Source organism: Archangium sp. Cb G35, from assembly GCF_001896145.1.
Classification (GTDB): Bacteria; Myxococcota; Myxococcia; order Myxococcales; family Myxococcaceae; genus Archangium; species Archangium violaceum.
In genome coordinates, this window is sequence record NZ_MPOI01000004.1 from 692059 (window position 1) to 740547 (window position 48489).

Below are 48489 nucleotides of genomic sequence, written 5' to 3' on the forward strand. Positions count from 1 at the left end.
CGCAACACCAGCGTGTTGACGAAGAAGCCGATCAGCTCCTCCAGCCCGGCGTGATGACGGCCGGAGATGGGAGCGCCCACGCTGACGTCGTCCTGACCCGAGTAGCGGGACAGCAGGAGCTGGAAGGCGGCCAGCAGGCCCATGAAGGGCGTGACGCCCTCGCGGCGGCAGAGGGCCCGGAACGCACCGGACAACGTGGCCGGGAGGTGGACCCGGACGGTGGCGCCGCGGAAGCGCTGGACGCCCGGACGTGGAAAGTCGGTGGGCAGGGACAGCACCGGCGGCGAGCCCGCGAGCTGCTCGCGCCAGTAGCCGAGCTGGGCCTCGAGCGCGGCACCCTGGAGCCATCCCCGCTGCCAGACGGCATGATCCAGGGGCTGAAGGGCCAGCGCGGGGGGCGGCGAGGGCCGCCCGGCGAGCTCCGCCTCGTACAACGCCGCCAGCTCCCGCGTGGCCACGCCGAGGGACCAGCCATCCGAGACGATGTGATGCAGCGTCAGGACGAGCAGGTGCGAAGTCTCTCCCGTGCGCAGCAGCAGCGCGCGGATGAGGGGCCCCCGGGAGAGCTCGAACGGCCGCCGGACCTCTTCTGAGGCCACGAGCAGGGCCTGGGCCTCGGCCTCCGGCCCGGGCAGCTCGCGGAGATCCACGCTCGGCAGTGGGAGCGACACCGTGGGATGGAGCACCTGCACGGGCTCACCCGCCTCGAGCGGGAAGGTGGTCCGCAGCGCCTCGTGGCGGAGGATGAGCGCGGACAGGGCCCGCTCCAGCGCGGACGTGTCCAGAGGCCCTTCCAGCCGGGCTCCCCATGAGACGTTGTAGAGGGCCGTCCCCGGCTGGAGCTGTTCCAGCAGCCAGAGCCGCTCCTGCATCAACGAGAGCGGCAGGCGCCCCTCGCGCGACACGGGAACGATCGGCGGCGGGCGCGCGGAGTCCGGGAGCTGGCGGGCCGCGGAGATGCGCTCGGCCAGACGCGCCACGGTGGGCGCCTCGAACAGCTCTCGCAGCGACAGCGCCACCCCGAAGGCGGCGAGGATGCGCGACACCACGCGGGTGGCCATCAACGAGTGCCCGCCCAGCTCGAAGAAGCTGTCATGAGCGCCCACGCGGGGAACGCCGAGCAGCTCGCCGAAGAGGCCCGCGAGCAACTCCTCCACCGGACCGCGCGGAGCCACATGGGAAGCGTCCACCTCGCCCGGCACCTCGGAGGGTGCGGGGAGCGCGCGGCGGTCCACCTTGCCATTGGGCGTCAGCGGCAGACGCTCCAGGGGAACGAAGGCGGACGGCACCATGTACTCGGGCAGCCGCTCCGCCAGGAAGCGATGCAGTGCGCGTCCCTCGATGGATTGACCCGCGACGGGCACGACATAGGCCACGAGCCGCCGCGAGCCTCCAGCGGCATCCTCACGTGCCAGCACGGCGGCCTCGCGCACGGAGGGATGACGCAGCAACACCGCCTGAATCTCGCCCGGCTCCACGCGGAAGCCGCGCACCTTCACCTGCGCGTCCACGCGCCCGAGGAACACGACCGAGCCGTCCGCGAGCAGCCGGACGCGATCGCCGGTCCGGTACAGCCGGGCTCCGGGCTCGGCGCTGAACGGGTGCGGCCTGAAACGATCCGCGGTCAGCTCCGGCCGCCCCAGGTAGCCCCAGGCCAGGCCGTCCCCGCCGATCCACAGCTCCCCTGCTCCACCCGGCGGCGCTGGCGCCAGTGCCTCGTCGAGCACGTACAGCTCCGTGTTGGCCAGCGGCCGGCCGATGGGGAGCGTCGTGCTTCCCTCGGGCACTTCGCGGACGAGGTGCCAGGAAGCGAAGGTGGTGCTCTCGGTGGGACCGTAGACGTGGAGCAGCCGTTGTGGCGGACCCTCACGGAGGACCGCGCGGACCGGCCGCGGCTCCACCGCCTCGCCACCGAAGTGGAGTTGCCGCAGCCCTCGGAAGGCATCCGGCACCTCGGTGGCGATCTGGTTGAACCAGGCCGTGGTGACGAAGAGGACGCTGATGCGCTGCTCGTGCAGCCACGTGGCGAACGACCTCGGCGCGAGCGCCACCTCGCGATCCACGCCCACCAGCCGGGCCCCGTGCAGCAGCGCGCCCCAGATCTCGAAGGTGGCCGCGTCGAACGAGGCGTTGGACGCCTGCGCCACGCGGTCCTCGGGCACGAGCTGGATGAAATCCGTCTCCACCACCAGCCGGACCACGGCACGATGCGGGACGCAGACACCCTTGGGCACGCCCGTGGAGCCCGAGGTGTAGATGACGTAGGCGAGGTCATCCGCCGAGGCGCTCGGCGCTGGAGCCGTGTCGGGCAACCCCTCGAGCTCCCCTGCCCCATCCAGCGCGAGCACTCGCGCGGCCCCCGGTGACAACCTGTCTCGCAGCCGCTGCTGGGTGAGCAGCACCGGCACGCGGGCATCCTGGATCATCCAGGCCAGACGCTCGCTCGGGTACGCCGGATCCAGCGGCACATAGGCGGCACCGGCCTTCAAGATGCCCAGCACGCCCACGATCAGGTCCGCCGAGCGCTCCACGCACAGGCCCACGGCCGAGCCTCGCGACACGCCCAGTGACAGGAGGCGGTGCGCCAGCCGGTTCGCCCGCCGCTCCAGCTCGGCATAGGTGAGCGAGACCTCACCGAAGGACACCGCCACGGAATCGGGCGTACGGGCCACCTGGGCCTCGAACAGCGAGTGGATCGTGGCCTCGCGCGGGAACGAGGTCCGCGTGGCGTTCCACTCCACCAACACTCGACGGCGCTCGGCGGTGGACAGCAGGGGCACGTCTCCGAGCCGCCGCTCGGGAGCGGAAACCATCTCCTCCAGCAGGGACCGCCAGTGCGCCAGAAGCCGGGCGGCGGTATCCGCGGAGACGCGCTCGGAGCGGTACAGCAGCTTGAGGTGCAGCTCGCGGCCCGGCGTGGCCACGGCGGTCAACGGATAGTGCGTGCGCTCGAAGGGGCGGAAGTCCCCGAGCGACAGGCCGGCCACGCCCCGCTCGAGCGCGGCTGCATCGATCGGATAGTTCTCGAAGACGAGCAGGCTCTCGAAGAGCGGCGTGCCCCGGGGCACCTCGCTCCAGCCCTGGAGGCGCGCCAGCGAAACGTGATCACGCTGGGACAGCTCCATCAGCCGCGCCTGAAGCTCACGCAGCCAGGGAACCAGTTCCTCGCCGGTCCGGATCCGGACGCGCACGGGGAGCGAGTGGATGAACAACCCCACCGATTCCTCGATGCCCGGCAGCTCCGGCGGACGGCCCGAGAGCGTGGTGCCGAAAACGACATCCCCACCCGCCCCGTACCGCGACAGCAACAGCGCCCACGCGCCGTGCACCAGCGTGCTCGGCGTGAGCCCGTGACGCCGCGCGAAGTCCTGGAACGCCGCGGTGGTGCGCGCGTCGAGCACGGCCTCCCGCTCTCCCGCCCCGCTCGCCACACCGGAGTCACCCGCTCCCGGCAACGGGGTCGGCGCGTCCACGCCCGCCAGCAGCTCTCGCCAGAACGCCTCATCCCGATCGGGCCGCCGCCGTCTCAGCCACCCGATGTACGTGCGGAAGTCCAGCGCACGCGGGGGCCGCCACGCCTCACCCCTGACGATCGCCGCGTAGGCCTCGAGCACCTCCGAGAGCACCCGAGCCAGACTCCATCCGTCCAGCAACAGGTGGTGGAAGCTCCAGACGAACCGATGGGCCTGCTCCCCCAGCCGGATCAACGTGAAGCGCATCAGGGGTGCCCGCGTCAGCTCGAAGCCACGAGCCCGGTCCTCGCGGAGGAAGGACTCCAGCCCGCGCGACTGCTCCTCCGCCGGAACTCCGCGCCAATCGAGCTCGCTCCACGGCGGCTCCACGCGGGTCCGCACCACCTGCATGGGCTCATCCAGACCCGCCCACTGGAAGTCCATCCGCAACGCGGAGTGGCGCTCCACCACCAACGCCCAGGACTCGCGAAGCGCGGCGGCATCGAGCGCCCCGGTGAGAGTCCAGCTCCGCTGCTCGAAGTACGCCTCCGTTCCGGGCTCCAGCAGCACCTGGAACAAGAGCCCATGCTGAAGCGGAGACAGCGGGTAGCGCTCCTCGGGGGTACCGGTCCGCGCGAGCGCCCGGAGCGACTCCGCGCAATCGGCGGCCAGTGCCTCGATCGTCTCGCGGGCGTGCAGCGCGTCGCTGTAGATCCAGGACAACTCCAGGCGCCCACCCGCGGCACGAGCCACCACCTCCAGCACATGGCTCCGGAGTCCACTGGCCCCATGCGAGGGCCCCACGGATTCAGGCGCGAGGCCGAACCGGGACGCCCCGAGCGCCCCCACGTCCAGTTGCCCGAGGTAGTTGAAGCAGACCTCCGCGGAGGGCCGTGCGCGGAGCTGCTCGGAGGCCTCATCCTGGCGCAGGTAGCGCAACAGGCCGTAACCGAGTCCCCTGTCCTCTCGCCGCTCCCTCGCGGCGCGGACCGCCTCGAGCACCGTCTCGGGGTTCGCATCCTGGAGTGCCAGGCGAACCGGATGGAGCGCGGTGAACCAGCCCACCGTGCGCGAGAGATCCACGTCCTCGAAGAGCTCCTCGCGCCCGTGTCCCTCCACGTCGACGAGCAGCCGATTCTGGCCGCTCCAGCGAGCCAGGGCCCGGGCCACTCCCGCGAGCAACAGATCATCCACGCCCGCGCGCAGGGCGGACGGCAGCTCGTGCAGGAGCGCCCGCGTCACCTCGGGCTCCAGCGTCACCGTGACGGTGCGCTCGGAACCGGGCGTGTTGCTTCCTTGCCGCTCCCGGGGCAGCGCGGACACGTCACCCCCAACCTCCTCCAACCAGAAGGGCAGCTCCGCCGCGACGGCCTCCGACCGCGCATACTCTTCCAGCCGCCGCGCCCACGCCTGGAAGGACGTCGTCTTCGCCGGCAGCGTGATCGGCTCGCCCTGGCCGAGCTGGTGCAGCGCGGTCGTCAGGTCCTCCAGCAGCACGCGCCAGGAGACGCCATCGACGGCGAGGTGGTGGATGACCAGCAGCAGCCGGCCGGTCCGAGCCGGGCCCCGGTCGAACAGCACCGCGCGCACGAGTAGCCCCTCGTCCAGTGACAGGCTCGCCTGCACCTCGGCCGAGACACGTTCGAGCTCCGTGGCCTGCTCGGACTCTGGCAGCGCCGACAGATCCACCCGGCGCAGCATCACCTCGCGTCCCGGGGCCGCGCAGTCCTGCTCCCAACCCATCCCCACGCGCTTCACGCTCGAGCGGAGCGCGTCATGGTGCTCCACCAGGGCGCGCAGTGCCTGCTCCAGCAGGGCGGCGTCCACGGGCTCGCGCATCTCCAGCAACAGCGCCTGATTGAAGTGGTGCGCTTCCGGCAGCTCCCGCTCGAGAAACCACCGCTGGATGGGCGTGAGCGGCACCGGCCCGGACACTGGCCCCTGATCGCCGAGGGCCCTGCCCTCTCCGGCCACGCGGGCCAGCTCGGCCAGGGTCTGGTGCTGGAAGAGCTGCCGGACGGTGAGGTGCAGCCCCGCCTGCCGTGCGCGAGCGATCACCTGAAGGCCGAGGATGGAATCCCCGCCCAGCTCGAAGAAACGATCGGAGGCGCCCACACGCTCCACTCCGAGCACCCCAGCCCAGATCTCCGCGAGCCGGCGCTCCATCTTCGTGCGGGGCTCGACGGAGGCCTCGCCACCGCCAACCCGTGTGCGAACCGGCGCGGGGAGTGCCCGGCGATCCAGCTTGCCACTTGGCGAGAGCGGCAGTGCCTCCAGGGACACGAAGGCCGAGGGCACCATGTGCTCGGGCAGTGAGTTCCCCAGGAACGAGCGCAGTGAATGGGGCGCGAGCTCCTCGCCAGCGGGGATGACGTAGGCCACGAGGCGGCGATCTCCCGGCACGTCCTCGCGCACCACCACCGCGGCCGAGCGCACGTGCGGGTGGCGCAGCAGCGCGGACTCGATCTCTCCGAGCTCGATGCGGAAGCCGCGCAGCTTCACCTGGTCATCCAACCGGCCGAGGTACTCGATGGCACCATCCGCCAGGAACCGGGCGCGATCCCCGGTCCGGTACAGCCTGCCGCCCGGAGTCTCCGCGAACGGATCCGGGATGAAGCGCTCGGCGGTCAGCTCGGGCCGCCGCCAGTAGCCACGGGCCAGCGGCACGCCGCCGATGTACAGCTCACCCGGCACGCCGGGAGGCACCGGGCGCAGGTTCCGGTCCAGCACGTACATCCGCGTGTTGGCGATAGGGCGCCCGATCGGAACCAGTGGCCGCCGGTCCTCCGGCACACACGCCCAGAACGTCACGTCCACGGCGGCCTCGGTGGGCCCGTAGAGGTTGTGCAGCTCCGAGCGCAGCCTCGAGTGGAAGAGATCCCGCAGCTCCGGAGGCAGGGCCTCGCCGCTGCAGATCACGCGCTTCGGGCTGAAGCGGGCATCCAGCTCCGGCGCCTCCAGGAAGTGCCGCAGCATGGAGGGCACGAAGTGCAGCGTGGTGATGCGCTCGCTGGCGATGACGCCGGTGAGATACGCAGGATCCCGGTGTCCACCGGGCCGGGCCATCACCAGGCGGGCGCCCGTCATCAACGGCCAGAAGAACTCCCAGACGGAGACGTCGAAGCTGAACGGCGTCTTCTGGAGGACGCGATCCTCCGAGCCCAGCCCGTACGCCTCCTGCATCCAGAGCAGCCGGTTGCAGATGGCGGCGTGGGTATTCATCGCGCCCTTGGGACGCCCGGTGGAGCCCGAGGTGTAGATGACGTAGGCCAGATTCCCGCCGGCCAACGAGACCTCCGGGCGCGCGGTGGACTCGCGGGCCACGGCCTCCCACTCCGAGTCCAGACACACCACGGCCGCATCGCCATGAGGCAGACCCGGGGCGAGCCGTGCCTGGGTGAGGAGCACGGGGGCGGACGCATCGGCGAGCATGTACTCGAGCCGCTCGCGCGGGTATTCGGGATCCAGCGGCACGTAGGCGCCGCCCGCCTTCAGGATGCCGAGCAGCCCCACGACCATCTCGATCGACCGCTCGGCGCACAGCGCCACCAGCCGGTCCGGGCCCACGCCCCGAGCGCGCAGATGATGGGCGAGCTGGTTCGCACGGCTGTCCAGCTCCCGGTACGTGAGGTGCGCGCCCTCGAAGGACACGGCCACGGCGTCCGGCGTGCGCTCCACCTGGGCCTCGATGAGCCTGTGCAGGCACGCGTCCGGCTCGCGAGGCAGCCGGGTGTCGTTCCACGCCACCAGCACGCGATGGCGCTCCTCGGGTGCCAGCAGCGCCAGCTCCTGGACGCGGCAGGCGGGCTCGCGGACGGCGCTCTCCAGGAGGACGCGCAGGTGCGCAAGCATGCGCTCGGCGGTGGAGGGCTCGAAGAGATCGGTGCTGAACTCGAGGGTCGCCGAGAGCCCGGCCGCCGTCTCCATGAGGCTGAGGCGCAGATCGAACTTGGACGTGCGGCTCTCCTGCTCCAGCACGCGCAGCTCGAGGCCCGGCAGGGAGATCTCCGGCAGCGGATCCTCCTGGAGCACGAGCATCACCTGGAAGAGCGGGCTACGGCCGAGGTCGCGCTCGGGCTGGAGCACCTCCACGAGCTTCTCGAAGGGGGCGTCCTGGTGGGCGAAGGCACTCAGCACGGTCTCACGGGCGCGGCCGAGCAGCTCGCGGAAGGACGGGTTGCCCGCGGTCGAGACGCGGAGCACGAGCGTGTTGACGAAGCAGCCGATGAGCCCTTCCAGCTCGGTGCGGTCGCGGCCTGCCACGGGCGTACCCACGCACAGGTCATCCTGGCCGCTGTAGCGGGACAGCAGGGCGGAGAAGCCCGCGAGCAGGACCATGAAGGGGGTCGCGCCCTCGCGGTGGGCCAGGTCCTTCACGGCCTGGGACAGCTCGGGGCTCAGGAGGGTGTGCCGGCTCGCGCCGCGGGAGCTGCGCACCGGAGGCCGGGGATGATCCGTGGGCAGCTCCAGCGACTGGGGCGCTCCCGCCAGGCGGGTCCGCCAGTACGCGAGCTGCGCCTCCAGGGCCTCGTCTCGCAACCATCCACGCTGCCAGGCGGCGTAATCCACGTACTGGAGCGAGAGCTCCGGCAGCGGCGAGGCATGACCCGCGGAGAAGGCCGGATAGAGCGCGGCCACCTCGCGGACCAGCACGCCCAGGGACCACCCATCCGAGACGATGTGGTGGAGCACGACGAGCAGCACATGCTCGCGCTCGTCCAGGCGCATCAGCGAGACCCGCAGCGGCGGACCCGAAACGAGCGCGAAGGGCCGTAGCGCCTCCTCGCCCGCGATCCGCGAGACCGCCTCGGCCCGAGCGGAACCGGAGAGCCCCGTCAGGTCGACCCGGGCCAGCGGGAGCCGGGCCTCTGGGGAGATGACCTGGACCGGCTTGCCGTCCTCGGCGCGGAAGGTGGTCCGGAGGCCCATGTGGCGCCGGACGACCTCCAGGAGGCAGCGCTCCAGCACCGCCACGTCGAGCACTCCCTCGACACGAACCGTCACGGCCTCGTTGTAGGCGGCGTTCTGGGGATCCAGCTGCTCCAGGAACCAGAGCCGCTGCTGGGCGAAGGACAGGGGCAGCGCGCCCTCGTGCGAGCCCGCCACCAGGGGAGGCGTCCGCGGAGCCGTCTTCGGAAGCGCGTCGATGCGCTCGGCGAGCGAGGACACGGTACCGGCCTCGAACAGCTCACGCAGGGCCAGCTCCACGCCGAAGGCATCGCGGAGGCGGGAGATGGCGCGGGCGGCGAGCAGCGAGTGCCCACCGAGCGCGAAGAAGTCATCCCCTGCCCCCACCCGCTCGACGCCCAGCACGGCGGACCAGATCTCCGCCACACGCTGCTCGGTGCGGGTTCGCGGGGCGATGTAGTCCCGAGCGGCCTCGCGCAGTCCATCTGGAGCGGGCAGCGCCTTGCGATCCACCTTGCCATTGGGCGTGAGGGGGAAGGCCTCGAGCGTCACGATGGAGGAAGGCACCAGGTGCTCGGGCAGGAGCCGGCGAGCGAAGGTGCGCAGCGCGTCCGTGGAGGGAGCCCCCTCCGGCCGGTGGATGACATAGGCCACCAGCCGCGCACCGCCGGCCGGGTCCTCGCGGGCCACCACGACCGCCTGCCGCACGCCGGGGTGCTTCTCCAGGGCGGCCTCGATCTCACCGGGCTCCACGCGGAAGCCGCGGATCTTCACCTGATGATCCACGCGGCCGAGGAACTCCACCGTCCCATCCGCCCGCCAGCGTGCGAGGTCTCCGGTCCGGTACATCCGCGCGCCGTCCTGGGCGCTGAACGGATCCGGAAGGAAACGCTCGGCGGTCAGCTCGGGCCGGGCGTGGTAGCCACGGGCAACACCCGCGCCGCCGATGAACAACTCACCGGGCACGCCGATGGGAGCGGGCCGCAACCGCGCGTCCAGCACATAGAGCGAGGTGTTCGCGATGGGCGTCCCGATGGGCACCGGACCCGAGGACCCATCCACGCGGTGCGTGGAGGACCAGATGGTGGTCTCGGTGGGGCCGTACATGTTCAACAGCTCGCCACTGACCGCACCGCGCAGCCGGGCCGCGAGGTCCGCCGCGAGCGCCTCACCGCCCACCATCAACCGCGACAGGCCCGCGAGCGCATCCGATGCGTCGGGCTCCAACAGCAGCGCCTGGGCCAGCGAGGGCGTGCATTGCAGGTGGGTGATGCCATGGCGCCGGATCTGCGCGGGCACCGTCAGGCCGTGCTGTCCCTGGAGGCGGAAGTCGCGCTCGGAGCGCTGCCGCAGGGAATCCAACGCGGGCAGGCTGGCCAGCACGGTGTCCGAGTCCACGCCGAAGTCGATGAGGCAGGCCACCTCGTCCACACCGAGCGCCTCGATCCGCGCCACCTGCTCGCGGCAGGTCCGGGGCGTTCCGAAGAGTCCCGCCTCCTCGAAGTAGCGGTCGAAGGCACGCTGGGCGAGCGCCTCCAGGTCCTCGGGCTGAACGGACGCGGGCTCCAACCCGAAGGTCCGCCCCAGTCCGCGCATCAGGTCCGCGGAGCTGCTCAGGTAACGGCGGAAGGGCCCTTCCACCGTCGCGCGCACCCGGTCCAACTCCTGCCCCACGAAGGTGTGGAGCATGAGCGTGACGTGTCCTTCGCCGGCGTGGCCGGCCTCGCGCCAGGCCTCACGGTAGAGGGCCACGCGCTCCCGCAGCTCGTCCCATCGCTGGCCGAGCAGGTGCGTCAGAACACCCGCGCCCATCCGGCCAGCCTCGCGGAACGTCTCGGGGTTGCCGGCGGCGGTGAGCCAGATGGGCAGTTCGGGCTGCACGGGGCTCGGGCGGATGCGGACCTCCACAGGCTCACCCGTGCCGCTGGGGAGGGAGACAGCCTCTCCGCGCCAGAGCCGCCGCACGGTGTCCAGATCGCGCACGGCCAGCGCACGGCGCTCGGCATAACGCTCGGGCGCGAGGACGAAGTCGTCCGCGTTCCAACCCGGAGCCACCGACAGCCCCACGCGCCCCTTGGACAGGTTGTCGACGACGGCCCAGTTCTCGGCGACGCGCACGGGGTGGTGCAGCGGGAGGACGATGCTGCCGGCGCGGATGCCCACGCGCTCGGTGACAGCGGCGATCGCCGCGCCCGTGAGGGAGGGGTTGGGATAGAGCCCACCAAAGGAGTGGAAGTGCCGCTCGGGGGTCCAGACGGCCTCGAAGCCATGGCGGTCCGCGAAGCGCGCGCCCTCCAGGAGGAGCCGGTAGGGCTGGCCGTCCTGTTGAGCGCCATCGTCCGCGGCGAAATAGAAGAGGCTGAAGCCCAGGGGCTTGCGGCGTGGAGTGCGGCGGGGAGCAGCGGCCAGCGCGCCCTGTTCACCCTGCACGGCGACCTTGAAGCCGCGAGCCAGGGTCCAGAGCAGCTCCAGCACGGAGATGTCGAAGGACACACTGGTGACGGCGAGCCACGAGCCCGGCGTCGAGCCGGCGCGCGCATCCATGCCGGTGAAGAAGTTGGCGAGGTTGCGGTGGGGGATCAGCACGCCCTTGGGGCGGCCGGTGGAGCCAGAGGTGTAGAGGATGTATGCGAGGTTGTCCGGGCCTACGCCGGTCGCCGGGGGTTCCTCGGCCAGTTCGGACGCTCCGGGCGGATCCAGCGGAATCACGGTCCGGGTGCCGGACGGGAGCGAGCCCACCAGGTGCCGGTGCGCGAGCACCACGGGAGCTCCGGAGTCCTCCAGCATGAAGGCGAGCCGGGACTCGGGGTACGAGGGATCCAGCGGGAGATAGGCGCCCCCGGCTTTGAGAATGCCCAGGAGTCCCGTCACCAGTTCCAGCGAACGCTCCGCGCACAGACCGACCACCACCTCGGGACCCACGCCCGCGGCACGAAGCCGCCGGGCCACCGCGTTGGCCCGCAGCTCCAGCTCCCGGTACGTGAGCGACTCGTCGCCACAGACGACGGCCAGCGCATCCGGAGTCAGCGCCGCCTGTGCCGCGAAGAGCGCATGGACGCATTCCTCCGGGTACTCGGTGCGCGTGGCGTTCCAGTCCACCAGCACCTGGCGCCGCTCGTGCTCCGGCAGCACCGGAAGCGCGGAAAGCCGCTGGTCCGGGTCGGCGACGACGGCCTCCAGAACCACGAGCAGCCGCTCCACCATCCGGGTCGCGGTGGAGGCATCGAAGAGGTCCGTGGCGTATTCGAGCCAGCCCTCCAGCCCCTTCGCACCGTGCGCGAGGGACAGGGTCAGATCGTAGGCCGTGGCACCCGGATCGAGCTCCACGCGGCGAGCCTCCAGACCAGGCAGCGAAAGCTCCGCGCCGGGCTCGGGCAGGAGGACGAACAGCACCTGGAACAGGGGCGAGCGGCTCCGGTCACGCGAGGACGGAAGGGTCTCGGTGATGCGCTCGAAGGGGACATCGCGATGGGCGAAGGCCTCGAGCGACGTGGTCCTGGTGCGGGCCAGCAGCTCGCGGAAGGAGGGATCGCCAGACAGGGACGTGCGGAGGACGAGGAGATCGAGGAAGCAGCCGATCAGCCCCTCCAGGCTGGCGCGGTCACGGCCGTTGACGGGAGTCCCGACGCAGAGGTCCTCCTGGCCCGAGTGACGCAGCAGCACGGTCTGGAAGGCCGCGAGCAGCGTCATGAAGAGCGTGGCGCCCTCGCCGCGGCCCAGCGTCTCCAGGCGGGCGGTGAGCGGCTCGGAGAGGTGCAGCGGAACGCGGGCGCCCCGGTACGACGGCGAGGGAGGACGGGGCCTGTCGGTGGGCAACTCCAGGGCGGCGGGAGCACCGGCCAGGCGTTGCCGCCACCAGGAGAGCGATTCCACGAGGGCCGCATCGGTCTCGCGCTCCCGGCGCCAGAGCGCGTAATCGGGGTACTGGACCGGGAGCGGCGGCGAGGAGGCAGAGGCCCCCCGGGCAAAGGACGTGTAGAGCGCGCTCAACTCCCGGGCTACGAGGGCGAAAGAGGCACCGTCCGAGACGATGTGGTGCATCACCACGACGAGCAGGTGCTCGCGAGCGTCCAGACGGAACAACGTGACCCGGATCAGCGGGCCGCGCACGAGGTCGAAGGGAGCACTCGCCTCCTCCCGGGCCAGCCGGAGCGCTTCCTCTTCACGTCCAGGCACGGCCTGGAGCTCCACGAGCCGGAACACGGACGGGGGCACGGACGAAATGACCTGCCGGGGCGAGCCATCGGCCTCGAGGAACGTCGCCCGGAGGATCTCATGCCGCTCGAGGATCGCCGTGAAGCTCCGCTCGAGCGCCGCCACATCCAGCTCTCCCACGAGCCGGAGGGCGGAAGGAAGGTTGTATGCGGGCTTGCCGTGCTCGAGCTGCTCGAAGAGCCACAACCGCTGCTGGGCGGACGAGAGCGGTGCCCCTGTCCCTTCGGCACGGCGGGGAATGGACGGCAGCCCCGCGTCACGCGCGTTGAAGATCGTCCGAGCCAGCGCGGCCACGGTGGGCCCATGGAGCAGCTCGTCCATGCGGAGGACGGCGCCCAGATGCTCGATCTCATGGGCCAGCTCGACGGCGGCGAGTGAGTCCAGACCAAAGCTCGTGATGGGCACATCCTTCGCGAGCTCCTCCGGACGCACGCGCAGCCGCGCCGAGAGCCGGGCCACGAGCCAGGTCTCCAGTTCCTCGACGGAGACCGGATCGACGGGGGCCTCCAGCACCGGAGTCCCCTGCCCCCGCGCCACACCCTCCGTATCCCGCCAGAACAGGAGCGCGCGGGGCCAACCGGCGAGCAGCTCGGCCTTGCAGGCGCGGCGCTGGATCTTCCCGCTGGACGTCTTCGGCAGGGCACCGGGCTCGAGCAGCACCAACGCATGGAGCTGCACCTCGTGCGCCTCGGACAGGCTGCGGCGGACCGCGCCCACCACCTCATCGGGCGTCCAGGGCTTGCGCGAATCCACCTCGTACACCACCGCGAGCCGCTCCTCGCCCTCCACCTCGATGGAGAACGCCGCGCCGCACCCGGGCCGGAGCGCGGGGTGGCTCCGCTCCATCGTCAGCTCGAGATCCTGCGGGTGCAGATTGCGGCCGCGGAGGATGATCAGATCCTTGCGCCGGCCCACGACGAAGAGCTCGCCGCCGTGGAGCACACCCAGGTCCCCCGTGCGCAGGAACCGCTCCGGACCCCCCTCCACCACGGTGGCCTGGAAGGCGGCTTCACTCTCCTCGGGCCGCTCCCAGTAGCCGTGGGCCACGCTCGGGCCGGAGATCCAGATCTCCCCCACCCTGCCCTCGGGGCACGCCCGCCGCGTCTCCGGATCCACGATCAGGAGTGACTGCTCGGGCATGACCTTGCCGCAGCCCACCAGCGGACGAGCGCCGGGCCCATCCACGGCCACCACGGCCTCGTTGCGCTCCAGCGCCGCGGCCTCCCAGGTGCGGACGAGGACGCCCTCGCCCTTCTTGGCGCCAGAGGCGATCAGCGTGCCCTCGGCGAGGCCGTAGCAGGGATAGAACGCCTCGGAGCGGAAGCCAGCGGGGGCGAACGCCTCGGCGAAGCGGGTCATCACCTCGGGGCGGATGGGCTCGGCGCCGCAGAAGGCGAGCTCCCAGCGGCTCAGGTCCAACCCTTCGCGCTCGGGAGGAGACACCTTGCGGACGCAGAGATCGAACGCGAAGCACGGCCCGCCGCTGATGGTGCCGCCGAAGCGGGAGAGCGCCTCCAACCAGAGCCGGGGGCGCCGGAGGAAGGCGAGCGGGGACATGAGGGCCGTGTGGAAGCCGGCGTAGAGCGGCTGGAGGATGCCGCCGATGAGGCCCATGTCGTGGTACGGCGGCAGCCAGATGACGCCCACGCTGTCGGCGCGGACCTCGAAGGCGCGCGAGATGAGGGACAGGTTGTGCAGCAGGTTGCCGTGGCTGAGCCGCACGCCCTTGGGATCGCCCGTGGAGCCGGACGTGTACTGGAGGAAGGCCAGCGAGTCGCGCGTCGCCTCGGGCCGTTGCCAGCCGGCCTCCACGCCCTCGTCGATGGCGTCGGTGGCCACCCAGCGCAACGCGGCCAGCTCCGGGGCCTGCTCGAAGAGGCTCTCGCCCATCTCCCGGATGAAGGAGATGGTGAGCACGACGCTGGCGCGCGCATCGCGGATGATGGCGCGAAGCCGGGGGAGCGTGCGCTCGAGCCGCGTGGGCTCCGGCGGATATGCGGGCACGGCGACGAGCCCCGCGTAGACGCAGCCGAAGAAGCCCGCGACGTACTCCAGGCCCGGCGGATAGAGCAGGACGGCGCGCTCTCCGGCCCGTGCCAGGGACTGGAGCATCGCGCCGATGCGCCGGGCCCGCAGGTCCAGCGCCGCGTAGCTCACCACCTGTTCCTCCCCTTCCTCGAGGAACGTGTAGAGGGGTTGCTCACGCTGGGCGCTGGCGCGCGTCTCGAGCAACTCCAGGAGCGTGGTGGCGGAGGACGGTTGACCGGGAAGGCTCATGGGCTCCTGGGGGGGCGAGGCGGGCGCACAAAAGCCGCGGCAGTATAGATTGCCGCTTGCTGAACAGTTCAGGCGAAAGGAAGGACGCTCGAATGCCTGCTCAGCGCCGGGCTCATCGATGGAGCGAGAGCCTCTCGGATTCGCGGAGAGCGGGACGTGGCGGCGGCTAACCCGCCCGGGCCGTGGGCGCCGCGGGCTGCTCCATCTGCGCGTTGACGAGCCTCGCGTAATAACCGCCGCGCGCCACCAGCTCCTCGTGGCTGCCCGTCTCCAGCACGCGTCCCGCGTCCATGACGACGATGACGTCCGCCCGGCGGATGGTGCTCAAACGATGGGCGATGACGACGCGCGTGCACTTCAGGCTCGCCAGGGCCTGCTGGACCTGGGCCTCGGTGATGGCATCCAGCGCGCTCGTGGCCTCATCCAGCAGCAGGACCGAGGGCCGGTGCACCAGGGCTCGCGCCAGGGCCAGCCGTTGCCGCTGGCCTCCGGACAGGGCCGAGCCGCGATCCACCAGCAGCGTGTCGTACTGCATGGGCATGGCCATGATGTCGTCATGGATGCAGGCCAGCTTCGCGGACTCGATCACCCGCTCCAGCGGCAGCTCGGGGTTGGCCAGGGAGATGTTGTCCCGCAGCGACGAGCCGAAGAAGGCCGGATCCTGCAGGACGATACCCATTTGTGACCGGAGCGAGCGCAGGTCCAGGTTCACCAGCTCCAGACCGTCATAGGTGACGCGGCCCGAGGTGGGCAGGTAGAGCCCGAGCAGCAGGTTGGCCAGCGTCGACTTGCCGGCGCCCGAGCGTCCCACGATGGCGACCATCTGCCCCGGTTCGATCTTCAGCGACACGTCCTGGACCACCAGGGGCGAGGAGGGGCCGTAGCGGAACGACACCTTCTCCAGCTCGATGGCGCCCTCGAGCTTCACCAGCGTGCCCGCCTTGTCGCGAGGCTGCTCGGGTGGCGCGTCCAGCACCTCGTTGATGCGCTCCAGGTAGCTGCCCAGGACCTGGAACTCGCCAGCGGCGCCAATCAGGTTGGCCAGCGGCACCAGCATGGCTCCCGCCAGCGCGTTGAGGCTCAGCATCTCGCCCAGGGACAGCTGCCCCTCGAGTACCTGATAGGCCCCTACCAGCAACAGCACCAGCGGCGAGGCCAACCGCAGCATGCTCGTGAGCGACTCCACCCAGAGACCCAGCCGTCCCCGCTCCAGGGTGACGTTCATCACGTCCACGTAGAGGTGCGAATAGGACTCCACCGCCCGCCGCTCGGCGCCGAAGGACTTCAGCGTCTGCATGCCGGTGAGCATGGCGATCTGGTAGCTCTGGTTCTTCGCATCCAGCTCCAGGTTCTGGGACAGCAGGCCGCGCCGCCGCTCCCGGGTCACCAGGAAGACGAGCACCTGCATGATGCTCAGCCCCATCACCACCAGCCCGAGCAACGGACTGACGAGGAAGAGCAGCACGAAGTAGAGCAGCACCATCGTCCCATCGAGCATCGTGGAGATGGCGGTGGAGGAGAGGACCTCCCGCACCTTGGACTGCATGCCCACGCGCATCATCAGGTCGCCGGCGGGGCGGAGCTGGAAGAAGGAGAACGCCAGGTCCACCAGGTGGTCCAGGAAGCCGAGCGTCATGCCCGAGTCGATGCGGGTGCGCATCTCCAGGAGCAGGTGGCCACGCAGCAGCGAGGCGATGAGGTGAAAGAGGACGAGCCCGGCCAGCGACAGTGCCAGCACCCCCAGCAGGTGGTAGTCGCCCCGAGGCACCACGCGGTCCACGACCATGCCCATGAGCATGGGGACGGCGAGCGCGAAGAGCTGGAGGGTGGCCGACAGCACGACGATCCGCTTGATCGTGTCGGACTGGCGCAGCAGCGGCACCAGGTAGCGGAAGGCCCCGGCGCGAGGGGTGGCCACCCGCTGGAAGTCCTCGCCCGGCTCGAAGAGGAGCACCACGCCGGTGAAGTGCCGGCTGAAGCCCTCCATGGACACGAGCCGCCGGCCCTGGGCGGGATCGACGATCTGCACCCGGCCGCGGACGATCCGATCGAAGACGACGTAGTGGTTGAAGTCCCAGTGGAGGATGCTGCCCGTCGGCAGGTGCTCGAGCCGATCCAGATCGATGGAGACGGCCCGTCCCCGGAGCCCCAGGCGGCGCCCCGCCTCCAGAATCGTGCGCGCGGAGATGCCATCGCGCCCGATGCCGGTCACCTCGCGCACCTGGTCCAGGCTCATGTCCCGGCCGTAGTAGCCCAGCACCATGGCCAGGCACGCGGCGCCACAGTCCGCCACCGACAACTGCCGCACGTCGGGCAGGGTCTTCAGCCGCTCCTGCAGCCGCTTGAGCGCGGGAAAGCGCTCCAACAACCCGGGCTTGTGCTCGGAGGGCGTCTGCTCAGTCTTCATGGGGGAAGAGGGCCTTGAGTCCCGGAAGGAGCGTCAGGAGGATGGGCTCGGAACGGACCGCGACCTCCGCCCGCGCCGGCATGCCATCGAAGAAATCCAGCACCCGCCCATCGTGGGTGAAGGTCCGCGAGGGGATTCTCGCCCGCACCAGGACGATGGGGCCGTCCACCTTCACCGCGTCACCCAGGTCCGGACCCAGGTAGCGCTTGAGCTCGGTGGGGCCGATGATCTGATCGCCGACCGACTCGATGAGCACTTCACGATAGTCGTAGTGGAAGCCATCCAGTTCCACGCGCACGGGCATCCCGGGCTTGAGGAAGGGCCGGTAGTAGCCGGGCAGGAAGGCCAGCAGGAACACCGGCGCATCGTCCTCCACCAATGACGCGACGGGAGTGCCCGCGGTGAGGAACTGCCCCGGCTGGATGCGCAAATCCCCCACCACTCCGGACACGGGGGCGCGCAGGGAGCGAGCCTCCACGCGGGCCTGGGCCAGCTCCTGCTCGGCTCTCAGTGTCGTCAGGGCCAGACGGGCTGACTGATCCGTCAGGTCCCTCATGTAGCGCACCAGGTTCAGCTCCAGCTCGTGCTGAACGCGCGTGAACGTATTGCGCTCCTCCTCGGACTGCAGCGTCACCAGGAGCTGTCCGGCCTCCACGCGCTGGCCGGGCTGCACCCGCACCGAGGCCACCACGCCGCCAGCGGGCGTCGTCACCTCCGTGCGCCGCTCGATCCGCACCACCGCGCTCCCGGAGGCATACTCGGAGACCGTGCCGATCACGCACGCGAGCAGCGCCACGCCCAGCATGACCATCAGCACCGCGTACGTCCAACGCGTCCAGCCAGGGGCGAGCTGCAACACATCGCCTTCCTGCCTGCGGTAGTGCTGGTAGTACTCCAGCGCCTCCTTGCGGAAGATGGACGGCTTGCCCTGGCCTTGCTCGCTCACTGCCGTGCCCCCACCGCACCGTCAGCCTGCCGGGCCTGTTCATGGGCCGCCGGCTTCACCCGCACGGGAGTGCCCGCGGGGACGAAGACGCCCGGGGGCACCTCCACGTCCGCGAGCGCGAAGATCATGAGGGAGGCGACATCCACCTCCGGCGCCACCTGGCTCACGCGGCCCTGGAGCGTCAGCTTCTGCTCGGCCACCTCCACCCGCACCGGCTGCCCCACCTCCACGCGCTGGAGCTGATGGGCGGGGATGGCGAAGCGCACCTGCGGCGTTCCACGGCGGAGCACGTGCACCAGCGCCTGTGCCGGCTGCACCAGCGCCCCGGGGTGGGTGAAGCGCCCGGCCACCTGTCCATCGAAGGGAGCGCGCACCACCAGTTCCTCCACCCGCTGGCGCAACTGGGCCACGCGGGCCTCCTGCTCCTGCACGCGCGCCTGGGCCTGCGCCAGCTTCGCCTCCGCGAGCTGCTGCTCGTAACGCGCCGCGGACACCTCTTCCTGCGAGATGGCCCCCACGGCGATCTGTGCCGTGTCTTCCCGCCGCTGCAACCGCTCCTGGGCCTGCTTGAGAGACACCGCCGCCACCTGCTGCTCCGCGCGGCTGGACAGCAGCGCCGCCTCGGCGATGGCCAGCTCCTGCCTCGTGCTCGCGGACTCCAGCGTCGCGACGATTTCCCCCCGGCGCACCACGCTGCCCACCTGCACGCGGACGTCCTCCACGCGCCCTTCCAGACGCGCGGCGAGGTTCACGGACGCATCCGAGATCACCACGCCCAGCAGACCCTTGTCGCCCGTGTCCTCCCGAGCGCCCCGTTCCGCTGTGTTCACGGAGGACGGCGTCACGCCACTCCGCTCCTGATGGGGACGTGGGCGGAGCAACGCCACACCTCCCAGCAGGGAGAGCAGGAGCAGGACCAGCCCTCCAATGAGCACGCGCGAAGCCATCGGCCCGCATCGTAGGGGATCTATCGCTGGGCCCGAAGCTCACGGCGGGCGAGTCAGGGTAAACTTCGTAAAGACTCGGGGCCTATCTGGCCGGCCGCCGAGCGTTCGGGGGAGCTCAGTCCCGCTTCCAACGAAGTTGGAACTCGAGCTCGTCCACGCCCTCTTCGCGCTCGTGCTCGATGTTGAAGAGTGCATCCGCGGGGATGCGCAGGCGCTCGCCAGCGACCTGGATGGTGAAGGCCTCACCGGCCTCGATGGCATCCGCCAACCGCCGCAGCTTCGCGACGAAGTCCTTGCGTGGGTACGTCTTCTCCACGTCTCGCTCGGGGCGCTTCGGCATTGCACGGCTCGCTTCCGTCAGGGAGGCCAAAAAAACAAAGGCCCTGGAGCCCACCTTGCGGTGAAACTCCAGGGCCTTCTTTGGTCGGGGCGACTGGATTTGAACCAGCGACCACTTGCACCCCAAGCAAGTGCGCTACCAGGCTGCGCTACGCCCCGTTGCGGCGTCTCGTCGGCGTTCCCGTCGGCGAGATGGGCTGCCTTATGCCGTCACCCGACCCACAGGTCAAGCACGAGATCGGGCGGCCCTTCAAAAACTCACTCGGCCTTGGCCTTCATTCCTCCGGCGGAGGCCTTGTACTCCTCGACCTCCTCCAGCTCCTCGTCCAGATCCTCGGGATCCAGACCCGCGGCCTCGGCCGCGTCGGCGGCGGCGTCCTCGGCGGCGTCCAGTTCCGAGTGGTTCTCGGGAATCTGCTCGCCGTTGAGGGCGGCCTTGAGGACCGCGCTCGGCCGGAAGGTCAGCACGCGGCGAGCCGAGATCTCGATCTCCCTACCGGTCTGCGGGTTGCGGCCCACGCGCGCCTTCTTCTGGCGCACCTGGAAGTTGCCGAACCCCGAGATCTTGATCTTGTCCCCGCGCTCCAGAGTTTCCTTGAAGGTGTCGAAGACGAGCTCGACGATCTCCGCCGACTCCTTCTTGGAGAAGCCGACCTTCTCGTAGACCCCTTCGATGATGTCCGCCTTGGTCATGCGAGTACCTTCGCGCCCCTCTCTGCGGTGAACCCGGCGGACTGTGACAGCCTTCCCTGACAGCTGTCAACCCACCGGTTTCACTCAGGTTTTCCCGCGAACCCACTACGTCAGGTCCGCAGGGCACCACCCAGGCGCTGGTTGACCTCGGAGATGATGCGCTGGTGGGCGGCCGTCACGTCCGCGTCAGTGAGCGTACGCTCGGGCGAGCGGTAGCGGATGGCGTAGGCCAGGTTCTTGTGGCCCTCGGGGATGGGCTTGCCGGTGTAGACGTCGAAGATGAGGGCGTCCTCCACCAGGGGGCCACCGACCTCCAGGATGACGCGGCGGACCTCGTCGTTCTGGAGCGTCAGGGGCACCACGACGGCCAGGTCCCGGAGCACCGCGGGGAAGCGCGGCAGGCCCTGGTACTCGGGCACCAGACGGGAAGCGGCGTACAGGGGCGCCGTGTCCACCTCGAAGACGAAGACGTCGCGGGGGAGATCCAGGGCCTTGGTGACGCGCGGGTGCAGCTCGCCCACGTAACCGAGCGCGGTGCCATCGGCCAGCTCCACCCGGGCGCAGGCGCGCGGGTGGTAGGCGGGGGCCTCGGCGGGGACGAAGCGGACACCGTCCACGTGGAGCGCGTGCAGCACGGCCTCCAGGGCGCCCTTGGCGTCATAGAAGTCCGCGCGGGCGTCCTTCTGCGTCCACGTCCGGCCGCCGCGCAGGCCCCACACGAGCCCTCCCAGACGGTGCACCTCGCGAGCGGCGGGGCGCTGGCCCTGACCGCCCTCGGGGTCCTGGAAGTAGGCGCGGCCCGTCTCGTAGATGGCCACGGACTCCACCTGGTGACGGACGCTGCGGGAGAGGTTCTCCAGCAGGCCCGGCAGCAGGCTGGTGCGCATGACGGACTGTTCCACGCTCAGCGGGTTGAGGAGCGTGACGGGCTTGTCCTTCCCGCCCAGCACCTCCAGGGAGCGCGGCGCGACGAAGGAGTAGTTCACCACTTCACTGAACCCCACGCCGGAGAGGGCCTGGCGGGCGCGGCGCTCGGCCTCGGCGGTGGCCGGCTCGGGGCCCAGCTCGGCGAGGCCACGGGGCAGCTTCGCGGGGATGTTGTCGTAGCCGTAGACGCGGGCGAGCTCCTCCATGAGGTCCTCCTCGCGCTCCACGTCCACGCGGGCGCGGGGCACCTCGAAGGTGGTCTGCCCACTCCCCTCCTCCACCTGCTTGAAGCCGAGGGTGCCGAGGATGCGGCGGCACTCGGCCTCGGGGATGGCCACGCCCAGCGCCTTCTCCACGCGGCCGTAGCGCAGCGTCACGCGGCGCTGCGGCTGGGGCTGCGGGTACACGTCGATGCGGCCCGGGGCCACGGTGCCACCGGCCAGCTCGGCGATGAGGGCCGCGGCCCGGTCCACGGCGGGAACGGTGGCGTCGAGGTCCGCGCCGCGCTCGAAGCGGTGCGAGGCCTCGGTGTGCAGGCCGTGGCGCTTGGAGGAGCGGCGGATGCTGGAGGGCTGGAAGTAGGCGGACTCGAGCAGCACGCGCGTGGTGCCCGCGCTGACCTCGCTGTCCTGGCCGCCCATGACGCCGGCGAGGGCCTGGGCGCGGTCGCGGTCGCAGATGAGCAGGTCCTCGGGCGACAGCGCCCGCTCCTTGCCGTCGAGCGTGATCATCTTCTCGCCCGGCTTGGCGGTGCGGACGATGATCTCCTGGCCGGCCACCTTGTCCAGGTCGAAGGCGTGCAGCGGCTGGCCGTACTCGAGGAGGACGAAGTTGGTGACGTCCACCACGTTGCTGATGGGGCGCACGCCGCAGGCCTTGAGCCGGTCCTGGAGCCACTGGGGCGAGGGACCGATCTTCACGTTCTCGATGACGCGGGCCGCGTAGCGCGGGCAACGCACCGGGTCCTCGATGCGCACCTTCGCCTTCTCGGAGGCGGGGGCGCCGGACTCGGCGAGCTTCGGCTGGGGAGGACGCAGGGCGCCGCCGGTGGCCACGGCCACCTCGCGGGCCACACCCAGGTGCGACAGGGCATCCGGACGGTTGGGGGTGACGTTCACCTCCATCACCACGTCATCCATCCCGAGCGCCTGGGCGATGGGCGTACCCGGCTTCAGGTCCTGCGAGAGGATGAGCAGGCCGGAGGACTCCTCGGAGATGCCCAGCTCCTTGGCGGAGCAGAGCATGCCGAAGCTGTCCACGCCGCGCAGGGGGGCCTGCTTGATCTCCACGCCATTGGGCAGCTTCGTGCCGATGGTGGCCAGCGGCACCTTGTCGCCGACCTTGAAGTTCTTGGCGCCGCAGACGACCTGCAGCAGCTCCGGGCCGCCCATGTCGATCTTCGTCACGGACAGCTTGTCCGCGTTGGGGTGCTGGACGGACTCCTTGATCTGCGCCACCACCACGCCGCGCAGACCCTCGCCGGGGCGATCCAGGCCCTCGATCTCCAGACCCACGGCGGTCAGCCTACGCGCCAGTTCATCCACACTGGCCGGCAGCGCTACGTAGTCACCGAGCCACTTGACCGAGATCTTCATCAGAACTGCTCCAGGAAGCGCGCGTCGTTCTCGAACATCATCCGCAGGTCGTCGATCCGGTAGCGCAGCATGGCGATGCGCTCCACGCCCATGCCGAACGCGTACCCGGTGACCTCGGTGGGGTCGTAGCCGCTGTACTTGAAGACGTTGGGGTGCACCATGCCGCTGCCGAGCACCTCCAGCCAGCCGGTCTGCTTGCAGATGCGGCAGCCCTTGCCGCCGCACGAGGTGCAGGAGATGTCCACCTCGGCCGAGGGCTCCGTGAAGGGGAAGAAGGACGGGCGGAAGCGCGTGCGCGTATCCGAGCCGAAGAAGGCCTTCACGAAGGCATCCAGGGTGCCCTTGAGCTCGGCGAAGCTGACGTCCTTGTCCACCAGCAGCCCTTCCACCTGGTGGAACATGGGCGTGTGGGTGATGTCCGAGTCGCGCCGGTAGACGCGGCCGGGCATGACGGCGCGGAACGGGGGCTTGCGGTTGAGCATGAAGCGCACCTGCACCGGGGACGTGTGCGTGCGCAGCAGCGGCGAACTGTCCGCCTTCTTCGCGTGGCCGAGCGAGGACTCGTCCACGTAGAAGGTGTCCTGCATGTCGCGCGCGGGGTGATCCTTCGGGAGGTTGAGCGCCTCGAAGTTGTAGTAGTCGAGCTCGATCTCCGGCCCGTGGGCCACCTCGAAGCCGAGCCGCTGGAAGGTGCGGACGATCTCCTCCATCGTCCGGGACACCGGGTGGCGGCTGCCGGGTTTCGCGGCGCGGCCGGGCAGCGTCACATCCAGCTTGGGGCCACGCAGCTCGGCCTCGAGGGCCGCGTCCTCCGCGCGCTGGACGGCCTCGGCCAGGAGCTTCTCGATCTCCGCCTTGACCTGGTTGGCCACCTCGCCGAGGGCGCGGCGCTCGTCGGGGGGCAGCTTGCCCATCCCTCCGAGGACGCCGGACAGCTCACCCTTCTTGCCGAGGTAGCGGATTCGGAGCGCCTCCACAGCGGACGGCTCCGAGGCGACGGAGATCTCCCGCCGCGCCGCGTCCGCGAGTGCCTGCAAGCGATCTCGCATGGGGACTTCGCCTCCCTTTTCCCGGCCGGGCCGGGGCCAAAAAAAAGGGCCGCCCTGGGGGCAGCCCGTTTCAAACTCGCGAGTGGCAGCGGCCTTCACGAAGAAGACCGCAACCGCTCACTTTCGAGGCTGGCCGAAGGGGCCAGCCGTCATCACTCAGGCCGCCTTCGCGATGTTGGCGACAGCGGCAAAACCAGCGGGATCCGCGATGGCCATGTCGGCCAGGACCTTGCGGTCGAGGGCGATCTTGTTCTTGGCCAGACCGGCGATCAGCCGCGAGTAGGACAGGCCCACGGTGCGGGCGGCCGCGTTGATGCGGACGATCCACAGCGAGCGGAAGTTCCGCTTGCGAACGGCGCGATCACGGCTGGCGTAATCGAGCGCGCGCTCCACGGCCTGGTTGGCCCGCTTGTAGCAATTCTTGCGGCGGCCGCGGTAACCCTTGGCCAGCTTCAAAATCCTATTACGACGACGACGAGCCTTGACGCCCTTCTTGACGCGCATTGCTGACTCCTGACTGCTGCGAGGTGTTTGAAAACCCCCGGCTCCGGCTGTTCACCGCACCGACAGGGCCCTCTTTACTGCATCCTGCTCAGTTCGCCCCGTAGGGGAACATCTCCTTGACGACCTTCTTGCCATCCATGTCCTTCAGATGGCCGGTGCCACGGTGCTCGCGCTTGAGCTTCTGGCTCTTGGCGTGGGTGAAGAGGTGCTTACCCAAGGCCTTGCCGAACTTCACCTTGCCGGTCTTCTTCACCTGGAAGCGCTTCTTGGCGCCGCTACGGGTCTTCAACTTGGGCATCTTGCGGTTCCTTCCTTCAACTACCCATCCGCCGCAGCGAATCGCCGTCAGCGTGTGTCAGGGCTGACGGCTTGGAAGCCGCCAGCCGGGTCCAACTATTTCGCGCCCTCGGCCTGCGCCAGAGCGCTTGCCGTGGAAGCAGGCACCGGAGCCGGCAGAACTCCTCAGACAGTGGGAGCAGGTACTCCCCTCCGAAGGGGGGGCAAGATACTTGCCAGCTGGAGGGAGTCAAGGGGTGATAATGACCCATACCCCCTCAGCGGGCTTCACGGCCAGGCGGCTTCCTTCTCCAGGAGGGCCTCGAAGGCCTCCAGTTTCATGGTCTTGAGGTCCTCGCCGCCGTAGCGCCGGGGAGACACGCCCCCACCGTCCACCTCGTTGTCGCCGATGACCAGGGTGAAGGGGATCTTCTGGAGCTGGGCGTCGCGGATCTTCGCGTTGAGGGTGAGGCCGCGCTCGTCGTAGTCCACGCGGTAGCCCTTGGCGCGGAGCTGGTCACGCACCTTGAGGGCGTAGTCGCGCTGGCGGTCCGCCACGGTGACGAGCACGCCCTGCACCGGGGCCAGCCACGCGGGGAAGGCGCCGGCGAAGTGCTCGATGAGGATGGCGATGAAGCGCTCGAAGGAGCCGAAGATGGCGCGGTGGAGCACCACGGGGCGGTGCTCGGCGTTGTCGTCACCGATGTAGGTGAGGTCGAAGCGCTCGGGGGCGAGGTAGTCGAGCTGGATGGTGCCCAGCTGCCACTTGCGGCCGATGCTGTCGGACACGTCGAAGTCGATCTTCGGGCCGTAGAAGGCGCCATCGCCGGGCTTGAGCTCGTACTCCAGGCCCAGGCTCTCCAGGGCGCTCTTGAGGCCGGCCTCGGCGCGATCCCACAGGGAGTCATCGCCGAGCCGCTTCTCCGGCCGGGTGGACAGCTTCACCGAGTAGGACAGGCCCACCGCCTTGTAGACGCGGTCCAGGAGCTGCACGAAGCGCCGGACCTCGTCGGGGATCTGGCTCTCCATGCAGTAGATGTGGGCGTCATCCTGGGCGAACTGGCGCACGCGGGTGAGGCCGCCGAGCGAGCCGGCCGCCTCGTTGCGGTGGAGCACGTCCTGGGTGTGCAGACGCAGAGGCAGGTCGCGGTAGCTGTGCTTCTTGAAGCCGTAGTACAGGTGATGACTGGGGCAGTTCATCGGCTTCAGCGAGAAGTCATGCTCGCCCGTGTCGTTGTCGAGCACGAGGAACATGTTCTCCTTGTACTTGCCCCAGTGGCCGCTCGTCTCCCACAGGCCCTTGTTGTAGAGCAGCGGGGTCTTGATCTCGACGTAGCCGGTCTCGCTCGTCATGCGGCGCATGAAGGCGGCCAGGGTGTTGTAGAGCGTGGTGCCCTTGGGGGTCCAGAAGGCCGCGCCCGGCGAGTACGGGTGGAAGTGGAAGAGATCCAGCTCCTTGCCCAGCTTGCGGTGATCGCGCTTGCGGGCCTCCTCCATCCGGTTGACGTACTCCTGGAGCGCCTTCTTGTCGAAGAAGGCCGTGCCATAGATGCGCTGGAGCATCGGGTTGCGATGATCTCCGCGCCAGTACGCGCCACTGGTGGACAGCAGCTTGATGACGCCGATCTTCCCGGTGCTCGGAGCGTGGGGCCCCAGGCAGAAGTCCACCCAATCGCCGTGGGTGTAGAGCGTGAGCGTCTTGGCGCCCTTGGCCGCGATGTCCTTGACGATCTCGACCTTGAACTTCTCGCCCTTGTCCTCGAAGAGCTTGATCGCCTCGTCCATGGAGATCTCGCTCCGGACGAAGGGCAGGTTGCTGGCGATCTCCTTGTTGGCCTCGGCCTCGATCTTCTCGAGGTCCTCGGGCGTGAAGGGCTTCTCGCGGAAGAAGTCGTAGTAGAAGCCCTCCTCCGTCGCCGGACCGATGGTCACCTGCGTACCCGGGAAGAGCCGCTGCACCGCGCTGGCCACCACGTGGGCGGCGTCGTGCCGGATGAGCTCCAGGCCCTCGGGGCTCTTGGAGGTGAAGATCTGCAGCTTCACGTCCTCGGTGAGGGGACGGGCCAGATCCATGTCCTGGCCGTTCACCCGCGCGAAGAGGGCGGCCTTGGCCAGGCCCGCCCCGATGCTGTCGCGCACGAAGTCCGCGATGGTCGTGCCCCGGGGCGCCTGCTTCTGGCTGCCATCGGGGAGGGTCACCGTGATCTGATCCGCCATGCGAGACCTCGGAAAAGAACGCGGGCGGCAGGCTCATCAGCCCTGCCGCCCGCAGTTGAAAACCCGTACTGAAGTGGGTCGTAGTGGGATCGAACCACTGACCCCTACCGTGTCAAGGTAGTGCTCTACCGCTGAGCTAACGACCCGTTCGCCGCCGCGACTGCCGCCGTCGAAGGTGGGCGGGGAATACGATGGGCAGCCCGGAGCTGTCAAGGAAACACCGACATGGGTGCGTCATGTTCCCCGTCGATTTCCGATCAGCACCCGGGCACGGGCCATCACCGCGTCGAACATGGCGGGGGTGAGCCGCCCCGTCTGCGTGTTCTGCTGGCTCACGTGGTAGCAGCCCAGCAGCACCGGGGCCCCTGGCAGGGCCAGCTCCGCCCCGTGTCCGAACGACGGCCGCGGCGTGGGGACGGATACCCCCGCCCTCTCCAGCCAGGCGAGCGTCGCGTTCCAGGCAATCGCCCCCAGCGTCAGGACCACCCGGCCAGGCAGCAGGGCCATCTCCCGGTCCAGGAAGGGGGCGCACCGGACCAGCTCCTCGGGCAGGGGTTTGTTGTCCGGCGGCGCGCACTTGCACGGCGCGACGATGTAGGCCCCCGTCAACGTGAGGCCGTCATCCCGGTGCTCGCTCCGGGGCTGGTTGGCGAAGCCCGCCCGGTGCAACCCGGCGAAGAGGAAGTCCCCCGAACGGTCCCCGGTGAACACCCGGCCCGTCCGGTTGGCCCCATGCGCCGCCGGCGCCAGTCCGAGGATGACCAGCTCCGCCTGGGGGTCTCCGAAGCCCGGCACCGGCCGGCCCCAGTACGTCCAGTCGCGGAAGGCCCGCCGCTTCTCCCGGGCCACCTGCTCGCGCCACTCCACCAGCCGGGGACACGCCCGGCAGGTGATGATCTCCTCGTGAAGGCGCGCGAGCCCCGCCGCGCCCGTCATCCCTGTCTCATTGCTCTTCGCCACGATCCCCTTCCCTAGCGCCCCGCCCTACCCTCGCGCCACCGTCCACTCCTCTGGACGGCTTCGGGCCGGGGGACGCGAGGCTCAGGGGGCGGGCTGCTCGCCCGTGTAGAGGCCGGTCCGCTTGTAGCGCTCCACCACCACGCTCAGCACCACCTTGAGGATGGCCGTCGTGGGCACCGCGAGCAGGATGCCGGTGAAGCCGAACAACTCTCCAAAGGCCAGGATGGCGATGATCACGGCCACCGACGAGAGGCCCACCTTGTCGCCCACCACCTTGGGGGTGATGAAGAGACCCTCGGCCATCTGGCCCACCAGGAAGGTGCCCGCCACCGCCGCGAGCTGCCACGGACCCTGCCAGGACAGCATCAGCCCCAGCCCCGCCAGCACCACCCCCAACCCCGTCCCCAGGTACGGAACCATGTTGCCGAACCCAGCGATGACGCCGATCACGATGGCCAGGTCGATGCGCGCGAACCACAGGCCCGTGCCGTAGAGCACCGAGAGGATGGCCCCCACGGTGATCTGCCCACGCACGAAGGCGGACAGGACGTCATCCACCTCGGAGAAGCGCCGGCTGACCAGCCCCACCGCCCGGCGCGGCATCAGTCCCTTCACCATGCCCACCAGCTGCGGGTAGTCCTGGAGGAAGAAGAAGCCCAGCACCGGCACCACCAGCAGGCCCAGCAGCGTGGCCACCACCCGCGCGGTGTTGCCCGCGAAGCTCGCCACCAGCCGTGCCGCCGTGGGCCCCGCGCTCTGGAGGATCTCCGAGGCCTGCGCCCCCAGCTCCGTCATGCGCTGGCGCAGCAGATCCGGCAACGGACGTCCCAGGAGCGACTCCACTTGCGGCACCACCCGCTCGCTCGCCCGGCGGAAGAAGTCCGGCAGCTTCACCGCCTCCTCCCGGAAGACCGGGATGAGGTAGAGCACCGCGCCGATCAACAGCAACAGGCTCCCGGTGAACACCACGCTCGTCCCCAGGGTGCGGTTGAGGCCCCGGCGCTCCATGGCGGTGACCAGCGGATTGAGCACGTACGCCATGGCGAGCGCCAGCAGCACCGGCACCGCCACGCCTCCGAACACCGACAGCAGCGCGAACACCAGCGCCAGCGAGCCCACCATGGCCGCCGACCAGGCGAAATCCACCCGCCGGGCCTCGGCCTCGGAGAGCTCGCCCTCGGCGGGCGGTGGCTCCATGGGAACGGGCTCGGGGGCCGGCCGCAGCTCCACCGCTTCGGTCTTCACCACGTGCAGGGACGTCTCCGCTGGAGCGACCCGCGCCACTGGCGCCTTCACCGCGCGCGCCTTGCCTCTCTTGTTACGTCCGATGGCGGGCTCCTCTTCTTCCGTATCGTCCGCGGGATACTACCCCGTCTATCCGAGAAGCGGCGCACGGACTCCCTCGGCCACCCGCCAGCACACGCCCTCGAGACCAAGCTCCCGCGCGAGCTGCTCCACCATCTGGCCGTAGTGCTCCTGCACCCACTGGCGGAAGTGCGCGTCCGGCACCTCGAGCACCAGGCGGCCGTCCTCCACCCCCACCGCACGGGCCTGGGCCAGCCATGTCAGGGCGTACCGCTTCCCATGGTCGTGCAGCCACGCGAGGCACTCCCGCCAGTGGCGGCCCGCCTCCGTGGACACGTCCACGGACGGTGCACCGGACAGCTCGGATGGATCCTCCCGCTTCACGGGCTCGAGGTAGCGGCTCCAGACCCGGGGCGTACAGAACGCCTGCGCCGTGCAGCGGGGCTCCCGGCTGCGTCCCCAATCGGAGTGGAGGTACCCGCGCCACGCCTCCAGCAACCGTCCTTCGTTCCCGCCCACCTTGCGCAGGGCTCCGCGGTACCAACTCGCCCAGGCCTTGGGCTGCTCCTCCGAGGGGAGTCCGGGAAGTGCCCGGCCGCGCTCCTCCTGACATGTCTCGAAGAAGGCAGCCGCGACCCGGGCCGGAGACTCCTCCTCGACCGGGGACGGCTCGGATGCCGCGTCCTCGGACTCCGGAGCCCGCCATACGTCTCGCGGCGGAGAGGACACCGGCACCATGTGCGTTCCCGGCAGCGCGAGCTGGACGGGCGTGGCCTCCACTGGCACCACGGGCACGTCCTCGTCCGAGGGCGGGGAGACGGGAATGAGCCGTCCGCCCGACGCTCCCATCTCCAGTGCTGCTGCAGAAGAAGAAGTCTTCTTCTCACTCTCCTTCTCTTTTCTCTTTCTAGGAGAGGACGTCCCGGACGTGTCCACGGGACGTCCGGCGGACGCGCCCGCGGCCTTGGCAGCGCGCTCCCGGCGCTTGCGCTCGGCCTCCTTGCTCCTCTTCTCGAGGACTTGCACGTAGCGATCACAGAGGGTGAAGCGGACGCTATCCCCTTCCCGCACCAGGATCCCCGCGCGCAGCAGTGCATCCCAGAACGCGCCGGGAGCGCCCGTCCACCGGACCGCGCCCTCCACCGCCTCCTGCCACACCGCCTCGTCCATGGACATGTCCGCGGACGCGTCCGTGGACCGTCCTCCGGACAGTCCGAAGGGCTCGAAGCGTCCCGAGGGCAACGCCTGCACCGCCCAGATCTGCAGCTCCACCATGGCCCCCACGAAGGCCCGCCGCTCCATCCCCAGGGTGCGAGCAGCGCACACCACGGGGAGGCTCATGGGAAAGCCCACGTCCACCTGTACCCAGTCCAACCCGGCCATGCTCAACGCCTCCCCTGGGTCCGGCTCCTGGTGTCCACGTCCTGTTCCCCCGGCGTAGGGAACGCCGTGCCACCCTCCTCGAACACGAGAAGGCCGCACTGATCGGCGTGATCCATGCCCCGCGATCTGCGCCGTCCCATCCGCATCGTCTAGCCCCGGCTCCGCTGATCCGCCGGGCGTGAACGATCCGCGGAGCCGGAATATCGGCCCCCGCACGCGATACATGTAGCAGCCGCTACAGGGTGCTACAGGCCGCTACGCAAAACCTCCCCACCGCGCGCGAGGAGCGCCCGCGTTGGATCAGTCCGTGCCGCCGCTCTGCTGCTGCATCGACTTCAGCTTGATCGTCAGCCCCGCCCGGGCACTGTTGGGCTCGAAGTACGTGGTGTACGGCCAGTAGCCGTCCTTCTTCACGTCGATGCGGTGCATCCCCAGGCCCACCTGCAATCCGCTCGGCTTGCCACCGAAGTCGGTGCACACGCCCTGGAGCACCCCGTCCAGATGCACTTCGGCATCCTCGGGCTCGCACCGCAGCAACAGGTTGCCGTTGCGCGACCGCATGGCACGCATCAGCTCACGCGCCCGGTCCGCCGCCGCCGACTCCACCTGCTCGGGACCCGAGGCACACCCGAGCACCAGCCCCATCAGGGCCCACCACCCGCGACTCCGCTTCATCCTCGCCAGGGCCATCGTCCGCCTCTACTTGATGAGGATCGCCACCCGGCCCTCGGCCAGGAGACCCGGGTCCATCCCCTCGAGCGCCTTCGCCGCGTCCGGCCCCAGCAGCAGATCCGAGCCCTGAAGCCGCGACGCCTCGAGCACCAGCGGCTTCGCGCCCACCAGCTCCGACTTCCGGGCCGCCTCCAGGCTCTTGAAGAAGCCCGCCACGCCCGTGCTCTTCCGGGCCTCGGCGGACAGCGTCTCCAGGCCATAGAGGGACTGCCCGGACTCGTCGAGCACCCGCGGCGCCAGCACCGGCATCATGTCCAGCTTCCGTGCGTCCAGCACCAGCCCCGTGTGCTTCGCCCGCGCGTCCTTCTTCGTCCCGGCCGGTTTCGCCTCCGCCGGCTCCGTCGTCGCGGTCGTCGTGGTGCCAGCGGCGGGCGCCGGAGTCACCAGCACCGAGGTCAACGCCCCGAGCGGCACCTCCACCTCCATCTGCACGCCGCTATCGGAGAAGTAGCGCTTCTGGACGACCTTGTAGCCGCGCAGCACGTCTTCGATCTGGCGGCGGGTCTCCTCGCGGGCCATCTCCTCGCCCACGGTCCTGTCCGCGCGCAGACGCAGGCCCTTCACCTGCTCCAGCAGATCCGCGAAGGCATCCTCCTTCGCCGAGCGCTCCGCGCCCAATCTCGCCTGGGACGGGTTGGAGGCCTTCACATCCGGCGGTCCATCCCCCGTCACCCGGAGGACCTGCCGCTGCCAATCCACCCCGTTGCCCTGCGCCAGTGCCGACAGCGGAACCGCCAGCACGAGCGCCCACAGTGCACGCCTCACGTGAATCCTCCCCGCTCCTGTTTCGAGGCACCGGATTCAACCGGCCCACTCCAAGCCAGGTCAAGGAAGGCCCGCCCGCCCACCTGCCAACGGAGCGCGGCTCAGTGTGCCTGCGTGCTGCGTGTCACGTAGTCATCAATCAACTGGCGGTGCCGCTGGGTGAGCAGCGTGAAGCGCACGCCCGAGCGCTCGTCCTGGCGCGCCCCGGCCTCCACCCACTCGCGCACCACCTCGCCCTCGGCGTAGATGACCTCGGTGGAGCCGGGAAGCTGGAACTGGAGCCCCACCCGCCGGGAGTCCTGCTCGGGTTCGAGCAGACGCGCCAGGCTCACGCCCTCGTGGCTGATGTCGGCGGCGCGCGCCATGTACGGCACGCCCCCCATGTACTTGTTCAGGTAGATGTCGAGGGGAACCCGCGCGTTCTTCCGCTTGTCGCTCATCTCTCTCGCCCTCCGGGTGGCCGGAGCCGCTACAGGACGCATCAGCGCCGCAGCAACCTGTGGCGAGGGTAGGAGCATCCGGCCGGAGGGCAAGAAAACCGCCAGCGGGAAGAGACGGGCGGACCTATTGTTCCGCTGCCACTGAGAAAGGCGGAGACACATGCGATTGGGAATGTTGGGAGCGGTCATGCTCGCCCTCACCGGGCTCCAGGCGAACGCGCAGGAGCTCAAGACCGAGGAAGAGAAGACGATCTACTCGCTGGGCCTGTCGATCGGCCGGAGCGTCAAGATGTTCGACCTGAGCCCGGCGGAGCTCGAGCTCGTCAAGAAGGGCATGACGGACGCGGCCACGGGTGCCAAGCCGGCGGTGGACTTGGAGAAGTACGGGCCCAATCTGCAGCCGCTCGCCAAGAGCCGGCAGGAGCGCGCCGGTCAGAAGTTCCTGGAGACGGCCTCCAAGGAGAAGGGCGCCACGAAGCTGCCCTCGGGCGTCATCTACAAGGAGATCAAGGCCGGCACGGGTTCCAGCCCCAAGGCGACCGACACGGTGAAGGTGAACTACCGCGGCACCCTCATCACCGGCACCGAGTTCGACAGCTCGTACAAGCGTGGCGAGCCCGCTGAGTTCCCCCTCAACGGCGTCATCCCCTGCTGGACCGAGGGCGTGCAGAAGATGAAGGTGGGCGGCAAGTCGCAGCTCGTGTGCCCGGCGAAGGTGGCCTACGGCGACCAGGGCTCGCCTCCCACCATCCCGCCCAACGCCACCCTGGTGTTCGAGATCGAGCTGCTCGGAATCGGCGGCCAGGGCGCGGACGTGCCCCGGGCGGATCCGCAGCCGAAGAAGTAGGCAGTCCCGGGTGGGGGGCGGAGCACACGTCCCCCACTCCGCCGCTCACGAGGCGGCTAGAAAGCGGTCTTCACCGTGGGCCCGGGCACGGTGATGGACATGGGATGGGCCCTGACGCTCCACGAGGCCGGGCCCTGGAGGCGGAACGGGAAGCGCTCCGACCACTCCTCCACCCGGAGTCCTCCCGGCGCGAGCCGTGCACTCATCCACCCCATGAAGGTGGTCCACCCGCCCGGGGCTCCTCCGACGCCGGGCATGGGCACCGGGAGCGGGGGCCAGAAACCCGGGCGCTGATCCATCCCGAACGTGGCGATGGGACCCGAGGCATCCGCCACCCGCACGCGCCCCTCCTCCCAGGTGAAGGTGGCCAGCTCCTTCGGGAGGCGCCACATGCGGCGGCCGCCCCAGAGCGAGGCCTCGCTGGTCACCCAGATATGGGGGATCCACAGGCCCACGTGCAGGCCGTGCCGCACCAGCGGGCCCACCATCAGCTCGTCATACTGGAGCGTGCCCGCGCGGTAGCGCATCAACACCACCATGGCCATGCGCGAGGAGAGCAGCGGCTTCCAGGGTGCCGGGCAGGGAACGTCCCGGTCCGCCTTCACCAGACCTCCCCAGCACTCCCCGCTCATCCGCCAGGGGGCGGGCGGAAAGGGGACCTCGGCCAACTCGGACGGCTGCATCATGAAGGAGCTCCTGTATGGATTCAGGCGGCCTCGAGCATGGTAACCCGCGCCTCCTGCTGCGCGAGCGGCGTCTGTGCACGCTGGGCGGCCGCCCATCTCGTCACCATCACCGCGTAGAGCAGATCCACCAGGAAGATGGACGCGCAGACGAAGTGCAGGAAGGAGAGGCTGGGCAGCCAGGGCTCGGCGAGTCCGATGACGTAATGACACTCGATGGACGTGCCGAGCGTCCCCACCAGCTTCAACCACGCCGCTGGCACCGACAGCCCGCGGCCTCCCTGGTTGCGGCGCTCGAAGAAGAAGAAGATGAAGGCCACGCTCATGATGAGGTTGATCATGAACGCGCCCACCAGCGCCAGGATGTCCCGGTACTGGAGATAGAAGGTGTAGAGCCCGATGCCTCCCATCACCGTGGTGACCGCCACGATCGGATGGAAGTAGCGGCGCACCTCGGGGATGCGCTGCAACGAGGCCCCGTAGCGCAGCAGCTGGTAGACGATGATCACATCCACGAAGAACCAGATGCGATCGAACGCATGCCACAGCGGCACGGGATTCGGGATGACCCAGGACGCCAGGAACTCCCAGGCGAAATTCAGACAGATGGCGACCAGGGGTAGCCCAGGAGCCCGATCCCTGAATCCCTGCCGGATGGCGAAGACATAGGCGATGATCCAGAAGACGCAGCCGATCTCCCCGATGATGTTGAACCAGGAGAAGGGATCGAAGGCTCGCGGATCCACTCCTGCCGTCAGGGCGCTCAGTTCATCGGTGGGACTCAAGGACTTTCTCGCCAGCAGGGGCCCGGCTGTTCACGCCGGGCCCGATCAGGTGAGAATCCATACAACATCCGGTTGGAGCTGAACACCCGGGACCGGGCCCCGAGCCATCAGCGGGCGAGCGCGGCTTCGGTGGCTCGCAGCAGCGGCTCGGCGCTCACCGGAGCACCCGTGGCGTTCGTCATCCACACGTCCGGGGTCAACGCGCCCTGGCTCGCCATCCGCTCGAACTCCGCCCCCAGGTTGCCTGCCTTCTTCAGGTGCTCCTCCATCTGGAAGGAGATCAGGTGCCCCAACGGATAATCAGCCAGGTACAGGGGATAGGAAATCATGTGGCTGTAGATGCCGAGCAGCGGCGTCCCCTGCCCTCCCAGCACCGGAGCGTAGTACCGGTCCCACGTCTCCCGGGCGATGCGCACCACCGCCTCGCGCAACTGCGCGGGCGTAGCGTCCGGGTGCTCGTAGAGCCAGTGCCACACGGCGACGTCCACCAGCGCCACCCCGGCGATCTCCCACGTCTGCCAGAAGTCGTTGAGCACCCGCTCGCGTTCGCTGGCCGCGTCCGGCTTCGCCTGTCCCAACAGCTCCAGGTCCCTCGCCTGGAAGACGAAGGCCAGCGCCTCGGTGAAGGCGCTGTTGGGCACGCCCGTCAGCAACGTGTGGTCCACCGAGTAGAGCGAGAACACCTGCTCCACGTTGTGCCCCAGCTCATGCACGGCGATGTTGTAGCCCTTGTAGTCCATGCCCTGGGGGCCCACCCGCGTGCGCAGCCGGGGGAAGTCCCCGCGCCGCATCGCCTGCATCGCATGCCCCGCCCCACGCGAGGCATCCACCCGGATGTGCGCCGCCAGGAAGGCCGCCTTCTCCTTCGAGAAACCCAGCCCCTCGAGGATGCGCGGCAGATCCCTGGCGAACGCATCCGCCGTCGGGTAGCGCTGGCGCGTCAGCGTGTTCAGCTGGTCCTCGGACAGCTTCCCGCTCGCCTTGAAACCGGCGTACCACAGGTCCTGCGGCTCCAGCTTCCGGCCCAGCCGGGACTCGATCTCCTTCGCCACCCGGGGCACCAGCGGCGACGCCAGCACCTGCTCCAGCAACGCCTTCACCCGGGCCTCGGGCAGCTCGCGCCCCAGCTCGAAACTGCGGGCCACGGCCGTGGGCGCCACTGGCACATACGGATCCTCCATCCGCGCCGCGTGGAACTGCGCGAGCAGCTTCGCGTAGCGCACGTCCTCCTCGCGCTTGCCATCCAGCACCACCGGACGCTGGGGCGCGTCCTTCTCCACCTCGCTGGCCGGCGCTTCCTTCACCTCGTTGGTGAACGGATTCCAGTCCACCCGCGGGTTGTCGATGACCGCCGCGGGGATGCTCTGCGTGACGATTCGCTCCATCACCTTGACGATCATCCGCTGCTTCGCCACGCCCTCGGGATCCGCGTAACGGGACTTCAGCTCGTCACGCAGGTTCCAGTGGCTGATCAGCCGCATCCCCGAGGGGAAGAGCCGGCGCCCCTGCTCGTCCAGCAGGTGGTGCATCCAGACGTTGTACTCGGCGATGTAGAGGTCCGCGTCCGCGCCCGCCCGCGAGGAGGCCTGCCGCACCTCCGCGGGCACGCGGCTGTTGAAGCGGCCGGTGAGCCGGGCCTCGGCCCACTGGCGGCGCGTGTAGCCGGGGCCCTTCTCCATCCGCTCGGCCAGCGTGGTGAGTGGGAAGTTGAGCAGCGCCACGAAGCCCACCTTCGCCCGGAAGAGATCCTCGGTGACGTGCGCCGCCGGGTCATACGCGGCCAGCAGCGGATCCACCGGCAGCAGCGGCCCGAGGTCCAGGTCCGTGGGACGCCGCAGCTCCCGGTTGATCTCATGAAGGTTGCCATCGAGCTGCTCGAAGGCCGTCTCCAGCCGGGACAGGGTGGCGTCGAGCTGCTTCTCGCCGGTGATGAAGTGCTCGCGCACGAAGGCGGCCAGGTCCCCGTCCTCGCCGTGCCACAGCGAGGCTACCTGGTCCACACCCCGCTCGATGCGGGCCCGCTGCGCCTCGCCATGACGGGAGACGAGCTCGGCCTTCAGGGCCGGGAGATCGGCGGTGTGCTTCATGGGACGGACCTCCGCGGGCGGAGCACCCGCTGGAACAGGGGACGGGCCGGACGCGCAACCGAGCGCGGCCAGCAACGGAAACAACGCGGCACGCTTCATGAGAAACCTGGACGGTGAGAGGGACACGCGAGGACTCCAGACATGAAAAAGGGCCCGGCCCCAGAGGGACGGACCCTTTTCAGGAACAACGTACGAAACCAGCTGGAATCAGACGGCGCGGACGTTCTGCGCCTGCAGGCCCTTCGGACCGCGGCCCACCTCGAACTCCACCCGCTGGCCTTCGGCCAGGGTGCGGAAGCCATCCATGTTGATGGCGGAGTGGTGGCAGAACACGTCCTCGCCACCGCCATCCTGCGTGATGAATCCGAACCCCTTCGCATCGTTGAACCACTTCACGGTACCAGTCGCCATTTGCTCTTCTTCTTTCAGACAGACGGGCGCGGAAATCTGCCGCCCGGCCTGGCCGGTCGATACCCAGCCAGGCGAGCACGAATTTTAGGCGGGGCCGCCAACCCTGTCTACTCCTGGCGAGCCCCTACCACCCGCACTTCTGGCCCTTGTTCTGCTCCTGGAGCCAGGTGCGCAGCGGAGCGAAGTACTCCAGCATCGCCGAGGCATCCATCTCCCGCTCACCGGTGAGGGCCTGGAGCGCATCCGGCCAGGGCTTGCTGGCACCCATCTCCAGCATGGCCTGCAGGCGGCGGCCGGCCTCCTTGTTGCCGTAGATGGAGCACTCGTGGAGGGCACCCTTCTGGCCCGCGGCCTGGCAGAGCGCGCGGTGGAACTGGAACTGGAGGATGCGCGCCAGGAAGTAGCGCGTGTAGGGGACGTTGGCGGGGACGTGGTACTTGGCGCCCGGATCGAAGTCACTCTCGGTGCGCTCCACCGGGGCGCGCACGCCCTGGAACTTCTCACGCAGCGCCCACCAGGACTTGTTGTAGTCCTCCGGCTTCACCCGCCCGGAGAAGACCTCCCAGCGCCACTGGTCCACCAGCAGGCCGAAGGGCAGGAATGCCACCTTCTCCATGGCGTCCTTCATCTGCAGGTTGATGAGGCCCTTGTCTCCCTTGGGGACCTCCTTCAGCAGGCCCACCTGCTTGAGGTAGCCCGGGGTGATGGAGAGGGTGAGCGCATCGCCGATGGCCTCGTGGAAGCCGTCATGCGCGCCGGCCTGATAGAGCACCGGAAGCTTGTAGTAGTACGTGTAGTAGTAGTCGTGGCCCAGCTCGTGGTGGATGGTGACCAGATCCTCCTCGGTGGGCTTGATGCACATCTTGATGCGCACGTCGTTGTCGTAGGTGATGTCCCAGGCGCTGGCGTGGCACACCACCTCGCGGTCCCTCGGCTTGGTGAACTGCGAGCGCTGCCAGAACGTCTCCGGCAGCGGCTTGAGCCCCAGCGAGGTGAAGAAGCTCTCGCCCATCTTCACCATGCGCAGGGCGTCGTAGTTCTGCCGCTTCAGCTCGGCGTCCACGTCCAGACTGGGCTGGCCCTTGTAGGGCTCCACCATGGAGTAGATGTTGTTCCACTCCTGGGACCACATGTTGCCGAGCAGGTGCGCGGGAATGGGCTTGCCGGCGGGCACCTTGTCCTCGCCGTACTGCTTCGCCAGCCGGGCGCGCACGTAGCAGTGCAGATCGTCATAGAGGGGCTTCACCTGCCCCCACAGCCGCTGGGCCTCCTTCTCGAAGGCCTCGGGCGGCATGTCGTAGTTGGAGCGCCAGAGCGCGCCCGTGTCCGCGAAGCCGATCTCCTGGGCGCCCTCGTTGGAGAGCTGCACCAGCCGCTGGTAGAGCGGGCGCATCGGCGTCGAGATGGTGTGCCAGCCCGTCCACGCCTCCAGCAGCTCGTCATAGTTGCGGCTCTTGGCCATCACATCGGACAGATCGCCCAGGTCCTTGCACTGCCCCTTGCCATCCTTGCCGCAGTACTTGCCCTTGCCGTAGATGCCATCGAGCTTCGCGGCGATACCGGCCAGCTCCGCGCGCTTCTGCGCATCGCTCGGCGCGGGCAGCGTGGAGGACACCCGCAGCAGGTGCAGCGTGCGCGAGGTGTCCGCGTCCAGGCCCTGCACGTCCTTGAAGCGCGCGGCCTCCTTGATGGCCTGGCTGACGTAGGCCAGCACCTCCTCGTTGACCAGGGCGGCGTTCCGCTCGGTGTCATCGGTGATGTGCGTGGACTTGATCCAATCCGCCGTGGCCTGCCGCGTCCACAGACGCTTGAGATCTTCGTTCACCCGGGTGGCGAACTGACGCGCGTCCTCGGCGGTGGCCGGCGCGGCTTCGGCGGGCTTCTGCGGCTCCGCGGCGGGCGCGGCGGCGGCGGGGCGCGTCTCCTCGGGAGAACCCGTGGTGGAACCATGGGCCGAGGACGTACAGCCAGGAGAGGCGATGAGCGGGACGACCACGAGGGCCGCACGCACGAGGGACTTGACGGGAGAGGTGCTGTTCATGTCGGGGCGCAACCGTAGAGGAAGGCCCTCGGGCAACGCACCTTCAAAGTGACGGGATGTTCACGGCTGGGGAGCCGCCCCGGGCGACAGGACCGCCGCGTTTTGACGCAGTGCGAAGAGCGCCAGGTCCTTGTCCTTGGCCTCCAGCATCAGATCCGCCGGGCCGTCCAGCGCCGCCAGCACCGCCTGGAAGTCCGCCGGATCGATCCGGTCCGCGTGAGCCCCCGGCCTGCCGTCTGGCTTCTGGCTCGCCAGGTGGAACTTGGGCCTCAAGTCCAACGCGCGCCACGAGGCCGCCGATTCGCGCAGCAACTCCTCCAACGGCATCTCGGGCGTGGAGGGCTCGATGCGGTTGTGCAGGTTGTCCGCGAGCCAGGGCAGCCCGTGCTCCCGGGCCAGCGGGGCGGCCTCGCGCGCGCTCCAGATCTTGTCGTCGTGCTCGATGACGAGCCGGTTGCGCAGCTCCTCGGGCATGGCGTCCAGCATGCGGTGCGCGTTGTCCAACGCCTCGGGCCGGCTCGGCGCGGCCCCTCCGAGATGAAGCACCACGCGCGACTCGGGGCCCTGTCCGAGCAGATCCAGGATGCGGGCGCTGTAGCGCAGCTCGGCGATCGCGGCGTCACGGACCCGCTGGTGCACGGACGTCAGCGAGGCCGCCGCGGGCGAGGGGTGCAAGGACAAGCGCTGGCGGGAACGCCGGGCGATATGCCCCAGACGATCGAAGTCACGCGCCCACTTCTTCCACCACGGGAGCATGTTGACGGGATGCGAGCCGAACGGGATGAGTGACGAGCCGATGCGGAACAACTCGATACCGCGTGCCTCGTTGAAGAGGAGGAGCTGCTCGAGTTCGGAGAGGTTCAGCTCGATGAGCTCCTCGAGCCGCTGGGGCGTGGCGCCGGCCAGCCGGCAGGTATGGCTGGCCCCCAGCCCGAGCGAGAGGCAGTTGGCGACGTAGCCGAGACGGTAGGAAGAGAGTCCTTCTTGCACCCCTCTAGGATTCGTACGGCGAGCGAAACGTCTCACTGGCCCGCCAGACCTGACCGCCGGGCATCCGTGCAACCGTCGTCCCCCCACCCTCCCTCGCCCTCCGGGAGAGGGCCGGGGTGAGGGTATCGCGCGTCCCGGGTTGAGCCCGTGAGATGCACCCGTGGTAAGAGGGGCCCCGATGTCCCTGCTCCACCGTGCCATCCCCGCCCTGTTGCTGTCCTCCCTGCTCGCCTGTGGTCCGAGCGACCCCGAGGACTGCTCCCGCTACGGCATTTCCCTGTCCCCACCACCCGCGAGCGCTAGACACCTCACCTGTTCGAGCACCGCGTGCGGAGACGGGCAGAACCCGCCCACGAGCGGGGACCACTGTGGCGACACGCTGCGCTGCCGGGTCCACGACACCGAGCAGAACCGGTGCGTGTGGCTGCACAACCTGGAGCACGGGCACGCGGTCTTCCTCTACAACTGCCCCGAGGGCTGCCCCGAGATCGTCGCCACGTTGGAATCGCTGCGTCAGGAGGCGAAGAAGGGCAGCAACGGAGCCATCCGCGCCCTCGTCGCCCCGGACTCGCGGATTCCCACGCGCGTGGCCGCCCTGCTGTGGCGGCGCTCCTGGGGCGCGAACGAGCCAGACGCGAACGCCATCCGCTGCCTCCTGCAGCACCAGGACGCCGAAGCCCCCGAACCCGAGCTCGCCTGCCTGCCATGAGTTCCTCCCCCACCTCCGAGCGCGTCCGCGCCATCGACTGGCTGCGCGGCATCGCCGTGCTGTTCATGGTCCAGTGCCACGCGCTGGTGCTGCTGACCCCCGAGCTGCGCCAGAGCAAGACAACGAAGTACCTGCTCATGATCGACGGGCTGGTGGCTCCGTCCTTCCTCTTCGCCGCGGGCTTCGCGCTCGCCATGCTGCTGGTCCGCAGCGCCGCGAGCGGCAAACGGGGCGAGCGGCTCGGGCGCAACCTGCGACGGGCCCTGCAGGTGCTCGGCGTGGCCACGCTGGTCAACTGGATGTGGTTCCCCCTGTTCCGGGAGCCGAAGTGGCTGGTGCGCCTGGACATCCTCCACTGCGTGGGGCTGTCGCTGCTGATCGTCCTGCCGGTGGCCGCCTGGCTGGCCTCTCGGCCGCGGGTGCTGCGGGGCGTGGCGCTGGCGCTGGCGCTCATCGTCTTCTTCCTCTCGCCGCTGGGCGAGGCCGCGCAGGGGCCGTGGGCCTACGTGCTCAACAAGTCCACTGGAGCTGTCTTCCCCCTGCTGCCGTGGCTCGGCTTCACGTGGCTCGGAGCGTACGCGGGGGCTGTTGCCGGCGAGCAGGGCCGCGCGGGACTCGTCCGGGCCCTGGTGTTCCTCGTGGGGCTCGGGTTCGCGGGCTGGATGGCGGCGGAGCCCCTCCGCGACATGTACCCGGAGCACCGCTTCTTCGTCACCAACCCCTCCAACGCGGCCGAGCGCTGGATGTGGGTGAGCCTCCTGTTGCTCGGGCTGATGGAGCTGGAGCGGCGGACGGCATCCACGGGAGAGCCCTCCCGGATACGGCGCTTCGTGGAGACGTTCGGCACGTCGTCCATGTCCGCGTACTTCTTCCACGAGGCGCTGCTCTACTTCCACATCTTCGGCTTCTCCTTCGAGAAGATGTGGGGAGGCCGCAGCGGCTGGGGCCAGTACACGCTGCTGACGGTGGCGCTGATCGGCCTGACGTACGGGCTGTGCGTCGGGTTGGATGCGGCCCAGAACGCGATGCGCCGGGCGGGCCGGTTCCTCGTGGAGACGCTCCGCGGGGGCTTCGGGGAAAAAATCGCCCGATCGGAATAAACCCAAATCGAGGCTGGTGCGTTCCGAGCGTCCGTTCCCACGGAAACAACCGGAGCGCACATGTCCTCGACCAAGCTGAACCGCCGCCTGACCCGCTGGGGGAGCGCCGCCCTCGCCCTGAGCCTCGTCCCCGCCTGTAGCTACGCGCCCGGTACGAGGGCGTCCGCCGATGCCGCGCCGTCGGTCGCGTGGCAGTCCCAGACGCACGAGGTCTCGAAGGGCGAGGCCGCCCCCGCCCCGGAAGAAGCCGGGCCCGCGCAGGACGAGGCCGCGGCCGGGGCCGGAGTCGCTTCGGCGGACGATTCAGCGCGCGAGAAGTCCAAGGATTTCGCGGCGAAGGCCGACGTCGCCCGGGCAAGCCCGAAGAAGCCGACGATCACCCCGGCCGCTCCGCAGCCCTCGCGCGTCATGCCGCCAACGGTGGACATATCCGTCGCGGGCGCCCCCCACACGCCGCCTCCGCCTCCGCCTCCGCCCCCTGCTCCAGCGAAGAGGATGGCCGCGGGGAGCGTGGCCATGCAGCCGCAGCCCGCGGAGCCCCCATCGCAGGGCAACAGCTTCACCCACCACGCCGCCAATGCCTTCACCGAGACGGCCACGGATCGGTTCTCCACCTTCGCGGTGGACGTGGACACGGCGTCGTACGCGGTGTCGCGCCGCTACCTCAACCAGGGGGCCCTGCCGCCGCACGCGGCCGTCCGGGTGGAGGAGTTCGTCAACTACTTCAAGTACCGCTACACGCCGCCCGAGCAGGGCGCCTTCACGGTGCACCTCGAGGGAGCGCCCTCGCCCTTCAACGCGAACCGCCACTTCGTGCGCGTGGGCGTGCAGGGAAAGATCGTCTCGCGCTCGCAGCGCAAGCCCGCGCACTTGGTCTTCCTGGTGGACACCAGCGGCTCCATGAGCCAGCCGGACAAGCTGCCGCTGGCCAAGGAGGCGATGAAGCTGGCGGTGAAGAACCTCAACGAGAACGACACGGTGGCGCTCGTCACCTACGCGGGCAGCACGCGGGACGTGCTCTCGCCCACGCCGGCCACCAACCTGGAGGCCATCTACAAGGCCATCGACACGCTGGAGTCCGGCGGCGGTACGGCCATGGGCTCGGGCATGCAGATGGCCTACAAGCACGCGGTGAAGAAGGCCTCGGGCAACGCGGTGTCGCGCGTGGTGGTGCTCACGGACGGTGACGCGAACATCGGCCCCAACGTCTCCGCGGACTCCATGCTCAACAGCATCCAGGGGTACGTGAAGGAGGGCGTCACGCTGTCCACCATCGGCTTCGGCATGGGCAACTACCGGGACGATCTGATGGAGAAGCTGGCCAACAAGGGCAACGGCAACTGCTTCTACATCGACAGCTACAAGGAGGCGAAGAAGGTCTTCGAGGCGCAGCTCACCGGGACGCTGGAGGTCATCGCCAAGGATGTGAAGCTCCAGGTGGAGTTCGACCCGAAGGTGGTGAACCGCTACCGGCTGGTGGGCTACGAGAACCGGGACATCGCGGACAAGGACTTCCGTGACGACAAGGTGGACGCGGGAGAGATCGGCGCGGGCCACAGCGTGACGGCGGTGTACGAGGTGGAGCTGACGGGTGAGAAGGCGCCGCTGGGCACGGTGCGCATCCGCGCCAAGGCGCCCAACGGCACCGAGGCGGCCGAGCAGGCCTTCCCGGTCGAGCAGAAGATGATGAAAGCGACGCTGGATGGGGCCTCGCCGGACTTCCGTTTCGCGGTGGCGGTGGCGGCCACGGCGGACGTGCTGCGCGGCAGCCCGAGCGCCCAGGGTTGGAACTTGGCCACGGCGCAGAAGCTCGCCGAGGGCGCCATCGACGGTCAGTCGGACCGCGAGGAGTTCGCGAAGCTGGTGGTCCGGGCGCGCGGCCTGCTGGGCAACTCCATGGCTCGCGACAACCGCTGAGCCAATAGAGACAGGAAGCGGCGGGTTCGATTCCCGCCGCCTCCACTAGAAGTTACCCGCCGCTCTGAGCCGCGCCCCCACCTGTCGAGGGGGCGCGGTTTGCATTTGGGGACCAAATCGGGCTCCCTGGGGTCCAAATTCGGACCAAAACGGAGCGCACGACGTGGGCAACAACAGGGTGTGGAGCGGGAAGTGGAAGGGGGGGCGGACGTTCGACGGGAAGGATGGTCGTCCGGTGTTCGTGCTGCGGAAGATGGTCCAGGGGCGGGCCTATACGGTCCACCTGGACGCCCGCAGCGAGACGGAAGCGGAAGCCGAGCTGGCCCTCTTCATGCGAGATCCAGAGGGCTACAGCACCAAGCGGGAGGCGCGGCAGCAGCAGCAGGAATCCGCCGTTTACCTCAACGCTGAGACCGTGGGCCGCTTCCTCGACTCCATGAGGCAGGCGAAGACCACGGAACGCTACCTGGGCAATGTCGGCTTCTACTTGGCGACCTGGGCGGAAGCTCTCTCGGGGAGGGACCTGCGCACCGTCACTCTCCAGGAACTGCTGCGGGAGTTGGCCCGGCACAAGACGGCCAGGAAGAACCGCATTACGGCGCTCAAGTCGTTTGCTTCTTGGTTGAGGGAGCAAGGGGCCCTCTCCCTGGCCGAAGACCCTACCGTGTCCCTCAAGGTGCCCGTGACCCGTCCCGAGAAGGCCGTGCGGGAGAAGGGTTACAGCATCGAGACCACCGAGCGGCTCTATCGAGCCATCAGCGGATGGGAGTTCACCAATTTCCAGCGGGAGTCCACGCGGCGCACGACCGACGTGCAGTGTGTGCGCGACGTGCTGTGCATCCACGCCAAGACCGGAATGCACGGCACGGAGATAGAGCGGTTGGCCAGGGGGGAGGGCAAAGTTGCCGTGTTCGAGGACCAAGGCGAGATCGCCGCAACGGTGACCTTCATCCACAAGAGCGGAAACGTTCACCGTCAGAGTATCGACCGCCAGACCCTGGCGGCTGTGCAGCGGCTACAGGCGCGAGGGGCCGCGCCGGTTGATAGTCATATCCGCCGGGTTGTGGCTCGCGCCTGTGAAACCCTTGGAATCGAGCTGGTTCATTTCGGGGAGTACCGGCACAGCTTCGTTACCTGGGCTTCGGAGTGCGGCCAGGAGGTGAGGCCCAAGGCGGGAGGGCTCCCACTGGCCGCGATTGCCGCCGTGGTCGGCCATCATTCGGCAAACACAACCAAACGCTTTTACGACAACGTGAAGGTGCCCCCGATGATCAAGATTCCGCTCAAGCTGGAGCACCCCGGCGATCCGGCACTGTTGCCCGTGCGGCGAGCGCAAATCAGGCTCGTCGAATCAGCTTAAGGATTTCATCCTTTTCCCCCCGCCCGGCGTTGCGCTGGGCGGGGCGCCGCTTGAGCTTGGGCGCTCGCTCACGTTTGAGCTTGGGCGCTGGCTCGTGGTCGATGCCGTCAATGAGAGCTTTGAGGCTGGGCAGGTCGATCATGGCCACCTTCCCAAGCTTCGGGGCACGACGGAGGGCGCCACTCCTCAAAAGCTCGAAGATGCGCGAGCGCCCGCATCCGAGCAGGTCCTGCGCGGCTTCGATGGAGATGGCCCGCACCGCTTGAGCGGGAGCCGTGTTGCTGAGCCGGTTCGTAATCTCGCGCACGGACTCGCGCAGGCCCCGCACTTCCTCGTAGAGCGCCCGCAGTAGGTCGGCCTCACCACTTGAGTCAGGGCGGGCCGATGGCTGCGCCCTGACCTCTGGAGCACCCTGCGCACCCGCAGAGGCGCATCCGCAGCAATCAGAGGCGTCCGCCCGCCCGCCAGCCGTGGAGGAAGCCCCCTCCGTACAAACGTCGATCTCCGCCATACCCGCCACCCGTCCAAACAACCAACCCCAACCAAACAACCCACCAGATTCACCGACAGGAGCGAAGGTGACACAACCCTGCGGGATGTGTCCAGGCTGCTAGCAGAGGGCCGCCGATGACTGACCTGCGCATAGACAGGCAACCAAGGAACGGGGGGCAACAGGCGAGGCAGGCCACCACGCGCCACCACCGGGGCCACCACGCGCCACCACCGGGGCCACCACGCGCCACCACCGGGGCCACCACGCGCCACCACCGGGGCCACCACGCGCCACCACCGGGGCCACCACGCGCCGCTGTTGTGAAGCGTCCAGGCAGGCCGCCCGAGGTTCGCGCCGGGCCCCGTGCTCTCCATCACGCCCGGGGCTCGGCTGCCACGCTGCTGGATCCTTCCGCCGTGCCCAAGGTTCGCGCCGTGCCCGAGCTTCGGCTGCCGGTGGGCTCCACGGGCCCGAGGCTCGGCTGCTGTCCTGGTGGCCGTCCGCCCCCCCTGGCGCACTCCACCGCGCCCGAGCTTCGGCTGCCGCACCTCGGCGCCGCTGTCGCGCGCCGATGCGCTCCACCGGCCCGAGCGCCGCGCCCTGTCCCTTGCGCCGTACTCGAGCACTCAGGAGCCGCGCCGAATCCCGGCACACTCCAGAGGCCCGGATTGCCGCGCAACCGGGGCGCCAGGTCGAAGCGGCCCCGGGCCAGCGGCAGCCGAAGCTCGGGCCCGGTGGAGGCCACCAAGGCACGGCAGCCGAGCCTCGGGCCGGTGGAGCGCATCAGCGGCGCGGTGGAGCACACCAGGGCGCGGCAGCCGAAGCTCGGACACGGCGGAGGGCACCAGAAGCACGGCGGGCCCCTCGTTCGGGGGAGGGGGGCAACGACGGCAGCCGAAGCTCGGGCGCGGTGGAGGGCGCCACCATGGGCGCACCTCGCCCCCTCCCGCTCACGTCGGGTTGCCGTGCCAACCCCCGCAGTCGGGTGGGGCTTCCCCCCCGCTGGCCCCGCATGTTACCTAGGGTTCATCCATCCCGGTAAACAGAAGGTTTATCCGCTCTCCCGCTGTCCTCACCCCGAGGTGTCCATGCCGAACGCCCCCCATGCGTGCCGGATAGGGGCCCGTGTTGCCCGCGCCCGGCCCCGTCCGCTCCCGTCCGCCTTGCTGGCCGTGCTGCTGCTGTGTCCCGTTGCCTGCGCCAGTGGACAACGCCCCGAGGTGTTCCGCGCCATGCGGGACGCGCTCGCGCAGTTGGACGACTTCGGCGCGCTGCTGCTGGAGGCCGGACTACCGGCGGACACGCTGCCCACCGGCCCGGAGTTGACGCCCGAGGAGGCCACCCGGCTGCGGGTCTCCTTCGGCCTGTACCCGTCCACCTCGCGCACCTTCGGCCCGAGGCTCGTTGCCGAGGTACTGCTGCGGGAAGTCATCGCGGGCGGCGCTCCTGTCATGCGCTCCGCCCTGGACGCTCGCCTGCTGCACTACCAACACCTGCGGGTGATGGGCCCTGATGGTTTCCTCTCCGCCGCCCTCACCGGCACCCCCGCGCAGTGCGTGGGCCCGGTGGAGGTGAGAAACGGCGTCCTGCGGGCGGGCGAATTCGAGGTGGGTGGCTTCTACTCGCCCGATGGAAACGGCGGCTGGGTACACGTCGTCTTTCGTCCCGCTGGCGAGCGCACCCCGTAACCCGTACCCGAAGACTTCCCAAAGACAGGAGTTTCCCATGCCCTCRACGCCAAGAGAAACGCCCCGGCGCGACAGTCCYCGCCGCTACGCCGTCAAATCGGAAGACTACCGTTTCACCTTCGAGGCGGGCGAATACCGTTACGAGGTGACGGAGCCGCTTGTACTCCATCCCTACTACGACACGCTTTTCATCGCATGGCGTCGGCTCCTCTCGGGCGGGCCGCGTCACATGGTCGARCTCAAGAAGGTGAACATGGTCCCCGGRCGCGACGCACGCGCCAGCGCACGGGAAGAGGTTCGCCTTGCMTCGCTGCTGCGTCACCCCAAGATTGCCCGCGTCCATGACTTCATCGTCAACAAGGGGATTCCCTATGTCGTCATGGAGCACATGAAGGGCTGTTTCCTCCTCACCGTCACACATGCGGCGGCGCTCGTGGAGAAGAGGCTTTCCCCTGCCTTCGCCGTCTACGTTGCCGCCGAGGTGGCGGACGCGCTCGAATACGCRCACAACGCCGAGGATGARACCGGGGCGCCGCTCCGGCTCGTACACCGGGCCGTGGGGCCCCTGCGYATCCGGCTTGGGGCGGATGGCCGCGTCAAGCTGTGCAACCTCGGAGCGGCCTATTCCGAGCTGGCCGGACGCATGGTCACCCCCCGCGACCTGCTGAGAGGAGATCCAGCCTATATCGCCCCGGAACTGCTGCGCTCCATGTGGGCAGCCCTCGAAAGCAAGACGGACCCACTCACCCCGAGGGAGCTTGACGGCAGGGCGGACATTTTCTCCCTCGGGTTGGTACTGCTGGAGATGCTGACGGCGAAATATCCGCTTGACCCGCTCGGACTGGTGCCGAGCCGTCCGGCGACGCACTTTCCCCAGGGCCTGCGCGCCGAGCGGCCGACATGGGTGGAGCTTGAGGTTTTGTTTAATCGCGTCCTCAGCTTCGGGCCCGAGGAGATAGAGCGCCAAGCGGATTTGGTCCCCGAGCCTTTGCGGAAAATCCTGGGCAAGGCACTACAGCCCAACCCGGAGAAYCGCTACAG

The 48489-nt window shown here is 69.4% G+C and carries 30 protein-coding genes, 2 tRNA genes and 1 pseudogene (1 of these 33 only partly in view); 7 read left to right on the forward strand and 26 right to left on the reverse strand.

The window, feature by feature from the left end:
• From BO221_RS16115 to BO221_RS16205, 19 genes and pseudogenes are all read right to left on the reverse strand, one after another.
• Nucleotides 1-14852, reverse strand: the 5' portion of a protein-coding gene (locus BO221_RS16115) for a non-ribosomal peptide synthetase (RefSeq protein WP_083681073.1). 2320 nt of this gene lie to the left of the window's left edge; the window shows 14852 of its 17172 coding nt (coding positions 1-14852); the start codon lies at nt 14850-14852; its stop codon lies beyond the left edge, outside the window.
• A 166-nt stretch (nt 14853-15018) separates the two neighbouring features.
• The gene (locus tag BO221_RS16120) at nt 15019-17259 is read right to left on the reverse strand and encodes a peptidase domain-containing ABC transporter (protein ID WP_073561316.1); all 2241 of its coding nucleotides are present in this window, start codon (nt 17257-17259) and stop codon (nt 15019-15021) included.
• A complete protein-coding gene (locus tag BO221_RS16125; RefSeq protein ID WP_073561317.1) occupies nt 17249-18205 on the reverse strand; it encodes an efflux RND transporter periplasmic adaptor subunit in 957 nt (318 codons plus the stop codon). The genes BO221_RS16120 and BO221_RS16125 overlap by 11 nt, the downstream gene beginning before the upstream one ends.
• A complete protein-coding gene (locus BO221_RS16130) occupies nt 18202-19152 on the reverse strand; it encodes an efflux RND transporter periplasmic adaptor subunit (protein ID WP_073561318.1) in 951 nt (316 codons plus the stop codon). Before BO221_RS16130 ends, BO221_RS16125 begins: the two co-directional genes overlap by 4 nt.
• A 115-nt stretch (nt 19153-19267) precedes the next feature.
• Nucleotides 19268-19492: an amphi-Trp domain-containing protein gene (locus BO221_RS16135; RefSeq protein WP_073561319.1), complete on the reverse strand. Its 225-nt coding sequence runs from the start codon at nt 19490-19492 to the stop codon at nt 19268-19270.
• Nucleotides 19493-19573: 81 nt separating this feature from the next.
• A tRNA-Pro gene (locus BO221_RS16140) sits at nt 19574-19650 on the reverse strand.
• 195 nt (nt 19651-19845) lie between these two features.
• Nucleotides 19846-20184 (reverse strand): annotated as a pseudogene (locus BO221_RS16145) (integration host factor subunit alpha); the annotation flags it as partial.
• A gap of 110 nt (nt 20185-20294) precedes the next feature.
• Complete coding sequence (gene pheT / locus BO221_RS16150) at nt 20295-22706, reverse strand: phenylalanine--tRNA ligase subunit beta (RefSeq protein ID WP_073561320.1); 2412 nt, start codon at nt 22704-22706, stop codon at nt 20295-20297.
• Complete coding sequence (gene pheS, locus BO221_RS16155; protein WP_073561321.1) at nt 22706-23755, reverse strand: phenylalanine--tRNA ligase subunit alpha; 1050 nt, start codon at nt 23753-23755, stop codon at nt 22706-22708. Before pheS ends, pheT begins: the two co-directional genes overlap by 1 nt.
• 156 nt (nt 23756-23911) lie before the next feature.
• Nucleotides 23912-24259 carry a 50S ribosomal protein L20 gene (gene rplT / locus BO221_RS16160; RefSeq protein WP_043407583.1) on the reverse strand — a complete coding sequence of 116 codons (348 nt, stop codon included), beginning with the start codon at nt 24257-24259 and terminating at the stop codon, nt 23912-23914.
• An 88-nt stretch (nt 24260-24347) separates the two neighbouring features.
• Nucleotides 24348-24557, reverse strand: a complete 210-nt coding sequence (rpmI, locus tag BO221_RS16165; protein ID WP_073561322.1) for a 50S ribosomal protein L35 — start codon at nt 24555-24557, stop codon at nt 24348-24350.
• A 266-nt stretch (nt 24558-24823) separates the two neighbouring features.
• Nucleotides 24824-26752: a threonine--tRNA ligase gene (thrS, locus tag BO221_RS16170; protein WP_073561323.1), complete on the reverse strand. Its 1929-nt coding sequence runs from the start codon at nt 26750-26752 to the stop codon at nt 24824-24826.
• A gap of 74 nt (nt 26753-26826) precedes the next feature.
• A tRNA-Val gene (locus BO221_RS16175) sits at nt 26827-26898 on the reverse strand.
• 88 nt (nt 26899-26986) lie between these two features.
• Complete coding sequence (locus BO221_RS16180) at nt 26987-27688, reverse strand: uracil-DNA glycosylase (protein WP_073561324.1); 702 nt, start codon at nt 27686-27688, stop codon at nt 26987-26989.
• A 105-nt stretch (nt 27689-27793) separates the two neighbouring features.
• Nucleotides 27794-29008, reverse strand: a complete 1215-nt coding sequence (locus BO221_RS16185; RefSeq protein ID WP_369864978.1) for an AI-2E family transporter — start codon at nt 29006-29008, stop codon at nt 27794-27796.
• Nucleotides 29009-29086: 78 nt separating this feature from the next.
• Entirely contained in the window at nt 29087-30400 is a 1314-nt protein-coding gene (locus tag BO221_RS16190; RefSeq protein ID WP_073561325.1) for a DnaA N-terminal domain-containing protein, read from the reverse strand.
• A gap of 300 nt (nt 30401-30700) precedes the next feature.
• Complete coding sequence (locus tag BO221_RS16195; protein WP_143195477.1) at nt 30701-31075, reverse strand: hypothetical protein; 375 nt, start codon at nt 31073-31075, stop codon at nt 30701-30703.
• A gap of 24 nt (nt 31076-31099) precedes the next feature.
• Nucleotides 31100-31897, reverse strand: coding sequence for an LPP20 family lipoprotein (locus tag BO221_RS16200; protein ID WP_073561327.1), 798 nt, complete (start codon nt 31895-31897; stop codon nt 31100-31102).
• Nucleotides 31898-31998: 101 nt separating this feature from the next.
• Nucleotides 31999-32337, reverse strand: coding sequence for a PilZ domain-containing protein (locus BO221_RS16205; RefSeq protein ID WP_073561328.1), 339 nt, complete (start codon nt 32335-32337; stop codon nt 31999-32001).
• 187 nt (nt 32338-32524) lie between these two features.
• Here BO221_RS16205 and BO221_RS16210 point away from each other — a divergent pair, with 187 nt between their 5' ends.
• Entirely contained in the window at nt 32525-33184 is a 660-nt protein-coding gene (locus BO221_RS16210; RefSeq protein ID WP_233166032.1) for an FKBP-type peptidyl-prolyl cis-trans isomerase, read from the forward strand.
• A 56-nt stretch (nt 33185-33240) separates the two neighbouring features.
• Here BO221_RS16210 and BO221_RS16215 read toward each other — a convergent pair whose 3' ends face one another.
• The 6 genes from BO221_RS16215 to uvsE form a co-directional block, all read right to left on the reverse strand.
• Nucleotides 33241-33870: an acetoacetate decarboxylase family protein gene (locus tag BO221_RS16215; RefSeq protein ID WP_073561330.1), complete on the reverse strand. Its 630-nt coding sequence runs from the start codon at nt 33868-33870 to the stop codon at nt 33241-33243.
• A gap of 20 nt (nt 33871-33890) precedes the next feature.
• Nucleotides 33891-34652 (reverse strand): hypothetical protein, encoded by a 762-nt coding sequence (locus BO221_RS16220; protein WP_073561331.1) that lies wholly within the window; start codon nt 34650-34652, stop codon nt 33891-33893.
• Between the two features lie 107 nt (nt 34653-34759).
• Complete coding sequence (locus tag BO221_RS16225; protein WP_198956126.1) at nt 34760-36838, reverse strand: hypothetical protein; 2079 nt, start codon at nt 36836-36838, stop codon at nt 34760-34762.
• A 108-nt stretch (nt 36839-36946) separates the two neighbouring features.
• The gene (locus tag BO221_RS16230) at nt 36947-37150 is read right to left on the reverse strand and encodes a cold-shock protein (RefSeq protein ID WP_043407630.1); all 204 of its coding nucleotides are present in this window, start codon (nt 37148-37150) and stop codon (nt 36947-36949) included.
• Nucleotides 37151-37274: 124 nt separating this feature from the next.
• Nucleotides 37275-39191: a M2 family metallopeptidase gene (locus BO221_RS16235; RefSeq protein WP_073561333.1), complete on the reverse strand. Its 1917-nt coding sequence runs from the start codon at nt 39189-39191 to the stop codon at nt 37275-37277.
• A gap of 60 nt (nt 39192-39251) precedes the next feature.
• Nucleotides 39252-40181, reverse strand: coding sequence for a UV DNA damage repair endonuclease UvsE (gene uvsE / locus BO221_RS16240; protein ID WP_073561334.1), 930 nt, complete (start codon nt 40179-40181; stop codon nt 39252-39254).
• A 178-nt stretch (nt 40182-40359) separates the two neighbouring features.
• On the opposite strand from uvsE, the gene BO221_RS16245 reads away from it, so the two are divergent.
• The 4 genes from BO221_RS16245 to BO221_RS16260 all read left to right on the forward strand — a co-directional run bounded on the left by BO221_RS16245 (nt 40360) and on the right by BO221_RS16260 (nt 45267).
• A complete protein-coding gene (locus BO221_RS16245) occupies nt 40360-40890 on the forward strand; it encodes a DUF3105 domain-containing protein (protein WP_073561335.1) in 531 nt (176 codons plus the stop codon).
• Nucleotides 40887-41990: a heparan-alpha-glucosaminide N-acetyltransferase domain-containing protein gene (locus BO221_RS16250; RefSeq protein WP_073561336.1), complete on the forward strand. Its 1104-nt coding sequence runs from the start codon at nt 40887-40889 to the stop codon at nt 41988-41990. The genes BO221_RS16245 and BO221_RS16250 overlap by 4 nt, the downstream gene beginning before the upstream one ends.
• Nucleotides 41991-42050: 60 nt before the next feature.
• Complete coding sequence (locus tag BO221_RS16255) at nt 42051-43907, forward strand: von Willebrand factor type A domain-containing protein (RefSeq protein ID WP_073561337.1); 1857 nt, start codon at nt 42051-42053, stop codon at nt 43905-43907.
• A gap of 235 nt (nt 43908-44142) precedes the next feature.
• Nucleotides 44143-45267 (forward strand): hypothetical protein, encoded by a 1125-nt coding sequence (locus tag BO221_RS16260; RefSeq protein ID WP_073561398.1) that lies wholly within the window; start codon nt 44143-44145, stop codon nt 45265-45267.
• Here the strand turns inward: BO221_RS16260 and BO221_RS16265 are convergent.
• Nucleotides 45245-45778: a hypothetical protein gene (locus BO221_RS16265; protein WP_073561338.1), complete on the reverse strand. Its 534-nt coding sequence runs from the start codon at nt 45776-45778 to the stop codon at nt 45245-45247. The two genes, BO221_RS16260 and BO221_RS16265, sit on opposite strands and share 23 nt — an antisense overlap.
• A gap of 1070 nt (nt 45779-46848) precedes the next feature.
• Between BO221_RS16265 and BO221_RS16270 the strand changes: the two genes are divergently transcribed.
• The gene (locus tag BO221_RS16270; protein WP_143195478.1) at nt 46849-47448 is read left to right on the forward strand and encodes a hypothetical protein; all 600 of its coding nucleotides are present in this window, start codon (nt 46849-46851) and stop codon (nt 47446-47448) included.
• 37 nt (nt 47449-47485) lie between these two features.
• A partial coding sequence (locus BO221_RS16275; protein WP_073561340.1) for a protein kinase occupies nt 47486-48489 on the forward strand: 1004 nt, incomplete at its 3' end.

What these genes read in the sequence shown, in the direction of transcription:
- BO221_RS16130 (WP_073561318.1), bottom strand. Translation starts at nt 19,152, where the DNA reads ATGGCTTCGCGCGTGCTCATTGGAGGGCTGGTCCTGCTCCTGCTCTCC.
- BO221_RS16225 (WP_198956126.1), bottom strand. Translation starts at nt 36,838, where the DNA reads ATGAAGCGTGCCGCGTTGTTTCCGTTGCTGGCCGCGCTCGGTTGCGCG.
- BO221_RS16270 (WP_143195478.1), top strand. Translation starts at nt 46,849, where the DNA reads ATGCCGAACGCCCCCCATGCGTGCCGGATAGGGGCCCGTGTTGCCCGC.
- thrS (WP_073561323.1), bottom strand. Translation starts at nt 26,752, where the DNA reads ATGGCGGATCAGATCACGGTGACCCTCCCCGATGGCAGCCAGAAGCAG.
- BO221_RS16215 (WP_073561330.1), bottom strand. Translation starts at nt 33,870, where the DNA reads ATGATGCAGCCGTCCGAGTTGGCCGAGGTCCCCTTTCCGCCCGCCCCC.
- BO221_RS16250 (WP_073561336.1), top strand. Translation starts at nt 40,887, where the DNA reads ATGAGTTCCTCCCCCACCTCCGAGCGCGTCCGCGCCATCGACTGGCTG.
- BO221_RS16235 (WP_073561333.1), bottom strand. Translation starts at nt 39,191, where the DNA reads ATGAACAGCACCTCTCCCGTCAAGTCCCTCGTGCGTGCGGCCCTCGTG.
- BO221_RS16205 (WP_073561328.1), bottom strand. Translation starts at nt 32,337, where the DNA reads ATGAGCGACAAGCGGAAGAACGCGCGGGTTCCCCTCGACATCTACCTG.
- BO221_RS16195 (WP_143195477.1), bottom strand. Translation starts at nt 31,075, where the DNA reads ATGAAGCGGAGTCGCGGGTGGTGGGCCCTGATGGGGCTGGTGCTCGGG.
- BO221_RS16255 (WP_073561337.1), top strand. Translation starts at nt 42,051, where the DNA reads ATGTCCTCGACCAAGCTGAACCGCCGCCTGACCCGCTGGGGGAGCGCC.
- rplT (WP_043407583.1), bottom strand. Translation starts at nt 24,259, where the DNA reads ATGCGCGTCAAGAAGGGCGTCAAGGCTCGTCGTCGTCGTAATAGGATT.
- BO221_RS16120 (WP_073561316.1), bottom strand. Translation starts at nt 17,259, where the DNA reads ATGAAGACTGAGCAGACGCCCTCCGAGCACAAGCCCGGGTTGTTGGAG.
- BO221_RS16180 (WP_073561324.1), bottom strand. Translation starts at nt 27,688, where the DNA reads ATGACGGGCGCGGCGGGGCTCGCGCGCCTTCACGAGGAGATCATCACC.
- BO221_RS16190 (WP_073561325.1), bottom strand. Translation starts at nt 30,400, where the DNA reads ATGGCCGGGTTGGACTGGGTACAGGTGGACGTGGGCTTTCCCATGAGC.
- pheS (WP_073561321.1), bottom strand. Translation starts at nt 23,755, where the DNA reads ATGCGAGATCGCTTGCAGGCACTCGCGGACGCGGCGCGGCGGGAGATC.
- BO221_RS16210 (WP_233166032.1), top strand. Translation starts at nt 32,525, where the DNA reads ATGCTCGCCCTCACCGGGCTCCAGGCGAACGCGCAGGAGCTCAAGACC.
- BO221_RS16265 (WP_073561338.1), bottom strand. Translation starts at nt 45,778, where the DNA reads ATGGCGGAGATCGACGTTTGTACGGAGGGGGCTTCCTCCACGGCTGGC.
- pheT (WP_073561320.1), bottom strand. Translation starts at nt 22,706, where the DNA reads ATGAAGATCTCGGTCAAGTGGCTCGGTGACTACGTAGCGCTGCCGGCC.
- BO221_RS16135 (WP_073561319.1), bottom strand. Translation starts at nt 19,492, where the DNA reads ATGCCGAAGCGCCCCGAGCGAGACGTGGAGAAGACGTACCCACGCAAG.
- BO221_RS16230 (WP_043407630.1), bottom strand. Translation starts at nt 37,150, where the DNA reads ATGGCGACTGGTACCGTGAAGTGGTTCAACGATGCGAAGGGGTTCGGA.
- BO221_RS16245 (WP_073561335.1), top strand. Translation starts at nt 40,360, where the DNA reads ATGTCCCTGCTCCACCGTGCCATCCCCGCCCTGTTGCTGTCCTCCCTG.
- rpmI (WP_073561322.1), bottom strand. Translation starts at nt 24,557, where the DNA reads ATGCCCAAGTTGAAGACCCGTAGCGGCGCCAAGAAGCGCTTCCAGGTG.